The 57,671-nt window shown below is 40.4% G+C and carries 52 protein-coding genes and 1 rRNA gene (1 of these 53 running past the window's edge); 30 read left to right on the top strand and 23 right to left on the bottom strand.

Annotation, left to right across the window (positions count from 1 at the left end; genetic code table 11):
* The 4 genes from BLR53_RS20330 to BLR53_RS20070 form a co-directional block, all read right to left on the bottom strand.
* Nucleotides 1–41, bottom strand: the start of a protein-coding gene (locus tag BLR53_RS20330; protein WP_218122988.1) for a DUF4411 family protein. It extends 157 nt beyond the left edge of the window; only the first 41 of its 198 coding nucleotides appear in the window; the start codon lies at nt 39–41; its stop codon lies off the left edge, out of view.
* Nucleotides 34–285, bottom strand: a complete 252-nt coding sequence (locus BLR53_RS20240; RefSeq protein ID WP_218122987.1) for a DUF4411 family protein — start codon at nt 283–285, stop codon at nt 34–36. The genes BLR53_RS20330 and BLR53_RS20240 overlap by 8 nt, the downstream gene beginning before the upstream one ends.
* Nucleotides 286–337: 52 nt before the next feature.
* Nucleotides 338–916, bottom strand: coding sequence for an ImmA/IrrE family metallo-endopeptidase (locus BLR53_RS20075; RefSeq protein WP_280513389.1), 579 nt, complete (start codon nt 914–916; stop codon nt 338–340).
* A gap of 108 nt (nt 917–1,024) precedes the next feature.
* The gene (locus BLR53_RS20070) at nt 1,025–1,471 is read right to left on the bottom strand and encodes a hypothetical protein (protein WP_218122985.1); all 447 of its coding nucleotides are present in this window, start codon (nt 1,469–1,471) and stop codon (nt 1,025–1,027) included.
* A 196-nt stretch (nt 1,472–1,667) separates the two neighbouring features.
* Here BLR53_RS20070 and BLR53_RS13190 point away from each other — a divergent pair, with 196 nt between their 5' ends.
* Nucleotides 1,668–2,234, top strand: a complete 567-nt coding sequence (locus BLR53_RS13190) for a Crp/Fnr family transcriptional regulator (RefSeq protein WP_037442761.1) — start codon at nt 1,668–1,670, stop codon at nt 2,232–2,234.
* 73 nt (nt 2,235–2,307) lie between these two features.
* Nucleotides 2,308–3,045, top strand: coding sequence for an SDR family oxidoreductase (locus BLR53_RS13185; protein WP_074590277.1), 738 nt, complete (start codon nt 2,308–2,310; stop codon nt 3,043–3,045).
* A gap of 28 nt (nt 3,046–3,073) precedes the next feature.
* On the opposite strand, the gene BLR53_RS13180 is transcribed toward BLR53_RS13185, so the two are convergent.
* On the bottom strand, nt 3,074–3,754 hold the full coding sequence (locus BLR53_RS13180) for a hypothetical protein (RefSeq protein ID WP_037442765.1): 681 nt from the start codon (nt 3,752–3,754) through the stop codon (nt 3,074–3,076).
* 211 nt (nt 3,755–3,965) lie between these two features.
* Here BLR53_RS13180 and lat point away from each other — a divergent pair, with 211 nt between their 5' ends.
* The 4 genes from lat (at nt 3,966) to BLR53_RS13160 (ending at nt 6,955) form a co-directional block, all read left to right on the top strand.
* The gene (gene lat / locus BLR53_RS13175; RefSeq protein ID WP_074590275.1) at nt 3,966–5,297 is read left to right on the top strand and encodes an L-lysine 6-transaminase; all 1,332 of its coding nucleotides are present in this window, start codon (nt 3,966–3,968) and stop codon (nt 5,295–5,297) included.
* A 3-nt stretch (nt 5,298–5,300) separates the two neighbouring features.
* Entirely contained in the window at nt 5,301–5,714 is a 414-nt protein-coding gene (locus BLR53_RS13170) for a hypothetical protein (protein ID WP_037442767.1), read from the top strand.
* A 173-nt stretch (nt 5,715–5,887) separates the two neighbouring features.
* Complete coding sequence (locus tag BLR53_RS13165; protein WP_074590272.1) at nt 5,888–6,184, top strand: hypothetical protein; 297 nt, start codon at nt 5,888–5,890, stop codon at nt 6,182–6,184.
* Between the two features lie 384 nt (nt 6,185–6,568).
* Nucleotides 6,569–6,955 carry a hypothetical protein gene (locus tag BLR53_RS13160; protein WP_037442769.1) on the top strand — a complete coding sequence of 129 codons (387 nt, stop codon included), beginning with the start codon at nt 6,569–6,571 and terminating at the stop codon, nt 6,953–6,955.
* A gap of 156 nt (nt 6,956–7,111) precedes the next feature.
* On the opposite strand, the gene BLR53_RS13155 is transcribed toward BLR53_RS13160, so the two are convergent.
* Complete coding sequence (locus BLR53_RS13155; RefSeq protein ID WP_074590270.1) at nt 7,112–7,561, bottom strand: ankyrin repeat domain-containing protein; 450 nt, start codon at nt 7,559–7,561, stop codon at nt 7,112–7,114.
* Between the two features lie 519 nt (nt 7,562–8,080).
* On the opposite strand from BLR53_RS13155, the gene parS reads away from it, so the two are divergent.
* Together parS and BLR53_RS13145 are read left to right on the top strand one after the other, a co-directional pair.
* Nucleotides 8,081–8,539, top strand: coding sequence for a type II RES/Xre toxin-antitoxin system antitoxin (gene parS / locus BLR53_RS13150; protein WP_074590268.1), 459 nt, complete (start codon nt 8,081–8,083; stop codon nt 8,537–8,539).
* Entirely contained in the window at nt 8,540–8,998 is a 459-nt protein-coding gene (locus BLR53_RS13145; protein WP_074590265.1) for an RES family NAD+ phosphorylase, read from the top strand.
* A 156-nt stretch (nt 8,999–9,154) separates the two neighbouring features.
* Here BLR53_RS13145 and BLR53_RS13140 read toward each other — a convergent pair whose 3' ends face one another.
* The 5 genes from BLR53_RS13140 to BLR53_RS13120 all read right to left on the bottom strand — a co-directional run bounded on the left by BLR53_RS13140 (nt 9,155) and on the right by BLR53_RS13120 (nt 13,724).
* Nucleotides 9,155–10,288 carry a TlpA disulfide reductase family protein gene (locus tag BLR53_RS13140; protein ID WP_037442796.1) on the bottom strand — a complete coding sequence of 378 codons (1,134 nt, stop codon included), beginning with the start codon at nt 10,286–10,288 and terminating at the stop codon, nt 9,155–9,157.
* A gap of 138 nt (nt 10,289–10,426) precedes the next feature.
* Nucleotides 10,427–11,788 (bottom strand): acyl-CoA dehydrogenase family protein, encoded by a 1,362-nt coding sequence (locus tag BLR53_RS13135; protein ID WP_037442772.1) that lies wholly within the window; start codon nt 11,786–11,788, stop codon nt 10,427–10,429.
* A 47-nt stretch (nt 11,789–11,835) separates the two neighbouring features.
* Nucleotides 11,836–12,555, bottom strand: coding sequence for a bacillithiol biosynthesis deacetylase BshB1 (gene bshB1 / locus BLR53_RS13130; protein ID WP_074590262.1), 720 nt, complete (start codon nt 12,553–12,555; stop codon nt 11,836–11,838).
* Between the two features lie 41 nt (nt 12,556–12,596).
* A complete protein-coding gene (locus tag BLR53_RS13125; RefSeq protein ID WP_037442774.1) occupies nt 12,597–13,094 on the bottom strand; it encodes a glutathione peroxidase in 498 nt (165 codons plus the stop codon).
* 3 nt (nt 13,095–13,097) lie between these two features.
* Entirely contained in the window at nt 13,098–13,724 is a 627-nt protein-coding gene (locus BLR53_RS13120) for a DUF4294 domain-containing protein (protein ID WP_074590260.1), read from the bottom strand.
* Nucleotides 13,725–13,834: 110 nt separating this feature from the next.
* Between BLR53_RS13120 and BLR53_RS13115 the strand changes: the two genes are divergently transcribed.
* The 4 genes from BLR53_RS13115 (at nt 13,835) to BLR53_RS13100 (ending at nt 19,256) form a co-directional block, all read left to right on the top strand.
* Complete coding sequence (locus tag BLR53_RS13115; protein WP_037442777.1) at nt 13,835–16,042, top strand: RelA/SpoT family protein; 2,208 nt, start codon at nt 13,835–13,837, stop codon at nt 16,040–16,042.
* A gap of 63 nt (nt 16,043–16,105) precedes the next feature.
* A complete protein-coding gene (locus BLR53_RS13110) occupies nt 16,106–16,597 on the top strand; it encodes a Fur family transcriptional regulator (RefSeq protein ID WP_037442778.1) in 492 nt (163 codons plus the stop codon).
* A gap of 39 nt (nt 16,598–16,636) precedes the next feature.
* Nucleotides 16,637–17,914, top strand: a complete 1,278-nt coding sequence (locus tag BLR53_RS13105; RefSeq protein WP_074590258.1) for an adenylosuccinate synthase — start codon at nt 16,637–16,639, stop codon at nt 17,912–17,914.
* A 70-nt stretch (nt 17,915–17,984) separates the two neighbouring features.
* On the top strand, nt 17,985–19,256 hold the full coding sequence (locus BLR53_RS13100) for an anthranilate synthase component I family protein (RefSeq protein WP_037442501.1): 1,272 nt from the start codon (nt 17,985–17,987) through the stop codon (nt 19,254–19,256).
* 37 nt (nt 19,257–19,293) lie between these two features.
* On the opposite strand, the gene BLR53_RS13095 is transcribed toward BLR53_RS13100, so the two are convergent.
* The 4 genes from BLR53_RS13095 to BLR53_RS13080 are packed head-to-tail and all read right to left on the bottom strand — an operon-like array spanning nt 19,294 to nt 22,108.
* Nucleotides 19,294–20,121, bottom strand: coding sequence for a M48 family metallopeptidase (locus BLR53_RS13095; protein ID WP_037442503.1), 828 nt, complete (start codon nt 20,119–20,121; stop codon nt 19,294–19,296).
* A 43-nt stretch (nt 20,122–20,164) separates the two neighbouring features.
* Nucleotides 20,165–20,818 carry a glycerol-3-phosphate 1-O-acyltransferase PlsY gene (gene plsY / locus BLR53_RS13090; RefSeq protein WP_037442505.1) on the bottom strand — a complete coding sequence of 218 codons (654 nt, stop codon included), beginning with the start codon at nt 20,816–20,818 and terminating at the stop codon, nt 20,165–20,167.
* A 3-nt stretch (nt 20,819–20,821) separates the two neighbouring features.
* Nucleotides 20,822–21,664: a carboxylating nicotinate-nucleotide diphosphorylase gene (gene nadC / locus BLR53_RS13085; protein WP_074590256.1), complete on the bottom strand. Its 843-nt coding sequence runs from the start codon at nt 21,662–21,664 to the stop codon at nt 20,822–20,824.
* Nucleotides 21,665–21,712: 48 nt separating this feature from the next.
* On the bottom strand, nt 21,713–22,108 hold the full coding sequence (locus BLR53_RS13080) for a DUF4783 domain-containing protein (protein ID WP_037442509.1): 396 nt from the start codon (nt 22,106–22,108) through the stop codon (nt 21,713–21,715).
* Between the two features lie 136 nt (nt 22,109–22,244).
* Here BLR53_RS13080 and gpmI point away from each other — a divergent pair, with 136 nt between their 5' ends.
* On the top strand, nt 22,245–23,765 hold the full coding sequence (gene gpmI / locus BLR53_RS13075) for a 2,3-bisphosphoglycerate-independent phosphoglycerate mutase (protein WP_037442511.1): 1,521 nt from the start codon (nt 22,245–22,247) through the stop codon (nt 23,763–23,765).
* Nucleotides 23,765–24,304 (top strand): hypothetical protein, encoded by a 540-nt coding sequence (locus BLR53_RS13070; RefSeq protein ID WP_074590253.1) that lies wholly within the window; start codon nt 23,765–23,767, stop codon nt 24,302–24,304. The genes gpmI and BLR53_RS13070 overlap by 1 nt, the downstream gene beginning before the upstream one ends.
* A 91-nt stretch (nt 24,305–24,395) precedes the next feature.
* Here the strand turns inward: BLR53_RS13070 and BLR53_RS13065 are convergent, their stop codons facing one another.
* Nucleotides 24,396–25,022 carry a tetratricopeptide repeat protein gene (locus BLR53_RS13065; protein ID WP_037441431.1) on the bottom strand — a complete coding sequence of 209 codons (627 nt, stop codon included), beginning with the start codon at nt 25,020–25,022 and terminating at the stop codon, nt 24,396–24,398.
* A gap of 274 nt (nt 25,023–25,296) precedes the next feature.
* Between BLR53_RS13065 and lon the strand changes: the two genes are divergently transcribed.
* Together lon and BLR53_RS13055 are read left to right on the top strand one after the other, a co-directional pair.
* Complete coding sequence (gene lon, locus BLR53_RS13060; RefSeq protein WP_074590250.1) at nt 25,297–27,768, top strand: endopeptidase La; 2,472 nt, start codon at nt 25,297–25,299, stop codon at nt 27,766–27,768.
* A gap of 55 nt (nt 27,769–27,823) precedes the next feature.
* Nucleotides 27,824–28,777 carry a lipid A deacylase LpxR family protein gene (locus tag BLR53_RS13055; RefSeq protein ID WP_074590248.1) on the top strand — a complete coding sequence of 318 codons (954 nt, stop codon included), beginning with the start codon at nt 27,824–27,826 and terminating at the stop codon, nt 28,775–28,777.
* Nucleotides 28,778–28,779: 2 nt separating this feature from the next.
* On the opposite strand, the gene BLR53_RS13050 is transcribed toward BLR53_RS13055, so the two are convergent.
* Nucleotides 28,780–29,193, bottom strand: a complete 414-nt coding sequence (locus tag BLR53_RS13050) for a peptide chain release factor-like protein (RefSeq protein ID WP_037441435.1) — start codon at nt 29,191–29,193, stop codon at nt 28,780–28,782.
* Nucleotides 29,194–29,220: 27 nt separating this feature from the next.
* Between BLR53_RS13050 and cmk the strand changes: the two genes are divergently transcribed.
* Nucleotides 29,221–29,919, top strand: coding sequence for a (d)CMP kinase (cmk, locus tag BLR53_RS13045; protein WP_074590246.1), 699 nt, complete (start codon nt 29,221–29,223; stop codon nt 29,917–29,919).
* A 54-nt stretch (nt 29,920–29,973) separates the two neighbouring features.
* On the opposite strand, the gene BLR53_RS13040 is transcribed toward cmk, so the two are convergent.
* Together BLR53_RS13040 and BLR53_RS13035 are read right to left on the bottom strand one after the other, a co-directional pair.
* Nucleotides 29,974–31,479, bottom strand: a complete 1,506-nt coding sequence (locus BLR53_RS13040) for a SusD/RagB family nutrient-binding outer membrane lipoprotein (protein ID WP_074590244.1) — start codon at nt 31,477–31,479, stop codon at nt 29,974–29,976.
* Between the two features lie 4 nt (nt 31,480–31,483).
* Nucleotides 31,484–34,534: a SusC/RagA family TonB-linked outer membrane protein gene (locus BLR53_RS13035; protein ID WP_074590242.1), complete on the bottom strand. Its 3,051-nt coding sequence runs from the start codon at nt 34,532–34,534 to the stop codon at nt 31,484–31,486.
* 62 nt (nt 34,535–34,596) lie between these two features.
* On the opposite strand from BLR53_RS13035, the gene BLR53_RS13030 reads away from it, so the two are divergent.
* Together BLR53_RS13030 and rpsA are read left to right on the top strand one after the other, a co-directional pair.
* Nucleotides 34,597–35,487 (top strand): helix-turn-helix transcriptional regulator, encoded by an 891-nt coding sequence (locus tag BLR53_RS13030; protein ID WP_074590240.1) that lies wholly within the window; start codon nt 34,597–34,599, stop codon nt 35,485–35,487.
* Nucleotides 35,488–35,617: 130 nt separating this feature from the next.
* The gene (rpsA, locus tag BLR53_RS13025; RefSeq protein WP_074590238.1) at nt 35,618–37,552 is read left to right on the top strand and encodes a 30S ribosomal protein S1; all 1,935 of its coding nucleotides are present in this window, start codon (nt 35,618–35,620) and stop codon (nt 37,550–37,552) included.
* Nucleotides 37,553–37,669: 117 nt separating this feature from the next.
* Here rpsA and BLR53_RS13020 read toward each other — a convergent pair whose 3' ends face one another.
* Nucleotides 37,670–38,065 carry a thiol-disulfide oxidoreductase DCC family protein gene (locus BLR53_RS13020; protein ID WP_037441440.1) on the bottom strand — a complete coding sequence of 132 codons (396 nt, stop codon included), beginning with the start codon at nt 38,063–38,065 and terminating at the stop codon, nt 37,670–37,672.
* Between the two features lie 120 nt (nt 38,066–38,185).
* Between BLR53_RS13020 and pyrR the strand changes: the two genes are divergently transcribed.
* From pyrR to BLR53_RS12965, 11 genes are all read left to right on the top strand, one after another.
* Complete coding sequence (gene pyrR / locus BLR53_RS13015) at nt 38,186–38,734, top strand: bifunctional pyr operon transcriptional regulator/uracil phosphoribosyltransferase PyrR (RefSeq protein ID WP_037441442.1); 549 nt, start codon at nt 38,186–38,188, stop codon at nt 38,732–38,734.
* Nucleotides 38,735–38,737: 3 nt separating this feature from the next.
* On the top strand, nt 38,738–39,670 hold the full coding sequence (locus BLR53_RS13010; RefSeq protein WP_074590236.1) for an aspartate carbamoyltransferase catalytic subunit: 933 nt from the start codon (nt 38,738–38,740) through the stop codon (nt 39,668–39,670).
* 303 nt (nt 39,671–39,973) lie between these two features.
* Complete coding sequence (locus BLR53_RS13005; protein WP_037441461.1) at nt 39,974–42,991, top strand: tetratricopeptide repeat protein; 3,018 nt, start codon at nt 39,974–39,976, stop codon at nt 42,989–42,991.
* Nucleotides 42,992–43,002: 11 nt separating this feature from the next.
* Entirely contained in the window at nt 43,003–44,718 is a 1,716-nt protein-coding gene (locus tag BLR53_RS13000) for a TonB-dependent receptor (protein ID WP_074590234.1), read from the top strand.
* Between the two features lie 53 nt (nt 44,719–44,771).
* Nucleotides 44,772–46,205, top strand: a complete 1,434-nt coding sequence (locus tag BLR53_RS12995; protein ID WP_143007873.1) for an SPOR domain-containing protein — start codon at nt 44,772–44,774, stop codon at nt 46,203–46,205.
* A gap of 2 nt (nt 46,206–46,207) precedes the next feature.
* The gene (locus BLR53_RS12990; protein WP_088775984.1) at nt 46,208–46,918 is read left to right on the top strand and encodes a MotA/TolQ/ExbB proton channel family protein; all 711 of its coding nucleotides are present in this window, start codon (nt 46,208–46,210) and stop codon (nt 46,916–46,918) included.
* Nucleotides 46,918–47,319: an ExbD/TolR family protein gene (locus BLR53_RS12985; protein ID WP_037441450.1), complete on the top strand. Its 402-nt coding sequence runs from the start codon at nt 46,918–46,920 to the stop codon at nt 47,317–47,319. The genes BLR53_RS12990 and BLR53_RS12985 overlap by 1 nt, the downstream gene beginning before the upstream one ends.
* Nucleotides 47,319–48,137 carry an energy transducer TonB gene (locus BLR53_RS12980; RefSeq protein WP_074590229.1) on the top strand — a complete coding sequence of 273 codons (819 nt, stop codon included), beginning with the start codon at nt 47,319–47,321 and terminating at the stop codon, nt 48,135–48,137. Before BLR53_RS12985 ends, BLR53_RS12980 begins: the two co-directional genes overlap by 1 nt.
* 39 nt (nt 48,138–48,176) lie before the next feature.
* Nucleotides 48,177–49,463 carry a bifunctional folylpolyglutamate synthase/dihydrofolate synthase gene (locus tag BLR53_RS12975; protein WP_074590227.1) on the top strand — a complete coding sequence of 429 codons (1,287 nt, stop codon included), beginning with the start codon at nt 48,177–48,179 and terminating at the stop codon, nt 49,461–49,463.
* Nucleotides 49,464–49,531: 68 nt separating this feature from the next.
* Nucleotides 49,532–51,196: an alkaline phosphatase PafA gene (pafA, locus tag BLR53_RS12970; RefSeq protein ID WP_074590225.1), complete on the top strand. Its 1,665-nt coding sequence runs from the start codon at nt 49,532–49,534 to the stop codon at nt 51,194–51,196.
* A 223-nt stretch (nt 51,197–51,419) separates the two neighbouring features.
* Nucleotides 51,420–54,818, top strand: a complete 3,399-nt coding sequence (locus tag BLR53_RS12965; RefSeq protein WP_074590223.1) for a methylmalonyl-CoA mutase family protein — start codon at nt 51,420–51,422, stop codon at nt 54,816–54,818.
* A 74-nt stretch (nt 54,819–54,892) separates the two neighbouring features.
* On the opposite strand, the gene BLR53_RS12960 is transcribed toward BLR53_RS12965, so the two are convergent.
* The 3 genes from BLR53_RS12960 to rrf all read right to left on the bottom strand — a co-directional run bounded on the left by BLR53_RS12960 (nt 54,893) and on the right by rrf (nt 57,537).
* Nucleotides 54,893–55,873: an acyl-ACP desaturase gene (locus BLR53_RS12960; RefSeq protein ID WP_037441456.1), complete on the bottom strand. Its 981-nt coding sequence runs from the start codon at nt 55,871–55,873 to the stop codon at nt 54,893–54,895.
* A gap of 44 nt (nt 55,874–55,917) precedes the next feature.
* Complete coding sequence (locus tag BLR53_RS12955) at nt 55,918–57,231, bottom strand: amidohydrolase family protein (RefSeq protein WP_037441457.1); 1,314 nt, start codon at nt 57,229–57,231, stop codon at nt 55,918–55,920.
* A 194-nt stretch (nt 57,232–57,425) separates the two neighbouring features.
* Nucleotides 57,426–57,537, bottom strand: a 5S ribosomal RNA gene (rrf, locus tag BLR53_RS12950).
* Nucleotides 57,538–57,671 lie beyond the last annotated feature (134 nt).

The following is a 57,671-nucleotide window of genomic DNA, read 5'->3' as shown; positions in this document are numbered from 1 at the left end:
AGCCACGCATCGGACTCATTCGCATCTAGAAATTCAGCCAAAGCCCTGAGTATAATGCGATACTTTGGATGCAGCCCATTGCGTTAGATTCGCATACTCCCCTATAACAGACTTCGTATCGTGAAAGAACTCGGACGAAAGGTTACCTCCACACCAACTATATAAGTCATCTCTGCCCATCGCCAGCTCAGAATAAACTTTATCAATTGAAACTACAAGACCGTTGTTAGATAAATCAACCACCCGCCCCCAGAAACTTGGGACAACATCTATTGGATAGTGCATTCTGTGCGCCTGAATAAAAAAATTACTATCGAGTAAAAATGGCGCTGGCATTTCAGTAGAGATGTTGAGTTACAAAATTATTGTACGTGTCACCTTTTAAACCCGTAATCTTATATGCATCACGATAAAGAATTTTATCTTGTTTAACAGCCTTATTAACATAGGATGCAAAGCTAACGCTAATCCGTTTTCTTGCAGTAGCGTAAAAGTTCCCTCCAGCTCCTTGCTCTTCTTTTTTAATCCGACTACGCTCCATGAACTCGTTATAGAATTTAAAGAACTCAGATTTACTAAATACACCAAGATCAAGTGCTCGCCTCGCAATAACTAGTTGGCTAACTTTAAAATACCTGGACAAGGCAATGATATCATTTTGTTTGTCCCATAAAGCAATGAAAGACTTTGCTGGAACCAAGAATTCAGCAGCAATCAAATCGCATAATTTTTCAACAGGATCGTTGGCAGGTAATAATTGCTCATTATTAAAGCCTGCGCTTTCCCCTAACCAAACATGAGCGAGCTCGTGCACAATAGTAAATAATTGTGCAGCCTTTGCATCAGCAGCGTTCACGAACATAAATGGTACGACAGGATTGACCAAAACAAAACCCCGGCAATCTTCAACAGGTATTGGACGATGAGTGTTGTTTTCTACAACTCCATTAAAATTGACAATGATACCTGCCTCCTCTATTTTTTCAGTGATATGATTGAGTGTGTCTTCCAGTGTCCTGAAATTTTAAGCCCATTCCGCATCCAGTTTAAGAACATCACGTATGTCCTCTACAATTGTCAGGTAACCAGCCTCGGGTTTATATTTACCAACATATGCTAATGGGTCTTGTCCCTCATCTAAAAGATAATCTACAAGCCAATCTTGTCTTCGTTGCAAAATGAGAATAGTATCGTATACATTTAGACCTACCTGATTATCGGGAACAGATTTTCCTGTTCGGAAAAAAGGAAATGGAACTAATTCCCTAAGCGGTTCATTTAAAAATAAATATCCAAAGGGAATGTGTACAGATTTTGCAAAGTCCTCCAGTTGTTTCACTGTAGGTTTTTTCATTTTCTCAAGCCATTTTAACACTGTTGGATGGCTATTCAAGAAATCTTGTAATTGGAATCCTGCCCGGGTAATTGCCCAGGAGATCATATCAGGATTTACATCAATTTCAGTTTTCATTGCTAACAAAGTTAAAGATATAAATCTGTTTTGTGTTACACTCAATTGAGCTAATCGTTGCTAACCCCTAGACATAGAAATGGCTCTAACTAAGTTCCCCAGATTGGCCAAAGTGTTTAACTTATCTCGTCCACAAGACCAATTCTTTTTACCAAATGATAAATTCATCCACATTTTGTTTCCTTAACTTGCAGCTATGCAGGAGTTGACAGATTATATTTTACAGATCGGTAATATTAACAAACAACAAATCGAACTTGTTGAATCGAAAACTGCTATTTTAGACCTAAAAAAGGACGCCTATTTTTCCGAAGCAGGATTAATTCCAAAACGGGTTGGCTTTGTTTTAGAGGGAGTAATGCGGGGTTGCTATTACAACAACAAAGGCGAAGAAATTACCCGTTGTTTTATTGGCAAAGGCAACCTTGTGGTTGATTATCCGAACTTTGAAGCAAATACAGCTTCATCAGAGTATCTGCAAGCCTGTACTGACTGCAAAATAATAGTTTTCTCAAAAACAGATTGGGAAGAGCTCTCTAATACAATTGTTGGCTGGGACGTAATTAAAAATAAGATGGTTCAGCAGTGTTTGTATCAAAAGTCCAGAAAGAGCCCCGTGATTTCACAAGATGCGACAACACGTTACCTGGCATTTCTGAAAAACTATCCGTCATTCGCGAATCGTATCCCTTTGGCTTATATAGCCTCATTTTTGGGTGTCACGCAACAATCATTAAGCAGAATAAGAAAAAACATTCGCTAGACCAGTTTTTACCATATGGTAAATGATGTCTCTTCCATAAACATCAGTTTTGTGTTATACAAAAAACGAAAAGATGAAGTCGGTATTAATTACAGGAGCCAATAAAGGAATTGGTTTAGAAACAGCAAAGCAACTCTCCAAAGAAGGACTGTTCATTTATCTGGGAAGCAGGGATCTTGAAAAAGGAAATGGCATTGTGGAAGAATTGAGTAAAAATGGCTACGAAAATATCAAAGCGATCGAAATTGATGTTACCCGACCAAACACCATTTTATCTGCAAAAAATATTATCGAAGAAGAACAGGGACATCTGGACATTCTAATAAACAATGCAGGTATCAGCGGAATCGTCACACAAAGCGCACTCGAAACTTCGGCGGAGAATTATAGCGAAGTATTTGACGTCAATGTATATGGTGTGGTGCGCGTCACCCAATCTTTCATTGAATTATTGAAAAAATCGACTGAACCCAGAATAATAAATGTAAGTACCAGTGTAGGGTCTCTGACACTGCAAAGCGATCCGCATTGGCCTGCGTATGATTACGGAAAATATGTTATTTATGCATCCTCGAAAGCAGCAATGAATATGTACACTGTTCACCTGGCTTATGAGTTACGTGCCACAGCTTTTAAAATAAACGCAGTGTGTCCTGGTTATACAAAAACCGACTTCACTAATTACAACGGAGGCGAAGTTGAAGACGCGGCCAAACGTATCATTAAATATGCGCTGCTGGATCATAATGGTCCAACCGGAAGATTTTTCAGTGAGGAAAGTAACCCGGAAACTGGAGAAATAGCCTGGTAACACGACAAAAAAGACTTAACAGCAAACATTAAAGTTTATCCACGTAGTACTTATTTACGTAGTCGGTATAAAACTTTAATGTTTCCTTTTTAAAGTATTTCTCTAAGAGCGCCTGTTTTTCTTCATTCCCGGCCTGCTTATATGACAAGATAAATTGATGTAGAGCGTCACCTGCCCTTTCCCACTCCTTCACTAACGAAATCACGTTTTCCTTGTAAGACTGAGATGCATTCAAGTTAGCTCCCATTTCCAAAGCGAGATCGTTGACAGAAGATGCTAAAATTGATGAAGAATTCTGGTCGTCATCCGGATAAGTTTTAGCATACCAGCCAAATACAGGAATTTTACCCTCCCAGGAACAACTAGTTTGGGTTAAAAATGCAAAAATAAAGGGCTTAATCTCCACTACTCTATCCAGAATTATAGCGGTATCCTTGACACGTCCGATAAGATTGAAATAAGCAGGATAGTCTATAGAATAATCATTTATTAGCGTGAAGTCTATTATCCAGCTTTTCTCAAACAATTCGTTTCTATAATACATTTCGCTAATGAGCATTTCGCATTGAAACCTCAGGTTTTCATACAGTGGAGTTCCTTTGCTCTTGCTGTATAAAGTGTATACTTCGTCTAAATATACCAATGCATAACCAGACAAGATTATTTTATATCCTAAGGCTTCAAATTCATTGTGAATTTCGTTTTCCATTGTTATTCCTAATATAATCAATAATTACATGTAACAATCGGTTAGCCACACAATAATCACCTGGTTGCATATCAGACCAAATCTGTTTCCATTTCAAAATCACACTTTAAACAGTTTAAACTACGATTATCTGATTTTTTCGTCAAAAACCCACTAGATTTGATAAATAAGGGCATTTTAGTACATTTGAGATAAACCAAAACCATTGATTATGTACCAACTTACAGTAGCTCCGGATCAGGTAAATGAAACCCTAGGCCAGCATATTTTAGCAGATGGATATGAATTAACCTATGATATGGTTCAAAGCCAGGGCGCTTATATCTACGACTCCAGAAAGAACAGGAAATTACTGGATTTCTTTACTTGTTTCGCATCCGTTCCATTAGGATATAATCACCCGAAAATGATCAATGATGAAGCTTTCAAAGATAACCTGCTTCAGGCTGCTTTGGCAAATCCATCAAATTCCGATGTTTATACACAGCAGTACGCACAATTTGTAAAAACATTCGGTGAGATTGGCATCCCTGACTATTTGCCGCATGCTTTTTTCATTGCAGGTGGTGGTCTTGCTATCGAAAACGCACTTAAAGTGGCAATGGACTGGAAAGTACAGAAGAACTTCGCCAAAGGATATAAAGAAGAGAAAGGTTTTAAAGTTCAGCACTTTGAACATGCTTTTCATGGACGTACCGGTTATACTTTAAGCCTCACTAATACTTCTCCGGATAAGACCAAATGGTTTGCCAAATTTGACTGGCCGAGAGTGAGTACCCCTGTGGTTAAGTTTCCGCTGGAGAAGGAGAATTTGGATACGGCAATACAGACCGAAGAAACTTCCATTCAGCAGGTTAAAGATGCTTTTGCAAAATATAAAGATGAAATTTGTGCGATTATTATCGAACCCGTTCAATCCGAAGGCGGAGACAATCATTTACGTGAAGAGTTTTTGATTCAGTTACGTGAATTAGCCGATGAGAATGAAGCCTTTTTAATCTATGATGAAGTACAGACGGGCGTCGGACTGACGGGTAAATTCTGGTGTCACCAGCATTTCAGCGAAAAAGCGAGACCCGACATCCTGGCATTTGGAAAGAAAATGCAGGTCTGCGGGATTCTGGTTGGTAATAAAGTCGATGAAGTAGAACGCAATGTGTTTCGGGTATCCTCAAGAATCAATTCCACCTGGGGTGGTAATCTTGTCGATATGGTCCGGGCCACACAGATCCTGCAAATTGTAAAAGAAGACGACCTGTGTGCGAAAGCGGCAGAAAGCGGACGTTATTTACAAGACCGTTTACACCATTTATCTGCCAAATTCGGCCAGATGACTAATATCCGTGGAAAAGGCTTGTTAACAGCCTTCGATTTTCCGGATACAGAAATGCGTAATACTTTCATTAAAAAAGGAATGGATAATAATGTGATGTTTTTAGGTTGCGGCTCCCATACCATTCGCTTCCGTCCGGCGTTGATTATTGAAAATTCCCATATTGACGAAGGAGTTGAGGTGATGACAAAAATTTTAAACACATTCTGATAAATGAAAACCAGCAAAACGAATATTTTCCTGATCCTGCTTTCCGTGGTCCTTTTTGGCTGGTTGCTAAAAGGCACTTTTTTTCAACCTGGTGCAGATGACCTGAAGGCGGGATTTACAGAAAAAGCAAAATACAGAAATGAAAATAATACCGGCCCTATACAATACGTATTTTCTGTAACAGTGAAGGATTCCATCTGGAAGGATATGGAGATATTCGGTAACTTTAAACCTCACCATAAAGGGGGTGTAACTAAAGTTTATTTTTTTATGGAAGGCAGTAAATTTCCTACCGACCTAAGCCCGGGTAATGTAAATTTTGACCCTGCATATAATGCCTCCTGTGTCGCTGTCTACGAGAAGAGCCCAATCGGCAATGTAAGCCTGATTAAATATCCATTCAGGAACCAAAGTTAGTTTTCTGGAGATACAGCTTGATGAAAGCCCCTATTTTTCGTTTGTTACGGAAGGTAGGGGTTTTCCGGTTTCAGCTTGTTTTGCTTATCCATTCCTGAAATGAGTTTACATAAGAAAGTTTTTCATCGCAGAAAAATGAGTAAAGAAAACGAACGTCCAATTAAAGGAAGAGTATGGTACAGATCTTAAAAAAAAGCTGCTATCAAGTGATCCTGAAACTTAAGGGTACGCGCAAATATTATAGTATTGATAACCTTTGCGCGTCATTTGGTTATACCAGACAGGCTTGGTATAGTCATTTAAGTAGTGTTCGACTATACTTTATAGAGGAGCAGATTGTGCTGGAGAGAATCATAGATATTAGAAAAGAACTTTCTAAAACTGGCTGCATTAAGCTTTACAAAGAGCTGAATAATGGTTTCCTGCAAGGACATGGGATATCGATGGGCATCCAGCATAGGACACTTTGATGTTAAAAGCGTATTGAGAGGGTATTGATACGGTATTGAGTCGGTGTTGATATACCCGCTAACCGACTCAACACCGTATCAACACCCGCTCAACACCGTATCAACGAAAACGATCATAAGACCTAGTGTATAACTTTTTCAGTCAGGAAAAACTTGATGATAAATTGCATGATTTTTCAAACGCATTTTGCCACCTTATAGATTTTAATTCTTACAAAACGACCGTTATTTAATAATTACACATCAAGTTTCCAAAATCTCATTGTTATACTCAATCAGGGCACTGGAACGTTCTCGTCAAATACTACTATATTGAAAATTAATCTCATAGTTTCCTGTGACAAGGAGATATTGAAGATCAAAAAATTAGTAAAGTATATCGTCATGAATTCATCAATTATAAATAAATTAATTAAAGGTCAAGTGTCTGGTGTAGATGTCCAGAAAAATATTGAGATGGAAGTTGATGACTATTTGCGGTTGATGAAAAAGGTCGGAGCAACTGTAAACTTGCATTTTCATGAGGATGAAAGAATATTGCTCGACAGCAATGCCGCCATTAAATTGTTAAGTGAAGTCTTGATCGGAAATATTTCTTCACCCGCCTTAGCTTATATTTGTGATTGCTTTACCTTAAGTGAAAGGATCGAGTTTCAAAATGAGTTAATAAAAGACATTGTTTTTGAAATCGCGGATCCAGAGATCAATGGAGGGTATAAGTCTAAAGCGGAAATTGAGGATTTTCTGCATAACTTAATTCCTAATATTTAATTGCAAATATTTAGCGTTGATTAAAATTCCACCGTATAATGATACTTCTGCTTTTGAGAAAAACCATAGTAATAATATTCTTTATTAGCCCTAAATATAATCTTAAGATGCAAAATATGTCGGAATCAAACACAAGCTAAGGCTATCTAAAAACAGTTAATCAATTTTGCTTACAACTTGATCTGTGTTTCGGTTAGATGACGCCCCTAACTTTTTGATTAAATTTGCAACTTTAGTATTATGATTTGTTAATGCGAAATCTAGAGGCGTCCAACCGTAAATATCAACTGGGTTAACATTACATTCTTTTTCCGCGAGAAAGGATACAACTTCATATCTGAGAAATGTTACCGCGTGGAAGAAAGCCGTTCGGTTTCTTAAATCTCTAATTTCCTTATTAGCTCCGGCGTCAATTAGTGCTTTCACTACTTGAAGATGCCCTTTACGGCAGGCCCAAATTAGTGGCGTGAATTGATACTGATCCTTCCCGTTAACCAATGTACTATCTTGTATTAGTATTATAACTCTGTCGATATCACCTTTACTCGATGCCCGAATTAATCTAATAATAGATTTATCAATATCATGTGTTTCAGGCTGCAGCATATGTTTATCGCTTAGAGAGGAATAGTGTAGCTTTTATCAAAAATAACTCAAATTAGCCATCATTACAACAAAAGTAATATTAGTAAAATTGGGTTTTTTGTGTATTGCCTAGTTTTCGATCACTATTCCCTCCTTTTTTGATAATTTATCTCTACCATAAACTGATGCCTTTAAAAAAATCAAACCTATCCTCATTAACCCTGAAATATCTTTTCTCTTTTTGCCGATTATCATAAACCTATTCCATTAACCGAAATGTTTTTTATATTTTGATTAATGAGTTTTTGATGATAAAAATTATATGAAAATAGGCTACGCAAGGGTAAGTACTGCAGATCAAAATTTAGATCTTCAATTTCAGGGATAGCCAAAATATTATATCTACCAATTGCTACATGTTACCGTTACATAAAGATTGCAAATAAAGTGCTGAAATAAATCGGTCCATTCAATATAAAAAGCTATTTAACAATTGGATATAGCGACAATAATAATTACTTTTGATAAAAATGTCGCAACATGGATTTAGCTCACAAAAAAAAAATACGCACTCCCGGAATTAGCGACCTACTTGGTGGGGCATTATCGTTGGGTATTTCGATAAAGAACTATTACGACCTCATATTACTCTCAAGAACTGGCATAAGTAAGGCTTCAGCGGAGTCGGTAATCAGTTTTACGGGGATGTCCAAAAAACGCTTCGTAGAGGATATTTTGAACTTATCAATAAAAACGCTTGAAAGGAAACAAGCCGACGATAAACTCGATAAAAGGACATCATCTTTGGTAATCGAGGTTGCAAGGGTTCTGGAGCATACCTATCAAGTATTTGATGATAAGGAAAAAGTCCAAAGATGGCTTTCTAAACCTAACAATGCGCTTCATGGCGAAACCCCCTTATCTCTTTTTTCTACTCCGACAGGAATAGGTATGGTCGAAGATGTCTTGACACGGATAGAGGAAGGGGTCTACTCCTAGGTGCATGTTTATAGAATAGTAAAGTCCGAAAAAAGGATTAAAGACTTATCCGGCATGGGAGCCTTCCGAGCGGGTGGACGATGGAACGATAAGGGGACTTATGTACTTTACACCTCCGAAAACTCGTCCTTGGCATTTTTGGAAAATCTTGTACACTTTGATCTGGAAGAAACTCCAGAGGATCTATATATTATAGAAATTAGTGTTAAAAAAGACAATTTGATATATCAAATTCCCGAGTCTGACTATCCAAAAGATTGGCTCGATAAAGATAACTTAGCATGTAAAATTATAGGAGACCAACTATTTTCCGATCATAAATTATTCGGAATTAAGGTTAAGTCGGCGGTCAATCAATCAGAGTATAACATATTATTGGATCCTCTATTCCCCGGATATCACGATCTGATTGAGGTAATTAACGTGATTAAGATACCCGTTGATAGACGTCTAATTTAAAATCTGTTTTATATCAGTGTTTTTTTTTAAGCATTAACAATAAAAAGTAGATCTATACTCTATCAATTAATGAGGGAATAGTTAGAGATGTACCGGCAAAAAAAAGGGCTGATCTATGAAATACAGATCAGCCCTTCAGCAAAAATATTATTATGATTATTTAATCAGTTCAGCAAGCTTGGCATGCAATTCTTCACCCCTCAGGTTCGCTGCAACGATCTTACCTGCAGGATCGATCAGGAAGTTTTGAGGAATCGCTTTAACGCCGTAGAGCTGCGCTGCTTCGTTATCCCAGTATTTCAAATCGGATACCTGTGTCCAGGTTAATCCATCTTTCTGAATAGCGCCCAACCAGGCTTCTTTGCTACCCGGACGATCCAGGGAGACACCTAAAACGGTGAAGCCCTTATCTTTGAATTTATTATACGCCGCAACTACATTCGGGTTTTCATGGCGGCATGGAGCACACCAGGAAGCCCAAAAATCGAGCAGTACATATTTTCCACGGAAGCTGGATAAGCTAACCGGTTTATCATTCACATCATTCTGTGTAAAATCAGGTGCAGTTACGCCTACCGAAGTAGATCTGGCTGCATCAATTTGTTTGGCGAAATCAAGACCAGCCTGAGAGTTTCTTACATCTTCGGACAAACCTTTAAATACCGGTTCAACTTCTGCCACATTGATTGGCTGTCCGGTTACTTCACGCAACGCAAGTAAACTAAAAAAGGAATTCGGATTAGCTTTGATGTAAGCTCTCTGAACCACTTTCATATCTTCTTCTGCTTTCTCGAAACGTGCGCCCATTGCATTCCGGTAAGCCTCATCTTTTTGCTTCTCTTCCGGAGATGAGGTGAACTCAGCGTCAACAGCTTTCATCACGCTTAAAGGAGCTTCAATAGCTTTCAAATAAACCTTATTCTCGTCATTCAGCTTCGAACCTGTTACAGTTACATTTTTTACTGAATCTTTCGAAGCAATGCTGATATTGGCTGCCTCCAGATATACGATAGCATTATCTGCAGAGCGGTCCAGCTGTTGTAGGCCAACTCCTTTATGGTCAATAATAATCCGGGCCATCGTCGGTCCGTTTACCTTGCCGCTGAACGCAAAAGATCCTTTGGAGATAATTGCAGAATCTATAACAGGAGCTCCCTCATTGATATAAGTCAGGTATGCTTTGGCAGGTGCGTTTAAAGTACCTAGTTTGCCATTCAGTTTGAATTCGCCCTGCTGCGCAAATGCAAAAGCCGGAGCGGTCAGTAATAGCGATAAAAAAAGTTTATTCATCAGGTTTGTAAAATTATTCCGGAGGATTAAAAACATATTCCGGATTATATATATAAATAACGATAATGCAAGGTATAAATTACTGACGGCAAAATTGTCTTTGCTGCTTGATAAGCCTGTTATATAATATATACGTTACTATACAAACGCAGAAAACCCGGTAATTGCCCTGCCCACAATTAATGAATTAATCTCTTTGGTTCCTTCATAGGAATAGATGGCTTCGGCATCAGCAACAAACCTCGCCACATCATATTCCAGCAATATTCCGTTTCCACCCATTACTTCTCTGGCTCTGCTTACCACATCGCGTGTTCGTAATGAGCAAAAGACTTTGGCGAGCGAAGCATGTTCGTCGGTTAATAAACCCTGATCCTGTAACTGGGAAAGACGGAAACACAACGTTTGCATAGCCGTGAGGTTGGAAAGCATTTCGACCAGATGATTCTGGATAAGCTGAAAAGAGGCAATCGGTTTACCAAACTGCTTTCTGGTACGGGTATAAGCCAATGCACTTTCGTATGCTCCTCTCGCACAACCTACGGCCTGCCATGCCACCCCAGCCCTGGTCATTCGCAGCACCTTGGCTGTATCCTTAAAGGAATTCGCACCCTGCAGCCTGTCTGCTTCTTCGACAACGCAGTTTTCTAGTGTAATGAGCCCATTTTGCACAATCCTCAAGGCCATTTTATCTTCCATTTTTTTAACAGTGAAGCCCGGGTTTCCTTTTCTGACCAAAAATCCTTTCACCTGATTATCATCAAGATCTTTCGCCCAAATGATCAGTACGTCTGCAAAGGTTGCATTTCCAATCCATTTCTTCTGACCGTTTAATACCCAACTATCTCCCTGGCGTTTTGCAGTGGTCGTTAATCCTCCGGCAGTAGCAGAGCCGACTTCAGGTTCAGTCAGACCGAATGACCCTATTTTCTTGAACTGCTGCAGGTCTGGCAACCATTCCTGCTTTTGCGCTTCGGAACCCAGCAGGTAGATTGATCCCATTACCAGGCCACTCTGCACACCAAAAAACGTGGACATAGAGGTATCTACCCGGGCCATTTCCATAGCGAGCATTCCTTCCAGTAAATTAGATTTACCGGGGCAGCCATATCCCTGGTAGGTTAGGCCGCAAATATTAAGTTCTGCAATTTTAGGAACCAGCTCATGCGGGAATTCCGCACGAAGCCAGTAGGCATTGACAACAGGTTTAACCTCTTTTTCCAGAAAGGCCCTTACTTTTAGCTGAACCTCCCGGTCACTTTCATCCAGTGCAGCAGCACCCAAATGATAAAAATCACCATTGATCGGGGGAAGTTCTTTTTTATGATTGCCTGAACTGACCATTTTCATCAGGCCTGCAAGCTTTGTTTCATCCAGACCAGCAACGGCCTTGACGAGTTTACTGAGATCGGTTTTTTGAGAAAGCGCCTGAAGCTGGTCGAAGTCTACACTCTGAAAAAGCGTATAAGCATTTCTAATTTTGGAGAATATTCCTGACATAATCTGCTGTTTATAAAGAATAAACAGCAGATTGGCTTTTTTGTTCCCTACCGGAGCTGGAAGAGGTTATCTGTACCCAATAATTTACGGGATGTAAATCCTTCTCCATAGGTTGTACCAATGGCTTTTCCAAACTCTCTCGCCCTTCCTATAACAGACTCGAAAAATTCAGGAGATGAAATATAGGTAGCCGGCCCGCCCGCCACCTCGGCATTGAAAAACTGGGTCTTAAAGGCCTGTATGGATTTAATTTTAGCTTCCATATATGGGGTGATATCGACAATGATATCTGGTTTAATATACCTGTCCTGAATATACTGAAAAACCAGTCTCGGTCTCCAGGCTTCCTGAACAATGCCATCTAAACTGGTCTCTACTTTGGGCAATCCGGAAAGGAAACAACTCGTTTCAGAAAGGTCTCCGGCCCGGCCATGATCGGGGTGGCGGTCATGCAGTGCATTGCTCAATATAATTTCTGGCTGGTACTTGCGAATCATTTTAACGACTTCGAGCTGATGGGCTTCGTCATTCTGAAAGAAACCGTCACGAAAACGGAGATTTTCCCTCGCATGCAGTCCTAATATTTTTGCTGAATCTGCAGCTTCCTGATCTCTTGTCTCTGCAGTTCCACGGGTACCCAGCTCACCTCGCGTGAAATCTACAATGCCAACTTTCTTTCCCTCGGCAATATGTCTCATTATCGTTCCTGAACAGCCTAATTCCGCATCATCGGGATGGACTGCCAAGACTAGTATATCTAATTTCATGTGTGTATATATTTATCTGGTTGATTTGGTATGAAGCAAATTCAGAGCAGACGTTGTATTTTTTTTCTGACTTTGGACGACATGGGTTTGGTAAAGGGGTAGAAATAATCTACAACCTCTCCGTCCTTGTTGACCAGATATTTATGAAAGTTCCAGCGGGGCGTGGATTTGATTTTGCCGTTAAGGTCTTTATCACTTAAAAATTTATAGAGGGGATGTGCATGTTCTCCACGGATCCGCATTTTATTAAAAACAGGAAATTTAACGCCGTAATTAACTTCACAGAATTCGTTTATAGCCTCCCCTTCCAATGGCTCCTGTCCGCCAAAATCGTTGGAAGGAAAACCCAATACCTCGAACTCCTCACCGTTTAGACTTTCTTTTAACTCCTGAAGTTCTTTAAGTTGTGGTGCAAACCCGCATCCGGAAGCGATATTTACAATCAATAAAACTTTACCCTGGTAGTCGGCCAGTTGTTGATCCTGTCCGTTAATTAATTTGGCGTTAAACTGATGTATACTCTGAAGATTATCTGTCATGCTTTACTGATACTGATGGTAGTAACCCGAAGAGTGAATGATGGATTCGATATCCCGTTCTTCTTCTGGATTATAAGTGCTTTTTAAATTATGTCCAACCACCCTTGCCACCGACTGGTATATAAAGGCTTTTACACCTCCCTGTGTTTCTTTTACGATCTCGAATGTTGTCCTGCCGACCTCACGGTCAATTAATTTGGTTAAAATCTGGCCCTGCGTAATAGTCAGTTCTTTAATTTCTGTTTTGAACATCTTTTTAATCTCCGCATCGCATTCTTTAACCAGTTTCTTCTGTTCTTTACGATCTGTAGTAACAGCCAGGTCTCTTTCGAGCTTTTCATATCTGCGTTTGGCAAAAAGTGCATAAGGCATTACCTTGAGTACATTGTACCGCAAGCGATTATAAGCTGCGCGGTCTTGTGGTGTCTTAAACACCCGTACTCCATAGATAACGATCTCATGTAATGGTATCCAAGGTATCATTTCACCCTGATCATTGGTGGAAGCTACTCTGATAGTATCATTTCTGCCCAATAAAGGGAACTTCGCAGGAGCGGAATTTTCCTGTGCCCTAGCGCCCTGAACGGCAATAATGACAAATAACAGAATAAAAGACCTGTAAAATTTCATAAATTTATACTCCCGCAAATCTAAAGCAAATTTAATACATTAGGTTTACCATTAAACCTAATATAGCCTTAAACGTCTAACAAGCTATAATTATTACGAAAATAATACAAATGAAGAACACCTTAGTAATTGATTTAGAAGCAGAAAAGCAAGAAATCCTGAAGCGATACCGTGCCCTCTTGCGTGCCTGTAAGCCAACCATGCAAAAAGGTGATAAGAAGGAGATCCGCAAAGCTTTCGACATGGCGCTTGAAAGCCATAAAGACATGCGCCGTAAATCTGGCGAACCTTATATCTATCATCCAATTGCAGTTGCACAAATCGCTGCTGAGGAAATCGGACTGGGTACTACATCTATCGTTTGTGCCCTGTTGCACGATGTTGTAGAGGATACTGATATTACACTAGAAGATATAGAAAGAGAGTTTGGTAAAAAAACGGCCAGGATTATTGACGGTTTAACCAAAATAGCGGGCGTTTTTGACTACAATAGTTCTCTTCAGGCTGAAAATTTCAGAAAAATGCTGCTCACGCTGGCAGATGACGTCCGCGTTATTCTGATTAAACTGGCAGACCGGCTGCATAATATGCGGACAATGGATTTCATGCCAAGGCATAAGCAGTTAAAAATCGCTTCCGAAACCATTTATCTGTACGCACCACTGGCTCACCGCCTGGGGCTGTATGCGATTAAATCGGAGCTTGAAGATTTGTCCATGAAGTACCTGGAACCGGATACTTATAAATTTATTGCCACAAAACTTAACGAGAAAAAAGCAGAACGCACACTTTTCGTAAAGAGGTTCGTTGAGCCAATCAATGAAATACTTGCGGAGCAGGGCCTGCTGGCTGATATCTATGGCAGGCCAAAGTCTATACATTCCATCTGGAATAAGATGAAAAAGAAAAATATACCTTTTGAAGAGGTTTATGATCTTTTTGCCGTCAGAATTATTCTGGACAGTTCACCTGAAAATGAAAAAGCAGACTGCTGGAAGGCATATTCTATTGTGACAGACCTTTACCGCCCCAATCCGGACCGCTTGAGAGACTGGGTTTCCTCTCCTAAGGGAAATGGGTACGAATCATTGCACACGACTGTTATGGGGCCTAAGGGGCAATGGGTAGAAGTCCAGATCCGTACACAGCGGATGAATGAGATTGCAGAGAAAGGATTCGCCGCACATTGGAAATATAAAGAGTCTACCAATGACAATGGTCTGGATCAGTGGATCATGAAAGTAAGGGAAATGCTGAGTAATCCAGAGGCCAATGCACTGGATTTTCTGGATGATTTTAAAATGAACCTGTTCTCTGATGAGATCTTCATCTTTACGCCTAAAGGTGCTTTAATTCAGCTTCCGCTCGGCGCAACCGCACTGGATTTTGCATTTGAAATTCACACAGATGTCGGCGCAAAATGTATAGGTGCTAAAGTAAACCACAAGCTGGTGCCGCTTTCTTATAAATTGCAGAACGGAGATCAGGTAGAGATTATCACTTCCGGCAAGCAAACTCCAAAGGAAGACTGGTTGAATATTGTGGTTACGGCGAAAGCCAAATCCAAGATCAAATCCTCGCTGAAAGAAGAAAAGAGAAAAATTGCAGAGGAAGGTAAAGAAACACTGGAACGCAAGCTTAAATCGCTGAAAATCACTTATAATACAGACAACCTGAACAAAATAAGTTATTTCTTTAAACTGGCTTCAACCCAGGAGCTGTTTATTGCGGTGGCGCAGGGTAAGATCGAACTGAAGGACCTGAAAGAATATGTAGCCAGCGAGAAAGAGATTGAAAACAGAGGTGCAGAAAGAACCGACGGGCAACAAATCGAAGCTTTACTAAACAAGGTTAAAGGGCCTGAATCGGACATTTTACTGATCGGCGAAGATCTGCAGAAAATTGATTACGCCCTTGCCGCCTGCTGTAACCCAATTCCGGGTGACGACGTATTTGGTTTTGTCACCGTAAGCGAAGGAATTAAGATTCACAGGACCAATTGCCCGAATGCTGCACAGCTGATGGCCAACTATGGATATAGGATTGTAAAAGCGAAATGGAACAAACAGCAGGAACTGACATTCCTGACCGGTCTGCATATTATTGGGATCGATGATGTCGGTCTTATAAATAATATTACAAAAGTTATATCGAATGATTTTAAAGTAAATATGCGTTCAATCACTGTGGACACCGATAATGGTATTTTTGACGGGTCGATCAAGATCTTTGTAAACGACAAAGAACACCTGGATAACCTGATAAAAAACCTGTTAGAAGTAAAAGGTGTGACTGGCGTGACCCGATTCGACGCTTAAAGTTTCGAATTTATCATTCGGTTATGTTTAAAAATTGATACCTTTGATTGGAGTTTAAAAACTATGTCTACAAACCATAACAGCGAGTTGGTCAGAAAAATATTTGAAGCCTATCTCGAAAATAAAAGTCTGAGGAAAACGCCTGAGCGTTTTGCTATTCTCGAAGAGATTTATTCCCGTGATGATCATTTTGACGTAGAAACCCTCTACATCCATATGAAAAATCAGAAGTACAGGGTTAGCCGTGCTACCGTGTACAATACCTTGGAATTACTGGTTTCCTGTGACCTGGTTACTAAACATCAGTTTGGTAAAAACATGGCTCAATTCGAGAAATCCTATGGTTATCATCAGCATGACCATGTGATTTGTATTGATTGCGGCAAGGTGGTTGAATTTTGCGACCCCCGCATTCATCAGATTCAATCTATGATTGGTGACCTGTTGAAATTTGACATCAAGCATCATTCCCTGAATATGTATGGAAGCTGTTTCGATTGTTCCGCTAAAGCGACAAAGAAACAACAGGAGGATAAGCAAACCCAACTAACGTAAAGAACAAACACAATTATAATCTTTTCTTAAATTAAAATAATGACGCAAGTAGACGTGCTTCTTGGCCTGCAATGGGGCGATGAAGGCAAAGGAAAAATTGTTGACGTATTAGGTCCGCAATATGATTTGATAGCTCGTTTCCAAGGCGGACCGAATGCCGGGCACACCTTAGAGTTTGATGGCAAAAAGTTTGTTTTAAATACCATTCCTTCTGGTATTTTCAACGAGAAAACCATGAATTTAATCGGTAATGGTGTTGTAATTGATCCGATCATTTTAAAAAGAGAATTAGATAACCTGAAAACTTCTGGTCATGATCCTGTGGCTAACGGCAGACTGGTTATTGCGCGTAAAGCACATTTGATTTTACCTACCCACCAGTTACTGGATGCTGCTAACGAGCAGAAAATGGGAAAGGATAAAATTGGTTCTACTTTAAAAGGTATTGGCCCTACTTATATGGACAAAACAGGTCGTAACGGCCTGCGTGTAGGCGATACTACACTTCCTGACTTTAAAGAACGTTATACTAAACTGGCGAATAAGCATAAAGAACTGCTTTCACATTATAACTTCGAATATGATCTGACGGAAAAAGAAGCAGCTTTCTTTGAAGCGATCGAATTCCTGAAAACTATTCCACATGTAGACAGCGAGCATTTCGTAAATGGCTATCTGAAAGAAGGTAAAAAAGTATTAGCTGAAGGTGCACAAGGTACGTTACTGGATATTGATTTCGGTTCTTATCCGTTTGTAACTTCTTCAAATACAACTACTGCAGGTGCCTGCACAGGTTTAGGTATTGCTCCTAACAAAATTGGCAGCGTTGTAGGGATCTTCAAAGCTTATTGTACTCGTGTCGGCAGCGGGCCATTCCCTACCGAACTGGATAATGAGACAGGTGAAACCCTGCGTCAGGTTGGCCATGAATTTGGCGCAACTACAGGACGTTCAAGACGTTGTGGGTGGATTGACCTTCCAGCTTTAAAATATGCAATCATGCTGAATGGTGTTACTGAAATGGTAATGACCAAAGCAGATGTAATGAATGAGTTTGACACAATTTATGTTTGTACACATTACGAGCACAATGGTGAGAAAATTGATTACATGCCATATGATATCATCTCTATTAAACCAACTCCTGTTCTGAAAGCAATTGAAGGCTGGAAAACTGATATCACAAAAATCACTGAGATTAGTGAGATTCCTGAAAAATTAATGGATTACATTACTTACCTGGAAAAAGAATTAGAAGTTCCGGTAAAATATCTGTCTGTTGGTCCTGACAGGGTTCAGACTATCATCTTACACTAGTATTCAATAAAAGCATAAAAGGCGGCCTGGTGCCGCCTTTTTTATTCCTGTATAATTCCGGATCATCTCCATGGAAATAACAAATCTGATAGACTTTAAAGCAAAAGCGTTGCAATGGGCAGCTGCGTTTGAAGTCTGTTGCTGTTTTGACTCTAATACCTATCCTGACCAGTATTCCCGCTATGACTTCCTGCTTGCGGCCGGCAAACGACGTGAACTGGCTATAAATGCCGGAACTGCATTCGACGCCCTGAAAAGTTTCCGCAAAGAAAGAAATAGCTGGCTGTTTGGATTGCTTGGTTATGACTTGAAAAATGAAACGGAACAACTTAATTCTGCCCACACTGACCATCTCGGGTTCCCCGATCTCTATTTTTTTGAACCTGAATACCTCATCGCCATCAAAAACGGACAGGTAGAGATCCTGGAAGGTCCCGAAAGCCTTGTTATGCTTATTGAGGCTACTCTTTTGCCAGTAACTCCCGCTCTCAGACCTGCTATGGAAATTAAAAGCAGAATGGACAGAAATACTTACCTCGGTAAAGTAGAAGAACTGCGTGACCATATTTTAAGGGGCGATATCTATGAAGTAAATTTCTGTCAGGAATTTTATGCGGAAGCGGCACTGCTGGATCCATTAGCTTTATATTACCGGCTCAACAGCTTGTCCCCTACTCCTTTTTCTGCTTATTTTAAAAGTGGAGCAAAATATATCTTATCGGCCAGCCCGGAACGATACCTCTGTAAACGGGGCTCAAAAGTATTCTCGCAACCAATTAAAGGGACAGCAAAAAGAAGCGGCGACCATAAAAGCGATGAGGCTTTAAAAACAGCACTGCGCAATGATCTGAAGGAACAGGCAGAAAATGTAATGATCGTTGATCTGGTTAGAAATGATCTGACACGTTGTGCTGTACCAGGCTCTGTGCAAGTGGAAGAATTATTTGGTATTTATTCTTTCCCGCAGGTTCACCAGATGATCTCTACGGTAAGCTGTCAGCTGGATCCGTCTGCTGACCCGGTTGACGCCATCCGTCATACTTTCCCTATGGGGTCAATGACAGGTGCTCCCAAGATCAGGGCAATGCAGTTGATTGAAGAAATTGAACTCAGTAAAAGGGGCGCATATTCCGGCGCTATCGGATACCTTGACCCTAATGATGATTTTGACTTTAATGTACTGATCAGGAGTATATTTTATGCTGCTGACGAGCAATATCTATCTTTCCAGGTGGGCGGCGCAATTACCTATGCATCTTCGGCAGCAGCTGAATATGAAGAATGTATTTTGAAAGCTTCAGCGATCGTAGATACCCTTCAGCCTGAGCAGTTGAAAGATTAATAAACAAAAAGAGCTGCCATGGGCAGCTCTTTTTGTTTTATTTTACGGGTTTTCCGGATGTGGACTTGAAATATTTCATTGCTTCCGGCAGATCTTTCTGAATCTGTGCGATCCTTGTTGCATCTGCAGGGTGAGTACTTAAGAATTCAGGTGGTTTCTGTGATCCGCTGCTGACAGCAGCCATCCTTTGCCAGAAACTTACCGCATTACTCGGATTATAACCTGCCATAGACATAAAGATTAAACCCAGATGATCTGCTTCCAGCTCTTGTGTCCTGGAGTTCGGTAACAGGTAGAATCCTTGTGCACCGATACCGTATACCTGGCTGATCACATTTTGTGTAATAGCAGATTTATTTCCTGTAGCAGCTCCTAATAAGCCACCAACACCTTCAGCTACTGCAGCTTTAGACGCTCTTTCTGAAGAGTGCTGTGCTATAGCATGTGCGATCTCATGTCCCATTACTGTTGCCAGTCCAGCATCATCTTTAGTTACTGGAAGAATTCCTGAATAGACGGCAACTTTTCCTCCCGGCATACACCAGGCATTCACTTCTTTACTGTCAATAAGATTAAATTCCCATTTGAAACCCTGAATCTGTGAAGCATAACCATTAGCATTCATATACTGCGTTACTGCAGTAGCAATCTTCTGCCCGATGATCTTGACACGCTGCGCATCTGCATTATTTAATATTTTGGTTTCAGGGCTTTTCAGCAGCGTACTGTAACTCTGTGCGGCAGCAGTCTGCATTTCGCTCTCGTTTACAAAGCTAATTCTGGATCTGCCCGAAAGCGGAACCGTGGAACAGGAAGAAGTTAGCATGAGAACGGCTGCTGCTCCTGTAAGTATGGTATGTTTCATTGGTTTATGATTAATTGGAGTCTGGTTTAAAGCAAGAACAATTTTACGTTGCGGATGTTTTCTTTTTGAAAAGATACACCTTTGATTCCTTGCCTTTCAAAAGGCGTTCCAAATTCTTCTGATGGGTAACCAGAACCAGAATACAAACGACCATACTGTAAAGCACCTCTGATTTTATGGTTGAATGTAAGACGAATATGATTCCGAGGGGAAATGTAAAGCCTGCACAAATAGAGCTCAGTGACACATATTTGGTAAGTAGTAAAGTGACTACAAAAACCAACACACACAGCATTGCTGCAGGAAAATTGACTGCCAGAATCATCCCCAATAGCGTCGCTACACCTTTACCTCCGCGAAAACCGGCAAAAACAGGAAATAGATGTCCCATAACCGCAGTAACCCCCAGTGCCAGTTCATAATTTACAAATTGTGAAGAGTTATGGGGCCCGGTAACAGACATTCCAATAAAGTAAGCCAGTTTGGTAGCTGTAAAGCCTTTAGCGATATCAATGATCATAACAGCCAGGCCTGCTTTTGTACCTAATACACGAAATGTATTGGTCGCACCCGCATTTCCACTGCCATATTCCCGCACGTCTATTCCATAAAAAGCCTGACCGAGCCATACCGCTGTAGGTATAGAGCCACACAAATAGGCAAGAATGACTGCTGATATTGAATAAATGGATATCATACCTTAAAAGGCTTTTAAACTCATGTCCAGACTTTTCACGGAATGGGTTAAAGCTCCCATAGAGATATAATCTACACCGCATGCCGCATAATCAGCTATGGTCTCCGGTGTAATTCCACCGGATGCCTCTGTAATATACCTGCCATTTATCGTGTTAACTGCCTGACGTAAATCTGCAAAGCTGAAGTTATCCAGCATAATCCTGTTAACCATTCCCTGGTCCAGAACCTGCTGTAATTCATCCAGATTTCTGACTTCTATTTCTATTTCCAGCTCTTTACCAGTCTGCGTCAGATAGTTATTAGCTGCCACAATTGCTTTCGATATTCCGCCTGCATAATCGACATGATTGTCTTTAATAAGTATCATATCATATAGACCGGTTCTGTGATTAACTCCTCCGCCAATACGGACAGCCCACTTTTCAAGATAGCGTAGCCCTGGTGTAGTTTTACGGGTATCAAGGAGCTGAGTAGAAGTTCCTTTCAGTAATTCAACTGTGTCTCTGGTCTTAGTGGCTATACCACTCATACGCTGCATACAGTTAAGTACAAGTCTTTCTGCAAGTAGTATGGAACGGCTGCTACCGGATACGGTAAATGCAATATCCCCGTATTTTACTTCATCACCATCTTTCATCAGGATTTCAACCTGAAGGTTTTTATCTACTTCGGCAAAAATCTCCAACGCAAGTGTAACTCCTGCAAGGACACCTGGTTCTTTAATCAATAGTTTAGCTTTTCCGGTTGCCCCTTCTGGAATAGTAGAGCGTGAAGTATGGTCGCCATCACCAAGGTCCTCAGCGATAGCATTTTTAATAAATTGGTGTATTAATTCCGTATCCAAATCAAGTATTTTAGATCAAAAATAGCATTTTTACGTAAATTAGTGACACTATTTATCGGGTTCGATTCTTAATTCAGTGATAAAAAAAGTGTTACCTGTCTTTTTGAGCGTCACTGCCACCCGGTACTTGCCCCCTCTGGTGGCCAGCGACAACACACCAAAACGGTAATTTGGGTTCGTATTAATCAAGTGTACAACAGTCGAGCTGACGGGCGGACTCTTGACAAAAAAATCACGGAGGATCTGCTCCGCCTGAGCTTTGGAATAAGAGTCTTCATTATCATTTACAGACAGTTCCACAGCAGGCGCGAAGTTTTTACTGATTTCTTTGGCATTTGCTGATTTGAAAAGCTGCGCAATATTATCGACAATATCCCCCTGAAATAACTCAGGATCGAAGAAATGTGTCAATAAAATCAATACCGGAAAAAAGGATCTAATCATAGATTAAAGATAACAATTTATCGGAACACAAATTATGCCATTTGCATCACATAAATAAGAAATAGATTATCGACCAAACCGCATTAAGGTTATATTTGTTAGGTTAACAATTCGCCGGAACTCAATTCTATATAAAATGAACAATAAAAAAGTAATGCTCCTGATCCTGGACGGCTGGGGTTATGGAAAACAAGATAATTCAGACGCAGCATACGCTGCAAACACCCCATTTTTCGATTCTTTGCTCAAACAATATCCGAACTCTAAACTGGAGGCTTCCGGTGAAGCTGTTGGCCTTCCGGCAGGACAAATGGGAAATTCAGAAGTCGGGCATATGAACCTCGGCGCCGGACGTGTAGTATATCAGGAACTCGGACGGATCAACAAAGCAATTAGCGATGGCTCAATTAAGACCAACCCAACGCTGACAGCAGCTTTCGCCTATGCTAAAAACAACAATAAACCAGTTCATTTTATCGGACTTTTGTCTGATGGTGGAGTGCATGCCCATATTAATCATCTTAAAGGCTTATGTGATGCTGCAGGTGAAGCTGGCTTAAGTAATGTATTTGTACATGCGTTTCTGGACGGCCGTGATACAGACCCTAATTCAGGTCTGGGTTTCGTCAAAGATCTTCAAAGTCATCTCGCCGGATCAACCGGTAAACTGGCAAGTTTAATTGGAAGATACTATGCAATGGACAGAGATTCACGCTGGGAAAGGGTAAGTCAGGCTTATAATCTGCTTACACATGCGACCGGCGAACAGACCAGCGACCCTATTGCTGCTATAGAAAAATCTTATGCTGACGGTATCACAGATGAATTTATTAATCCAATCGCTGTTACGGGTGCTGACAATAAACCGGTAGCTGTAATCCAGCCGGATGATGTGGTAATCTGTTTCAATTATAGAACTGACCGTGGCCGTGAAATTACCGCAGCTTTAACCCAGAATGATTATCCTGAGTTTAACATGCATAAACTTCCATTATACTATGTGACGATGACCACATATGATGAGAACTTTAAAGATGTTAAAGTAATTTTCACCAAAGATGATTTAACCAATACTCTCGGAGAGGTTCTTGAGCGTAATCATAAAAACCAGATCCGTATTGCGGAGACCGAAAAATATCCACATGTTACCTTCTTCTTTTCAGGTGGCAGAGAGCTGAAATTTGAGAATGAGAAAAGAATTATGATTCCTTCGCCAAAGGTAGCAACGTATGACCTTCAGCCCGAAATGAGTGCTGCAGGAATTACTGAGGCTATCGTAAAGGAAATGGAAAGTGGCTGGGCAGATTTTATATGTCTGAACTTTGCTAATCCGGACATGGTTGGTCATACGGGTGTTTTCGATGCGGTAGTCAAAGCGGTGGAAACTGCAGATCATTGTGCAGAGACCGTAGTTAAAAAAGGCCTGGAAAACGGATATGCTTTTATCATCCTGGCTGACCATGGTAATTCGGAGTTCATGGTTAACAAAGACGGTTCTGTCAACACTGCTCATACTACTAACCTTGTGCCTTGTATTCTTGTCGGAACGGAATACCAAACTATTGCCGATGGTAAACTCGGTGACATAGCCCCTACTATCCTCAAAATAATGGGTCTTGAAAAACCGGAAATAATGACTGGAAATTCACTGATTTAATGAAATTTATTTTAAAAATTCCGTTAGGCTTACTGATGATGGCTTCGGCCTGCAATAACCGGGAGCCCGGAAAAACTAATACAGATAAATCTTATTTTGATCTGAAAGGTTATTTTACTGCTGAAGCGTCAAAACTTCAGCAGCAAAATCCGCTGATCAGCAAAACCGTCGTACTGAATGGCAGTCAGGAAGAAAAAAAACTGCAGATTGCAGACTGGTCAAAAGAGCTGAGTATATTTATTGATGCAGATATTAACAAACCAGCCTGGAAGGGTGAATTTATACATACTGTGACCGACAGCCTGGAGTCATACACGACAAAAAGTGAAAAAATCCCTGTCAGAAAAGTAGATCTTCACAAATCGGGTAATACCATCGATGAAATCAATATTATTCTCCACACCAATAATTCTTTATATGACTCTGCCGACACTTTGGTCTACAAGCCAGGTGAGTTATACCAGATTAGTAAATCTCAGAAAATACGGCTTATGGATCAGAAGAACTACCTGATGCGCGGTCTTTTCCCGCAGAAATAAAAAATAATATGATGTTTGATAAACAAAAAAGAGCCATTTCCGATCGGAAATGGCTCTTTTTTGTTAGCTGTATTCGTTAAATAAGCTACGCTTATTTAAGGCTTGAAATCTGAGCTTTTACATAATCAATCAATGAGATAATGTCTTTACGTAAAGGCTGCACAGTTAATACTTTCTGAAAATCTGCAATAGAGTTGTTAAACAGGGCTACGCAAGCTTCCTTCTCTACTTTCTTTTTAATCTTATAAGATTTATAGATCGCATAATCTTTATAAGCTAAGCCTCTGTTCTGCAGCAACTGTGTATCTTCTTCGCCGTTAATCTCAATTGCTTTCGTGAAATCTTTAATTGCAGACTGATAGAAGTTCTCCCGCATCTGATTGAGCGATTCTTTCGGATCATTAGCTACATTTTGTCTGGCTTTACCACGATAGTAATAAGCAGAGTAATCTGCCGGCTTAATAGTAATTAGCCTGCTGTAAGTCTCTATTGAATTTTCAAAATCACCGCACTGAAAGTACGAATAGCCCAACATCTTTAACACGCTTGGACTACTTGGTGTTTTGGCATCAGCTTTTTCTAATTGTGCAACTGCTCCTTTGTAATCACCTTTCATCATAGCCTGCATACCTAATTTATCATATCCACCGCTCTGGGCGTATCCTGAATAGGCTGATAATACGAACAATATGACAAGTGCTTTTTTAATGTTATTCATCAATGGTTAATTATAAAAAAATAAAGATATAAAATCGTTGTAATTTGATACTAAAATCCGGGTGTTTTATTTACATCACTCTGTTTAACGTCAAAAACAAGATATTATGATAACCAAAGCAATTTAAATTAAACAAGCTGACTTTTTAACAGGCAATTGAATTAATTCAGGCTTTGGCACAACAGTTGAAATTATAAGCTATCATATAGAATTACAATTTTCATAAACGGCATACTGTCAGAATGTCGTTTTTTTACTTTAGAAAGGCCTATTAATGAGTATAAAAGATCAATTTGATTTTGGCAATGCACTACCTATCATAAATGAAGACACTGAATTTTTCCCGCTAATGTCCCAACAGGATGAAGATGAGATGAATAACGAAGATACGCCCGATATTTTAGCTATACTTCCACTGCGGAATACAGTTTTATTTCCAGGTGTTGTCATTCCAATCACCGTCGGAAGGGATAAGTCTATCAAGCTTATTAAAGAAGCTTATAAAGGGGATAAGATCATTGGTGTTGTCTCCCAGACAGATGTGTCTATTGAGGATCCTACATTTGATCAGTTAAATAAGGTTGGTACGGTTGCCCATATTATAAAAATGCTGCAGATGCCCGATGGTAACACAACTGTCATTATCCAGGGAAAACAGCGCTTCCGTCTGATTGAAGAAATTCAGTCTGACCCATATATTAAAGTAACCATCAGTAAATTTGATGAGGTTAAATTCAAGAAAGACAAAGAGTTTAAAGCTCTTGTTGCGTCTATCCGTGAAATGTCCTCGCAGATAATCCAGCTCTCGCCTAATATTCCTAGCGAAGCAGCAATGGCACTTAAAAACATCGAAAGCACTTCTTTTCTAATCAATTTCATCTCTTCTAATATGAATGCAGATGTTAAAGACAAACAGAAAATGCTCCAGATGGATAATCTGAGAGAGCGTGCGCTGATGGTCATGGAATTACTCACTCTGGAACTGCAGATGCTGGAACTAAAAAACCAGATTCAGCATAAGGTCCGGACAGATCTGGATAAACAACAACGTGATTATTTCTTAAATCAGCAACTAAAAACTATCCAGGAAGAACTGGGTGGAAATTCTTCTGACCTGGAATATGAAGCGCTGGAAACCAGAGCTAAAAAGAAAAAATGGTCGGTAGAGGTTAAGGGTCACTTCAACAAAGAGCTGGAGAAACTGGGCCGTATGAATCCTGCTGCACCGGATTATTCTATTCAGATGAATTACCTGGAATTACTGCTGGATCTGCCATGGGGTGATTTCACTAAAGATAATTTTGATCTTAAGCGTGCACAGCGTGTGCTGGATAAGGATCATTTCGGACTGGAGAAAGTTAAACAGCGTATTATTGAATACCTGGCTGTTCTTAAACTGAAAAAAGATATGAAAGCGCCTATACTTTGTCTGGTAGGCCCTCCGGGAGTTGGTAAAACATCTCTGGGTAAGTCTATTGCCAAAGCTTTGAACCGTAAATATGTTCGTATGGCGCTTGGCGGTATCAGGGATGAAGCCGAAATACGAGGACACCGGAAGACATATATTGGTGCAATGCCCGGCAGAATTATTCAGTCTATTAAAAAAGCTGGTGCTGCTAATCCGGTTTTTGTATTGGACGAGATTGATAAAGTTGGGTCTGATTTCAGGGGTGACCCTTCTTCTGCCCTGCTGGAAGTACTGGATCCGGAACAAAACAGCGCCTTCAACGACCATTATGTGGAAGCTGATTACGATCTGTCGAATGTTTTATTTATTGCAACAGCCAACTCACTAAGTACTATTCAGCCAGCTTTACTGGACAGGATGGAGATTATTGAAGTGAATGGTTATACGATAGAAGAAAAAATCGAAATCGCAAAAAAATACCTGCTCCCTAAACAAAAGGAACAGCACGGTATCAAAACGAAAGATATCACCTTACGTTCTGCACTGATTGAAAAGGTTATCGAGGATTATACACGTGAATCTGGTGTACGTGGCCTGGAGAAAAAAATAGGCTCACTGGTTCGTGGAATCGCGACCAAAATCGCTATGGAAGAACCTTACGAACCGGCATTAACAAACGCCGATGTGGAGCGTATTCTTGGTGCCCCGATCTACGATAAGGACCTTTACGAAGGAAATGAAGTTGCCGGTGTCGTAACAGGTTTAGCCTGGACACAGGTTGGTGGAGATATTCTTTTTATCGAAGCTAGTCTGAGCCCGGGAAAAGGAAAACTGACACTGACAGGTAATCTTGGTGATGTCATGAAAGAATCTGCAGTAATTGCCCTTGCCTATCTTCGTGCCCATGCGGATCAATTCGGAATTGCTTTCGAATTATTTGATAAGTGGGATGTCCATGTTCACGTTCCTGCCGGTGCTACACCGAAAGATGGTCCGTCTGCCGGGATTACGATGTTAACTGCACTAACGTCTGCATTTACACAACGTAAAGTTAAATCTAACCTGGCAATGACTGGTGAGATTACCCTTCGCGGGAAAGTATTGCCAGTTGGCGGTATCAAGGAAAAAATCCTTGCGGCGAAGCGTGCAAATATCAAAGAAATTATTCTTTGCAAATCGAATCGTAAGGATATTCTGGAAATTAAAGAAAGTTATATCAAAGACCTGAATTTCCACTACGTTACGGAAATGAGAGAAGTAGTTGAACTGGCTTTAATGAAAGATCAGGTTAAAAATCCTCAGAATCTGACAATAAATACTAAATCGGACACAATCTGATTTTAAAGATATAAATTAGAGCCCCGGTAAACCGGGGCTTTTTTTTTGAATTCACATGAAATATTACAGATACTTATCGTTCTTCTTTCTGATCCTTTTGGGCTGCTCTGCTCAAGCACAAAATTTTAAGAATGAACTGGGCTTTAACAGTGATAATGATTCTTACCTCGGACAGGGATCTGACCGTTATTATACGAATGGCCTTTTTCTGAATTTCAGACACGCTCCTGATCAGCAGCAGCTGAAAGAAGGTTTGGAGAAAAAGATTTATTCTTTCACACTCGGACAACAGATGTTTAACCCTTATTCGGGTTACGCCCCTGATCCGGCAAAGCAGGATCGTCCATTTGCAGGATATCTTTTTGCAGAAGCCGGTTTACAACTTTTATACAGCAATGAAAGTATACTGAAAACGAAAGTACAGGTAGGAACAACGGGAAAAAACTCTTTAGCAGAAGCTGGTCAGAAATTGCTCCATAAAACTTTTGGGTTCTATGAAACCGGTGGCTGGGACCAGCAAATCAGAAATGAACTGGCCATAAATTTATCTGCGCAATACACACGCCTCTTAACCAGGTTCGCGGAAGACGCAGTGGATTTGTCACTGGACAGCTACGCCAATCTGGGGACAACTTTCAGTGGTGCAGGAGCAGGACTTCTTATCCGGACAGGAAAAATTAACCAGCTTTTTAACGCTGCATACAGCAATGCAGTGATTGGTAACCAGCCTAAAACTAAGGCTTTGGTTAAACATGAAATCTTCTTCTATGCCAGGCCGCAACTTAATGTCGTAGCTTATGATGCCACCATACAGGGAAGTATGTTCAATAATAGCAGTCCGGTTACTTTTGGTGCAAAACCGATTGTATTCAGTCAATTATTGGGCATTAACTATAGCTCTCAGCGCTTTAGTGCAGATTACAGTATGACATTTAAAACTAAAGAGGTTAAAAGTAGTGCTGCTGCCCACCAGTTTGGCACAATCAGCCTTGCCTACAGGTTTAACTAATACTAATCATGCACCGGTGGCCTTTTACGGGTTTCTTTCCTGGCAGATAGATTTTTCTTATCACTCCGGCGCTTAAGTACTACACCACGCGGTATTTTTGTAGGCTTACGTATTTTACTGACATGTAAGCCAGAAATAATTAAGGAAATTAGCTTTTCTGCCGCCCGCTCTTTATTCTGCAGCTGACTGCGGTCTTCCTGACAGATAACATGTAACTGATCTTCCTGGTCTATTCTGAAAGCCAGTCTTTCACGCAGTAAGGATTTCTCTTCTGTGGTTAGGAAATCTGCACTTTCGAGATGGAGAATAAGCTCCACCTTACTAGACACCTTATTTACATGCTGCCCCCCTTTCCCACCGCTTCGGGAAGTTTTTACTTTAACCGCATTGAATATGCTTTCTTTATCAGGTATCATTTGTCAAAAATACTAACTTTGAACCATATGAGAAAAAATCTTGTGGTAGCCATAGATGGCTATTCTTCATGCGGCAAGAGCACTTTAGCAAAAGCACTCGCCAAAAAGCTTGGTTTTATATATATTGACAGCGGTGCTATGTATCGTGCTGTTACGCTCTATTTTATTAGAAACCAGATCAGTTGTTCGGATGAGCTTGCCGTCGCGGATGCACTGCAGCATATCGAACTGAATTTTCATGCGCGCGATTATGAATCTCATATCACACTGAACGGTGAAGAGGTATCGGAGGAAATCAGACAAATGCCTGTTTCGGAAAATGTCAGTGAAGTTTCTGCCCAAAAACTGGTTCGCCGGGAAATGGTCAGACAGCAGCAGCGTATGGGCAAGTCTAAAAACATTGTTATGGACGGAAGAGATATCGGTACCACCGTATTTCCTGACGCACAAATCAAGTTTTTCATGACCGCCGACCCAAAGGTACGTGCTGAACGCAGGTTTAGAGAATTACAATCTAAAGGAGATACAACGACTTCCCTGGAAAATGTATTTGAAAATATTGCGCACCGCGATTATGCTGACACCACAAGAACGGAAAGTCCCCTGGTACGCGCAGATGATGCTATTATACTCGACAACACAAAAATTACGCCGCAAGAGCAGCTCAACTTTGCACTCGATAAAGTAAAAGCGGCCATACCACCGGTAAATCCGGATAAGAATTAATGTTTAAAAGAAAAGGGCCAGTGAATTTGGCCCTTTTCTTTTAATATCTGCTATTTATGGGTTCCACCATACTTTGGCAGTAATAATATCGTCATTACCTTGTTTATCGGCCTGCGCTCCATTGGTTTGCCTTTCTGACTCCGGATACATCAGGCGTAATGGTCTTGCATCTGATGATGGTGCCTGAAGACTGTTCGGAATATCGGGAAATCCTGTCCTGCGGAAATCACTCCATGCCTCCATACTGCTAATACTATTCAAAGCCAGCCATTTTTGTTCGATAATCCGTTGGACCGGATTTGCTGCTGAGGTTAAAGTTACACTGGTTTGCTGCAGATAAGTGTTGATCTCGGGCTGCGTAACCGTCAGATACTTCATCGATTCCTGTATAGCAGCCTGGTAATAAGTCTGGCTGCTTCCCCCGATCCAACCGCGCTGTGCAGCTTCTGCCTGAAGGAAAAGACTTTCAAAAGAGCTGAGCAACACCGAGGGCTGATCGAAGCTTTTAAATAATCCTGCCGGCTTATTATCATTTTCTACCGGGCCACGAAATGCAGAGGTATTTGACGCATTATATTGATCTTCTACTTGCGGATTTCCAAATAAAACACCTTTGTAAGCGCCTTTCACAGGCACATAAATTTTATCCAGTCTCGGATCATTTAACGATTCATATTTATTAATCACATAAACTGTAGGACGGATACTTAAATGGTTAGTGGTCTGCCCGCCTGCATTCCGATAATTACTTTCCCAGAATGGATTCATCTTTCCATTGGTATTCAGATAACCAGGTCTGGCCAGTGCGCTCTCTCCTGCATTTAGAAATCCACTTCCTTCTTGCACGATTCGCTCAATCTCAGTTTTAATGTAAGCTTCGTTTTTGGCTTCTGACTGACGCAATAATCCTCTTAATTTAATGGTATTGGCAAATTTTGTCCAAAGTGTTTTGTTACCGGCAAATATAACATCTGCCTGTGCCGGAGTACCAGCTGGTGAAGCAGCTTTGATATCTTGAATACCATCGGTAATTAACTGTATAGATTTCTCATAAACTGATTTACCGGACTCGTAAGTTGGTGTGATAAACTGCGTGCCTTGTAATGCTTCCTCAAAAGGTACATTATTATAAAGGTCTACCAAGCGCATAAAATGCCAGCCCTGCATGATTTTAGCTATACCGCTATAATAAAGTGCATTTTCCTGAATAGCTTGTTTTTTAATGAGTTCGTAATATAATAAGGTATTATAACTGCCTTCCCAAATCTGAATGCCGTCACGTGTTCCGCGAATAGCAACTCCATTATAGGTTTTCTCCTTAAAAAACAGATTGGTTCCTTCACTTGTAGTACCCCAATAACCGCCCCAAAGAGCAGTAAGCTGGTTTATTTGTCCTGTTTCCTGATTAACGGTGCTGATTAATGCCGCCGGCAATTTAGCACTCAGTGTTAAATTTTCAGAAACGGGTGAATTAGGGTTATCATTAACATCCAGAAATTTCTTGCAGGAACCCAGACTGAGCAGTCCTGCGGTTAGTATAGTATATTGTAAGATCTTCATATTTTTATAGTGTTACGTTCAACTGGAATCCAAATGTGCGTACTGGCGGTATCTGACGGAAACTCAGGTAACCGTCTGTCTGGTTGTAAAGAGATTCCGGATCTCCGAACTTATTATCTTTATGTCTGATAATAAACAGGTTTGTACCCACAACACCTATGCTTGCCTGCTTAATTACCTTCTGTCCTTTCAACAGACTTGCCGGTAAAGTGTAATTGATATTTAATTCACGTAATTTCAGGAAGTCAGATTTAGCAGCTGTATTCCGCTGAACTTTCCCCTGTGCATCCCAGAAAGCTTTGTCACCCTTGGAATACACGGATGTATTTTCCACATAAATGGGATCTTTTGCCGTCCCGGTATTAATTACCGAATTCGGAAAAATAAATGGCTGTCTGTCATAAGCGATCGTCGCTGGATGTGTTCCTGCTGTATACATACGGGGTACAACCTCAGAATATAACCAGCCGCCTAAACGGGAGTCAAATTGAGCAGAAACGCTAAATCCTTTATAATCAAGTCTTGTACTCAAGCCCATCTGATAAGGTGGAACCATAGTGCCAAGATCTGTATTGTCGGCTACTGTAGTTGTATTTCCATCTTTATTGACGATCACTTGACCGTCGTATTTAGCATAATCACTTACTCTCAGCAATGGGTAAGATTGCCCGATAACAGCATAGGATTGCCTAAACATTCTAAACTCATCTAATCCAGCAAAAAGAGTTTTGACTTTATTATTGATATAAGTAAAGTTAAAGCCCATATTCCATCTGAAATCTTTATTACGAACAATGTCACCATTCAGACTTAATTCAATAATAGAGTTGGTTAATCTGCCTGAATTGACGATAGTATTATTATATCCGGTCGCACTCGATGTTAACGCTTCGAATATCTGTCCATCAGAATCTGAATAGACATATGCCGCCTCTACGTTTAAGCGATTATCAAAGAATCCTAACTGAAGGCCGGCTTCAAATGATTTAACAAATTCGGGTTTGATATTCGGATTTGGGTTAATCAAGCCCGGGGTATAACCGACCAGCGACCCGAAAGGGAAACCGTTAGTCTGGCTATAGGCATTGTTTAAGGTATAAGGATCCAATGTTACGTTTCCAGTCTTGTTAAAGGATGCGAACACCTTACCAAAAGAAAGGAATGACTTACCTTTTAACGCTGGAATTGCATCTGTGAAAACGAAGGAAGAGCTTACTCCTGGATAAAAATAGGATTGATTTTCTTTACTCAGCACAGAAACCATATCATTTCTACCGGTTACCGTCAGGAAAAGATAGTTGTTATAACCTGCTGTGAATTCTCCATAGCTCCCCAAGGAACGGTATTTCACTATTCTTGCTAATCCGCCCAACTCACCGGTACGGCTCCCGGGATTAAACAGATCGGGCAACAATAAGTTAGTACTACCAATTTCTGTGACTTTGGTATTATCCATTCTTACATTCTGTCCGAGCAACAGGCGTGTACTGAATTTACCGAACTGTTTTTTAAAGTTTAGCATGAGGTCGTTATTGAATCTGCGGAAGTTATTGCTCCCATCATATACAGACCCGTTTACATTTCTGTTCCCGGATGAAGATGCTAGTTTATTCGTGGTCGTTCTGGTTTCATCTGCAGTACTGTAAAGGCCGGCTCTATATACGGCGCTAAACCAAGGAGTGAATTCATAGTCCAGCTCGATCTTTCCATTGATGGTTTGCAGGTCGGACATATTCCGGTTATTATCCATTAGAAAGAAAGGGTTCTTTGCCCCTGTTGCATCGGTATAATAATTTAAAGGGTGCGCTGCGCTGTTCTCGTCTTTCCAGTTTCTCAAACCAGCAACGTCCAGATTGGCAGGTTGTATATATAGGTTATACCATGGTCCATCGGGTGTTGTATTTCTTTTACTGAAAATATAATTAAAATTATATGAGGTATTCAGTTTCCCAAATTTTCGGGTTCCATTAAATCTTGCGCCTGTTCTTGAGCTCTTATCTCCTGGAATAACTCCGTTGATATCTACCCGCTGCATAGATAAGAAATAGGTAGACTTATCGTCTCCTCCTGAAAATGATAAATCATTCTGAATAGTGCTTCCTGTATTAAACATATCCATCCGGTTATCTTTTGAGGGAGCCCCATAAAATGCCTGCGGCTGACTTCCGTCTGGTAAAGGCAAGCCCAAATCTTTCATAGTTCCGTCAAATGCCGGGCCCCATGATTCATATTGAGTCGGGGAATATACTCCATTCTGGCCCTGGCCGAATTTATTCTGGGCAGGCGGAAGCAGAAAGGCCTTGGAAAATAGCGTACTGTTTGAAAAGTTTATTGATCCCGGGCCGGCTGCGCCTTTCTTTGTCGTAATCATCAGTGCACCATTGACACCTTCTGATCCGTATAAAGCAGCTGCATTAGCCCCTTTTAACACGGTAATGCTTTCAATATCATTTGGATTTAATCTGCCTATGTCTGGTACAGGAACTCCATCTACTACATAAATTGGATTGTTTTTAGCGTCATTAAATGATCTTGACCCGCGTAAACGTATTTGAATAAGGGGTTCTGTTTTACCACTCGTAGCATCATTCATGTTAATTCTCAAGCCGGCAACTTTACTGGCAAGCCCGGCAAGCGGGTTTACTGTCTTACCTTGATTCAGTTCGGAGGAACTCACCAATTGGGCCGAGCTTCCCATTTCCCGCGCTTGTCTCTTAATCCCCAATGCGGAAGTAATTACTACTTCCGAAAGTTCACTTACATCTGAGTCGAGATTAATGTGCAGGTCCTGCTGGTTTGCCGAAAGTGTAATAATAGCAGTCCGGTAACCGGTATAACTGATCTGCAGTTTATCTCCACTGTTAGCACTAAGCGTATAACCGCCTGTCGAACTGGCTATCCCTGTTTCTTTAGTGCTTAAATTAAGTATAGTAGCACCGGGAAGCGGCATGCCATCACTTCTGTCTTTAATTGTTCCCGTAAGTTTTCTTTGCTGTGCGAGCGTCTGAAAACCTAGGCAAATACAAATAATAAATAGTGTAAAAGTTTTATTCATAAGGTATTTATTTGGAAATAGTCTTAATAGTTATAAATTCGCTGCAAATATATCAGTAGCCAATGACGGAAGAAGGAGAACAACTGACGGTAAAAGGAGAATTTGAGTACGCAGTTTATGAACTTGACAGTATGCCGGTTACCCTGGACGCGGGCCTTAAAATGCTGTTTGTAACACAGGGCTGCCTTTGCTTAGAACCTGTACTGGGATTTGATCTTCAGGTAAGTCTAAAATCCAGACAGCACAATCTTTTCCATCTCAACTCGGATTATATCCTTTCTAATCCTAACCCGGAAGAGACCGCAATGCTTATCTGCATTAGCCTGAATATGGATTTTATTACCAGGTACCTGCCGGAAGACCTGGATGCTTTTCAACAGTTTTTCATAAAGTCGGGATTTCCAAGACGTTTTTCAGCAATCAATCTCCACCTCAACCCGGAAATAAATGCGGTACTGCACGCAATTGAAAATTCTGATCATAAGGGTTTTGGAGGAGATCTGTATATAGAATCAAAAGTGGTCGAATTGCTGGCTTTACAATGGTCCCTGGCCGATAGTTACCTGAAAAAAGGGATCAATGCAGTGCTGCATTCTGCCGAAAGGGCCAAAATGGAGAACGCAAGGGAGATTTTACTCAGCCAAGGGGAAAGTCAGTATTCTCTGCGCACACTCGCACATATGGTCGGCACGAATGAATATAATCTCAAAAAGAACTTCAAACTGGTATTCGGAACCACAGTATATGGCTACCTGAACCAGCACAAAATGGAAGAGGCCAGATCTATCTTACTAAAAGGTGGTACAAACGTGGCTGAAGTTGCCCAGAAAATGGGCTATAAACATGCTACACATTTCAGCAGTGCATTTAAGAAGTACTTTGGTTATTTACCAGCCAGACTTAAATTCCTCTGGATATTTTTTGATCCCGAATTTCTGCTAATTCTTTTATAAGCTGAACAATACGGTCCTGAATACTCACAAAATGTTCTAAATCAACAACATTTATTAAATTATTCTTTTATTAAAAATATTAATTTCTATCTTTGCTGTCCCTAATAGGGAAAAGGAGATTAAATGATTAATGGCAAAAAAACAAGTAGCAGAAAAAGAATTATTGGCTAAAAAAGCCGAATTACAAGGTGCAGACGCTCGTCTGACTGAAAGAGAAACTGTAGAATCTGAAGCAGATTCTATGTCGATCGAAGAGATCAAATCATCACTGGCAACTCCAGATCAAGACTTTGACTGGGATGCTGACGACAAAGCTTTCGGAAATTACTCTGACGAAGACCGTAAAAAGTTTGAAGAGATGTATACCGATACTTTCAATCAAATCAACCAAGGTGAAATCATTAGCGGTATTGTTGTTTCAATCAACAATAAAGACGTAGTATTAAACGTAGGATTTAAATCTGACGGTTTAGTATCTACTTCTGAGTTCCGTGATACTCCTGATTTGAAAATCGGCGACACAGTTGATGTATTTGTTGAAGCTCCGGAAGACGCAAATGGTCAATTGATTTTATCTCGTAAAAGAGCTAAAACTCAGAGATCTTGGGAATCTATCAACGAAGCCCTTGACAATGACAGAATCATCAACGGATTTGTTAAAAGCCGTACTAAAGGTGGTCTTATCGTTGACATCATGGGTGTTGAAGCTTTCTTACCTGGTTCTCAGATCGACATCAAGCCGATCCGCGATTACGATGTTTACGTAGGTAAAACTATGGAATTCAAAGTTGTTAAAATTAACCATGAATTCAAAAACGTTGTAGTATCACACAAAATCTTAATTGAAGACGATTTAGAAAGTCAAAAAGTTGAGATCGTATCTAAACTTGAAAAAGGACAGGTACTTGAAGGAACTGTTAAAAACATTACAGACTTCGGTGTATTCATCGATTTAGGTGGCGTTGACGGTTTACTACACATCACTGATATTTCTTGGGGCCGCATAGAGCATCCAAAAGAAGTATTAAGCTTAGACGAAAAAATCAATGTAGTTGTTCTTGACTTTGATGACGAGAAAAAACGTATTGCTTTAGGCTTGAAACAATTGACTCCACATCCTTGGGAAAGTTTAGATACTAACCTTGTTGTTGGATCTAAAGTTAAAGGTAAAATCGTTACTGTAGCTGATTATGGTGCATTCCTTGAAATCATTCCTGGCGTTGAAGGTTTAATTCACGTTTCAGAAATGTCTTGGTCTCAAAACTTACGCAGTCCACAAGAATTCCTTAAAGTTAGCGATGAAATCGAAGCTGAAGTATTAACTTTAGACCGCGATGAACGCAAAATGAGCTTAGGTATTAAGCAATTAACTCAGGATCCTTGGCAAAATGTTGCTGAAAGATATCCTATCGGAAGCAAACATACTGCTGTAGTTAAAAACATGACTAACTTCGGTGTATTCGTGGAAATTGAAGAAGGTATTGATGGTTTAATCCATATCTCTGATCTTTCATGGTCTAAAAAAGTTAACCACCCTAACGAATTCACTAAAGTTGGTGATACATTAGACGTAGTTGTTCTTGAATTAGATGTTGATAGCCGCAAACTGAGCTTAGGACACAAACAATTAGAAGAAAACCCTTGGGATACTTTTGAAACTATCTTCACGTTAGATTCAATCCACCAGGGAACTGTTGTTAAAGTAACTGATAAAGGTGCTGTTATTGCTTTACCTTATGGTGTTGAAGGTTTCGTACCAACAAAACATATGGCCAAAGAAGATGGTACTACTATCAAAGCTGAAGAAACTAATGATTTCAAAATCATCGAGTTTAACAAAGATGCTAAACGTATCGTTGTTTCTCATGCCCGTATCTGGGAAGAGGCTAAAGCTGAAGTTGCCGCTGAAGAAAGAGCATCTAAGAAAAAAGAAGCTAAAGCATCCAGCAATGCAGTTAAAAAAGTTAAAGATTCAGTTGAGAAATCAACCCTTGGTGATCTTGGCGTATTAGCTCAATTAAAAGAGCAAATGGAAGGCGAAGAAAGCAAAAACAAAGGAAAATAATCTTTTAAAAGCTTTATATATAAAAAGCATCCCGCAGGGGATGCTTTTTTTTTGCTTCTGATTTTATATCGAATTATGCCGGATGTCTTGAATATCGCTTGGAGAAGAACGACCCCTTTATAGAAACTTCGCTTTCAACTCTGGCGAAGGTACCATGCAGCTCTCCTCCCTACCCCAAATGCGGTAACGGTTCGCTGCAATCTTCTCATAAACGAAATCCCGGATGAATATTGGTACGAGCTTTAATATTTTAAGTGTCGCCCATCCTCCACCCAAACCGGCTGCAATTTCTAATGCCGCAGCCGACTTCTGATAAACTTTTCCTTCTTTCAGCAATAATATAGTACCCGAATTTTCTGGATTAATATTAAAGTCTTTCAATGTCTTTTTTGCTACCTCACTCTGAAGTGCAGCAAACCGGAACTTGTCCTGCTTGTCTCTATTGATAATAAACTTCACCGTACCAGTACACAGATTACATACGCCATCGAAAAAAACGATCTGAGCTTCCATGCTCAAATCTAAGCATTTAGCTTTTAATTGCATTTGAAGTTGGAGAGCTCCCCGAAATTAATTAACATTGCGGCCACAGAATTCAATCTGATTATTTATATTTGCTTAATCAATTTGTCAATGCAAAAGAGAACCCTGCTAGACGGTAAAAAATTCCAAATCACAATTAAGAGACTTTGTCATCAATTAATTGAGAATCACAACGATTTTTCAAATACTGTTCTTATTGGAATTCAGCCACGTGGCAGTTATTTCGCCGACAGGGTTAAACAAGAGCTTTCTGCAATCCTTCCTGATAAAAACATTAGAAAGGGTAATCTGGACATCACATTCTTCCGCGATGACTTCAGAAGAAAGGATGGCATAGTCTCCGCCAGCAGCAATACCATAGATTTCTTAATTGAAGGTTGCAACGTAATCCTGCTGGACGACGTACTCTGGACAGGACGCACCATCAGATCTGCGCTGGATGCTCTGCTTGCTTACGGCAGACCGGCGAAAGTAGAGCTCCTTGTTTTAATTGACAGAAGATTTTCAAGACAAATTCCCGTTGAACCGGATTATATAGGCCTGCAAGTTGACAGCATAGATTCTCAGTTAGTGAGAGTGAGCTGGAAAGAAACGGAAGGCGAAGACAAAGTAATTTTATTATCAGAACGAAATCAATAAGCAATGGCAGCAGATAAACTATCAACCAGACATCTTTTAGGTATTAAGGACATTAACCTGAATGATATTGAATTGATTTTCGAAACTGCAGATAATTTCAAGGACGTGATTAACCGTCCGATCAAAAGGGTTCCTTCCCTGCGTGATATTACTATTGCAAATATTTTCTTCGAAAATTCTACGCGTACAAAACTTTCATTTGAACTTGCCGAAAAAAGGCTGTCTGCTGATGTAATCAATTTCGCAGCTTCGTCTTCTTCTGTCAGCAAAGGCGAGACTCTGATTGACACTGTCAATAATATCCTTTCCATGAAGGTGGATATGGTTGTAATGAGACATCCTTATGCAGGTGCAGGGGTATTCCTAAGCAAACATATCAACGCACAGATTGTAAATGCCGGCGATGGCGCACATGAACACCCAACTCAGGCATTGCTTGATGCGTATTCGATTCGCCAGAAGTTAGGCGAAGTACGGTGCAAAAAGGTAGTGATTGTAGGAGATATCCTGCACTCCCGTGTGGCTATCTCTAATATTCTGTGTCTGCAGAAACTGGGAGCAGAAGTAATGGTCTGCGGTCCTGCAACCCTGATACCCAAACATATTGCCAGCCTTGGTGTGAAAGTTGAACATGACCTGATTACTGCATTAAACTGGTGTGACGTGGCTAATATGCTGCGCATTCAGCTGGAACGTCAGGATATCAAATATTTCCCCTCCCTAAGGGAATATGCTATGATGTACGGTCTGAACAAGAAAATTCTTGACAACTTGAATAAAGAAATCATTGTCATGCACCCGGGCCCGATAAACCGGGGTGTGGAGATTACAAGTGATGTCGCCGACAGCAAACAGTCCATCATCCTGGAACAGGTCGAAAACGGAGTTGCAATACGAATGGCGGTATTATATCTGCTCGCTTCTCAAAGGGATTAAGTACAAGTTCTTTATCGGTATACCATTTTTTTCATCTTTACGTTAAACAGTGTTATTAACACTTGTTAACTTCTTATGTTAACAAGCTGCATTACAATATTTATATTAGCACCAAACGTATTAGATCCAGATTAAAACGAGGTACTGTCAGACATGAACGGATTCGTCCGGCACGAACTGATAAGGAGACAGAAATTTAAATTAAATACAGGCTTTAATTCAATTTATAAACGAGAATACACAAATAGCTAATGAAGAATGGACACTCATCATAGCTTCATAACCTATAAGAAACTATATCCAATGAAAAAAAAATACCTTTATATTCCTCTCGTACTAGCAGGGAACCTTAGCGTAGGCTATGCACAGGTAAACTCGCTGGTTAATCTGAACAAGAACTACCAAACTGGCCTCGAACTGCTGGATAATGAAAAATATGTTGCTGCCGCCCAACAATTCAGGTTGGTAGAACAAGTGAGAATTAAGCCGGGAACACAACAGGAAAGCAACGCTGAACTTTCCATGCTTAAGGAAAACGCCAAGTTCTACGCGGCTGTATGTGCTCTTGAGCTCGGTAATGGAGATGCAGAGGGACTTTTTCAGAAATTTATAAGGGAATATCCATTAAATCCAAATACCAAACTGGCTTATTTCCATGTAGGTAAAGCATATTTTGCTCAAAAAAATTACGCAAAAGCTCTGGAATGGTTCGAAAAAACAGATCCTTCAACACTTTCTCAAAAGCAAAGAACTGAATATCAGTTTAAACAAGGGTATGCTTATTTTGAAGAAAAGAACATGGAGAAAGCTGAACCATTGTTCGAGGAGGTTAAAAAGGTCGACGGTCCTTTTCAAGAAAGCGCAACTTATTATTTTGCCTATATCAATTACCTGAATAAGGAATATAAAACGGCACTTACAAACTTTGAAAAGTTAAAGGGTTCCACCACTTATGAAGCAAGCTACCCATACTATATTACTTCAATGTATTACCTGGACGAGCGTTATGATGATGTAATCAGCTACGCAGTCCCAATTTTAAGTAGCTCAAAGCAACAGTTCGAAGCAGAAATGCTGAGCTTAATTGCAGCGTCTTATTTCGCAAAATCTGACTTTAAGAAATCGGAACAGTATTTCCGTGAATTCTACGCTAAAAGTACGAGCACTACGAAAAATAATCTTTTCATCTATCAATACGGTTACTCACTTTTCCAACTTGGTCAATACAAGGAGTCTGTCCCTGTACTCGAACAGCTGAACACCGATGATGTTTACCTGCAGAGTGGTATGCACACACTGGGTCGTTCATTTTTAAAGTTGAATAACAAGGAGAAAGCGAGAAGTGCTTTCTTCAGGGCTTCAAGATTGGAATTTGACCGGGTTACTCAGGAAGATGCCTGGATTAACTATGCCCGGTTGAGTTATGAACTTGATTTCAACCAGCAGGCCCTGGAATCTACCCAAAGTTTCCTGAAACAGTTTCCTACGTCAAGAAAACTGAACGATGCTAAAACTTTATTGGGCGAGATTCTTTTAACCAGCAAAAATTATCAGGCTGCAATTGATATCCTGGAACCAATAACCAATAAGTCTCCAGAGGCCGAAGAAGCTTATCAGAAAGTTACTTACTTCAGAGGGCTGGAATTTTATAATGAACGGGCATTCCCGAACGCGCTTTCGATGTTCCTGCGTTCCAATAAATTCCCGAACGATCAGGAAATCCATGCACTGAGCACCTATTGGATGGCTGAATCAATGTATGAATTGCGCAAATTCGGTGAATCGGTAAAAACGTTCGAAAAGTTTCTGACTATGCCGGGTGCGAGCAAAACCAAAGTATACAACTTCGCAAATTACGCCTTGGCATATGCTGCTTTCGAAGATGAAAAATATTCAAAAGCTGCTAATTATTTCGAACGCTTCCTTAGTGGTAACGATAAAGATAAAAATACAGTGGTTGATGCAACTGTCCGTTTAGCAGATGCGTATTTCGTCAATAAAAGCTACGGTAATGCTTTAAGTTATTATGATCGTATCATCAGCGACCGCTCGACCGGTGAGGATTACGCGCTATTCCAACGTGGAATGATTCAGGGTCTTCAGGGACAGGATGATGCAAAGATAGCCACAATGCAAAATTTACTGGCCCAGTTCCCATCTTCTAATTATGCAGATGACGCCGGCTTTGAAACTGCTTATACTTATTTTAATAAGGGTGATCTGGACAAATCAAAAAATGACCTGACGTCTTTACTCAGCAAATATCCTAACAGTAGTTACGTGCCACGTGCACTGGTAACTATCGGACTTGTACAGTATAATCAAGATCAGGATGATGCTGCATTAGGAACTTTCAAAAAGGTTATAACTGACTATCCAAGTTCTGCTGAAGCGAAACAGGCTCTGGAGTCCATTAAAAATATCTATGTTGACCGTAGTGACGCAAATGGGTTTATCGATTATGCGAATACTACGCCGATTGGTAACTATACTGTCGCGGAGCAAGATAATATCGTCTTCCAGGCAGCTAATAATCACTACCTGAAAGGTGATGCACAGTCTACGGTAGAAAGTGTGAATGCTTACTTCGATAAATTCCCGAAATCTATTCATGCGAAGGAAGCGAGATTTATACGTGCTGAGTCGCTAGTAAAATTAGGTAAACCTGATCTGGCAGTTCCGGATTATGAATTTATCCTGAATGACTGGACAAGCGAATATACAGAGCGCTCACTGATCAGTATTTCAAAACTATATCTGGCCCAGAATAAATATAATGAGGCTATTGTCTATCTGAAAAGACTGGAAACTACGGCTGATTTTAAGGTTCATTACGCCTTTGCAATTAACAACCTGCTGAAGTCTTACAGTGCCTTGAATATGCCTGATGACGTTTTAAAATATGTTCAGCTGACTAAAGAATCAGATAAGGCTTCTGAAGAGGATATTAACAGTGTTGATCTCTATGCAGGAAAAGCTTACCTGTTAAAGGCAGATACAGCTGCTGCACAGAAGGCATTTACAAATGTTGTTAGCAAGACGAAGACGTTAGCTGCTGCTGAGGCGAAGTATAATGTTGCCGCGATCCAATATGCTAAACATGATTATAAAGGCTCGCAGAAAACTTGTTTTGATTTGATTAACAATATGGCCTCGTATGAGTACTGGGTAGGAAAATCTTTCATCTTGCTCGCTGACAATTACCTGGCGCTGAAAGATAAATTACAAGCTAAAAGCACTTTGCTAAGTATCATTGATAATTATGAGGGTAAAGATGAAATTGTGGCTACTGCCAAAGAAAAATTAGAGAAAATTAAATAAGAACGAGCATCATGAGATTGAGCACACTCCTATATACAACTATTTTCTGCTTCACGGCAGGTACCTTGTCCTTAAAAGCACAGGACAAAAAAACTACTGAAAAAACTACTGAAAAGAAAACGGACGATAAGGCTGTAACTGAAGAAATTGAAGTGGTAAGACCTTACAAACCGATTCTTGCCGAAGCTGTAAAGCTGAGAAGAAGTCCGGATCTGAATGATGTAAAAACTTATAAAGCAAGGTTTAACTATAGCCTGACCGACCGTAAGCTGGAACTGAATTCTGATATCGATAAATTATATGCACAGGAAGTTGCTGCCGAAAAGGAGTACGACCTCATCAATAACTATGTTAAGCTTGGCGGTGGTTCTGCAGGTACAATTCTTGGAGAGGCGTATATAAACAATGGCCGCGATGAAGCTTTACAGGTTGGTGGTTTTTTTAGACACTTTAGCCAGGAAGGCAAATTGAAAAATCAAAAATTCAACCAACAGCAGCTAAGTATATTTGGCCGTAACATTCAGGATAATTTCGTTCTGAGCGGACGCCTGAATTATGAAAGAAAAGGTCTCTATTTCTATGGTTTTGATGAGACAAACCCTGAGCGTAATTTAAATCCTGGTAAACAAGCTTTTAATTTCATCGAAGCGGAAGGTGAAATTGTAAATAAATACACGGAAGATGAAGATGCTTTCAGTTATGCTGCGAAAGTAAACGGGTATATATGGTCTGACCAATATGCTGCGAAAGAAAATTCAATCGTGATCAACGGTTATCTGAATAAGCGTATCAGTAGCTTTAATCTTGGCTTAGCTGCTTCAGCTGACTTCGGTAAAACCAAAGATATCAACACAAGTTTTTCGAATAACCTATTACGTTTAAATCCTTATATCAGGTTAGAGACGAACGGTGTGAAAATTAATGCGGGTATTAATTTTGTCCAGGAATTCGGAATGAAATCCGAAAGCAGGATCTTCCCTGCTGTAACGGCTGATTTCACGCTTATCCCAGAATACCTGCAAATCTTTGCTGAGGTAAAAGGCGATGTCAATAAAACGACCATGAAGGAATTAACGGATGAAAATCCATTCCTGAACAGCAACATCAACATTCAGAACTCAGTTGAAAAATTGAGTTTCAGCGCCGGTATTAAAGGTACAGGTGGTCCTGGATTTGGCTACAAAGCAAAAGTATACCGCAAGGAAATTACTGATATGCCCCTATTCGTAAACAACTTTAATGACTTCAACAAGTTTGATGTTATTTATGATTTTGGTAACATGAAATTATTAGGTCTGGAAGGTGAAATCTCCGTGCAAATCAGCGATCAGTTAAAATGGACGGGAAAACTGAACCTGGAGGACTACAAACCCGCTTCCGAATCTTACAGCTGGTTTAAACCGCAGTTAAGGATCAGCTCCAACCTGATGTATAAAATTACCAACAAGATTGATTTTAATGCATCTGTTGCAATTCAGGATGCAAGTGACGCAAAGATCTATACTTCTCAGCCTGCAAGCCCTTATATTATCCCTGACAAAAATATTGAGATGTTAGGCAATGTTAAAGGTTTCGTTGATCTTGGAATTGGTGCTGGTTACAAAATCAATAATCAATTCTCGGTTTTTGCAAAAGCAAACAATATTTTGAATAACAAATACAGTAAATATCTATACTACCAAGCAATTGGTGTAAACGTATTCGGCGGGCTTAGTTATTCTTTTTAGGCAATTCAAACTATTAATTGGTTGATACAGAATTAAAATTTATTTTTACCAGAATGGATATCTTGTCTTACCTTTCCGAACTTCTTCAAACCCGTAAATCTGTAGGCATTTCCGGGTTGGGAACAGTTTATAAGAAAAAAGTACCAGGAAGGTATGATGCTGACACTCATTCGTTTCTTCCCCCTGGTTTTGTTCTGGATTTTACTACTGATATTCAGGAAGAGTCTGCTCTTCCTGAATATATATGCCAGGAGAAGCATGTTACTGCTGATACTGCGGCCTACGTTATCGAAGAGTTCAGCAAGGAAATAAACCAACAGCTTGAAGCAGGCAAAGAAGTCGACTTTGGCAGTCTTGGTAAATTATTGATCACAGATCAAAAAATACGTCTTGTACCGGCTGACTCAGCTATTGAAGGCAGCGAATATTACGGTCTTCCGCCTGTGGAGGAATCACCTGAAGTCAATATACCAGTAACAGATCAATCTGAAGAAATTGAAAATGACGGGCAGGATAATCCGGCAACGGAGATCTTCCCTGAAACTCCTGCTGCAGATGACGCTATCGGAACCCCAGTTAACGATGAGGTGGACGATACCGAAATACAGCAAGATGAAGTTGACCCGGCATCGTTGATTTCCACACCGGTGCCACCTATGGAGAATCCGGTTGTGTTAGAGACGACTAGCACTGCAGGTACTGCTATTCCCTTGGACTCAGCTTCAGCTAAAACGGAAAACGATCAGCAAATATTCAAGAAGTCTATCAATGATCAGTTTAAAACTGAAGAACAGCTTAGATCGGAAATTGAAGCGCTCAATTATTACCGCTCTAAATCTCCTGTTTCTAAACCTATTATTAAAGAGGATGACGAGCTGTTATGGAAATTAAAAAAGAAAGAGGAAATCACTCCAGATCCGGTCATCGAGCAAGAACCGGTTGTTCCCTTCTATCAGTCAGAAGATGAAGAAGTCAGGGGGACACCTGCTTACCTTAAAATTATATATGCACTTTTAATTCTGGGCATTATTGCAGGAGCGGCCTATGTTATTCAGCCATCCTTATTTAATGTAATCACGGGAAATAAACCCGGTATGCCACACCCTTCCCAACAGACCGGCCCGGTTTCGTCTCCAGCAGCTCCACTTACTGATTCTTCAGTGAAGGACAGTATAAATAAAGACAAACCAGCTATTATAGTTGATTCTGTTTCCAAAATATCCAAACCGGTCGCAACACTGGACACAGCTACGCTCTATGAAATTATAGGCGCTTCTATGCATGACAAGAAGGAAGCTGATGCTTTTATAGCGTTAATGAAAAAAAGCGGAATTGAGGCTAAGGTAGTTACGAACATGGCTGGAAGAAGACTAAAAATGAGTATTGGAACGTTTAAGGATGAAGAGACCGCAAAGCAGGAGCTTGAGAAGTTATCTCATAGATTAAAAATACCGGGTATTTACATTTATAAAAACAAACAAAAATAAATATGATCACATTGTTACAGGTTACTACAGATACAGGAAACCAATTAGCTGATACCGCGCACGTAGTTAACCAAGTTGTCACTGGAGCAGCGCAGGAGTTACACTTTTTCGATCTTTTAATCAAAGGTGGATGGGTAATGATTCCCCTTGCAATACTTGCATTTACAGGTCTGGTTATTTTTGTTGAACGTTATTTGACTATAAGAAAAGCTTCTAAACAGGAGACAAACCTTATGCTCCAAATCAAACAATACATCCATGAAGGAAGACTGGAAAATGCAATTGCACTTTGCAGAAATACAAACTCTCCGCTTGGTCGTATGTTGGAGAAGGGATTAAAACGTATCGGACGTCCAATTAAAGATATTGAAGCTGCAATTGAAAATGTTGGGAAGCTGGAGGTATCAAAATTGGAGAAAAACATCAGTATCCTCGGTATTGTTGCCGGTATAGCACCGATGTTAGGTTTCGTAGGTACAATTATTGGTGTAATCACGATTTTCCATGACGTTTCCATTAAAGGGGCTATTGAGATCGGCACTATTTCAGGCGGTCTGTATACGAAAATGATTACTTCAGCAACAGGGCTGGTAGTTGGTATCATCGCATATGTTCTATATCATATTCTGAATGCAATGGTGGAGCGGATCATTCTGAGAATGGAAACTGACGCATTGGAATTTATTGATTTATTAGAAGAGCCAGGAAAATAATGAATCTACGTAAAAGAAATAAAGGACACGTTGAAGTCCATACTTCAGCATTGAATGATATCATGTTTTTTCTGATGTTGTTCTTCCTCCTGGCATCCGCTGTGGTGAATCCACAGGTTGTTAAATTATTACTGCCGAGATCGGAATCCGGACAACAGTCATCAGCTCAAAAAACTGTAACTGTTTCGATTGATGAAAATCTCAAATATTATGTGGAGAAACAAGCGGTAACTTTGGAAAGCATGAAAAGTGCAATCGAAGCTTATCAGCAGGCATCTCCTGATCTGACTATTGTATTATATGTGGCCAGAGGGGTTTCAATTGAAAATACAATGGCTGTTTTCGACGTAGCAAATCAATTAAAACTGAAAGTTGTATTAGCAGTAGAACCTAAAAAATAATGACTCACTATAACGAGGAAAATAACTACCCTAAAGCCATTGCCATTTCTACCGGTATCATGGCTGTATTGCTGATACTAAGTCTTTTTATTGCTATAGGCACATTCAAGCCTGCAGAAGAAGCAGGTATGGGCGGAATGGTAGTTAATTATGGAACTTCAGTTGAGGGAATGGGTACGGACTATACAAGTATAGAAGAACCCTCCGCAGATCCTAATGCCAATAACGAGCTTCCGGACAAAGTAGTTCCTGATCAGGAAGTTACTCCTGTCAAATCATCGCAAAGCAGTGATAAGGAAGTTGTAACGCAAAATACTGAAGAGGCCGTAAGTATTCAGACTAAGAAAACGGCTAAACCTTCTGCACCTGCAGCGACCACAGTAACAGCGAAATCAGCTCCCCCTGCTATAAACCAAAATGCACTATATAAAGGTAAAGCTAATAAGGGAACAGGACAGGGCGATGGAACTGGCTCCACTCCTGGAAATCAAGGATCTGTAAATGGAGACCCGCTGGCAAATAATTATGGCGAAGGTGGTTCTGGATTTGGAAACACGCCAATTGCACTGCGCCGTTTTACAAACCTGGTGACTCCACAGGATGACGGTCAAAAAACAGGGAAAATTGCTGTTAGAATTACCATCAATAAGCAAGGTATAGTTGTAGATGCTGTCCCTGGTGTAAAAGGCACTACGTTACAAGACATTGATCTGTGGAATAAATGTAAGACTGCAGTTATGGGTGCCCGCCTAAATCAATCGGATTCAGCACCTGACCTTCAGGTAGGTGTAGTTGTTTTCAACTTTAAAGTGAAATAATCATAATTCCTGATACTTTTGCAGTATTAGTTTGAACTCATGACATATTCACAAACCCTGGATTACCTGTATAACAGACTTCCAATGTTTACCCGCATCGGTGCTGCGGCCATGAAAAAAGATTTACACAATACCCTGGTTCTTTGTCAGGCACTGGATGAGCCGCAGAACAAGTTTAAGAGCATCCATATAGGTGGTACAAATGGAAAAGGGTCCAGTTCTCATATGCTGGCCGCGATTTTACAAAAGGCCGGGTATAAAACCGGCCTTTATACTTCCCCGCATCTAAAAGATTTCAGGGAAAGAATCCGTATCAACGGAACAATGATCCCGACGTCTTATGTCGTTGATTTTACAGCTGAACAGCAAAGTTTAATCGAATCAATACAACCCTCCTTTTTTGAAGTCACAGTCGCAATGGCATTTTCCTGGTTTGCACAGGAGAAAGTCGATATAGCAGTAATTGAAGTTGGTTTGGGAGGACGTCTGGATTCGACGAATATCATTCAGCCGGAACTTTCTTTGATCACCAATATCAGTCTTGACCACACCAATCTTCTTGGGCACACCGTGCAGGAAATAGCCTTAGAAAAGGCTGGAATTATAAAAAAAGACACACCTGTTGTTATCGGCGAATCGCAATTAGAAACTGATGATATCTTCACTGCAAAGGCTGTTTCACTATCGAGCGAGATCGTATTTGCAGACAAGGTATTATCTGTGACCGACAGTTACAAAGACGGCCCGTTATTGGTTACTTCTGTTTTCCTGGGACCTGACTGTTTATTCAAAGATTTAAGGCTACAGCTCACAGGTACTTATCAGCTAAAAAACATCCTTGGCGTAATTCAGTCCGTACTTACATTGAGAGATAATGGTTATGATATCCCTGATACTGCAGTCAGAGAAGGACTTGCAGCCACAACAGATCTAACCGGTTTGCAGGGAAGATGGCAGACATTACAAGAAAATCCGCTCATAATCTGTGACACAGGGCATAACCTGGCCGGCATTAAAGAAGTGCTGGAAAACATCAGTCACACACCCTACAAAAAACTACATTTTGTTATCGGAATGCTGAGTGACAAAGATGTTACCAGTGTTTTGCGGCTTTTACCGACAGATGCTCTATATTATTTTTGTCAACCGGATCTAGAACGTGCTTTACCAGCAGCTGAGCTCAAAAAGTCAGCTAATGAACTTGGTTTATATGGGGAAATGTATCAGACCGTGGAACTTGCAATTATTGGCGCGAAAGCAAATGCAGATACCGACGACTTGATTTTCATTGGTGGAAGCACATTTGTCGTCGCGGAAGCACTTTAATTTTAGCCGGTAAGGAAAGTCTAATTAACGCTGTCTACACAAACAGCAAAATCAATATAAAAATTAAAATGAAGAAAAATTACGTACTATTTGCAGCTTTATGTTGCCTTTACAGTGTGGGATTTGCACAAAAAAAACAACCAAACTCAGGTCAGACCGTCTATCCGGCAACGATAGACCGGCCAAAACTGGTTGTAGGACTGGTAGTAGACCAAATGAGATGGGATTATCTATACCGCTATTATGATCGTTATACAAACGGAGGTTTTAAACGTCTAATCAATGAAGGATTTTCAGCTGAGAACACCTATATACCTTACACTCCAACTTACACCGCCTGTGGTCACACAAGTATTTATACAGGGTCTGTGCCCGCAATCAACGGGATTATCGGTAATAACTGGTACGATCCTACTCTGAGAAGAAATGTGTATTGTACAGAAGATTCGACTGTAACCACGGTAGGTTCGACTACAAATGCCGGCGTAATGTCTCCTAAAAATATGCTAAGCAGCACAATTACAGATGAACTTAGAATAGCGACTAATTTTAAAGGGAAAGTAATTGGTTTATCTTTGAAAGACCGTGGTTCTATCCTTCCCGCTGGTCATACGCCAACAGGTGCTTACTGGTATGACGGACAAACGGGCGACTGGATTACCAGTACCTATTACATGAAGGAATTACCATCATGGGTATCCGGTTACAATAAATTAAAAATGACTGATAAGTTCTATCAGCAAAACTGGAATACCATGTATCCGATTGATACGTATACTATGAGTACTGCGGATAATAAATCTTATGAAGGCAAAAACAAAGGTGAATCTGCACCGGTATTTCCTCATCAGCTAAAATTATATGCAGGAAATAACTACGATATGATCCGAAGCACCCCGCATGGAAATACAATGACTTTGGACCTTGCCAAGATTGCAATTAAAGCAGAAGAATTAGGTAAAGACAATATCACAGATTTCCTTGCAGTAAGCTGCTCATCAACTGATTATGTAGGTCACCAATACGGACCGAATTCTATTGAAGCAGAAGATACTTATTTAAGACTTGACAAAGATTTGGAAGAGTTCTTCAACTACCTGGATCAGACTGTAGGTGAAGGAAATTATCTTTTCTTTATATCCGCAGATCATGGTGCTGCACATGCACCTGGTTTTATGGCAGAAAATAAACTACCAGCAGGAACGACCAGCAATAAAGACATAGTAGCCGGACTGAATACATATTTAGAGTCAGAATTCAAGATGAAAAAAATAGCGTTAACCGCTATGAATAACCAGATCATCTACGACCACAAGAACCCGGAATTAAAAAAGCTGGATTTTACTGCTGTTAAAGCTGCAACCATTACTTATCTGAAAACATTAAATGGGTTCGCTGATGCCGTGGATTTAGCACGCGTATCTGAAAGTACTCTTCCCGCAATTCAAAAGGAAATGATCATAAATGGTTACAATGCACAACGCAGTGGTGATGTCTATTTCATCCTGAAGCCCCATTGGTTTGATGGTAGTGCAACCGGCACAACGCACGGTTCATGGAGCCCTTATGATTCCCATATCCCGCTGGTATTTATGGGCTGGAATGTTAAAGCAGGCAAAACTAATCAGACTTATCATATGACAGACATCGCAGCCACACTTGCTGCAATGCTTCACATTCAGATGCCGAGCGGATCAGTTGGCCGGCCAATTACCGAACTCACTCATCAGTAAATATCAAAGCCGCATAACCTGCGGCTTTTTTTATACGCCTATTTCGGCTACCTCTCCTGTTCCCCATACCCGAATCCAGGTATATACGTTTAAACAATAGGAAACTCACTGCCAATATCTGAAGATCTGACTACATCTCATTAGTTACAAATATCGCATAACATATATTTACCGGTATTAAATAGAAATAGCTAACTTTATGAGCCAAATATAATTTCTATTAATGGAGAAAATTCAAAGCTATCAACCCAAAAATAAAATACGTTTCGTAACTGCGGCCGCACTGTTTGACGGACATGATGCTACAATTAATATTATGCGCAGGATCTTGCAATCTTCAGGCGCCGAAGTAATTCATTTAGGGCATAACCGATCTGTGGACGAGGTTGTGAACTGTGCTATACAAGAGGATGTACAGGGCATTGCCATGACTTCTTATCAGGGTGGACATCTTGAATACTTTAAATATATGTATGACCTGCTACAGGAAAGAGGTGCCACACATATCAAAATATTCGCCGGGGGCGGTGGAGTCATTCTACCGGCAGAAATAAAAGAGCTGGAGGATTACGGAATTAGTAAGATCTATTCTCCGGATGATGGAAGAAAAATGGGATTACAAGGGATGATTAATCACATGCTTGAAAACACAGATTTCATTACCACAGCGCGCATCACAACCGAACTAAAGGATATTCCATTAAAAGTGGTAAAAAGCATTGCCTCTGCAATAACAGTGGCGGAGAACGACCCTAAAGGAGCTCAGTCATTTGTTAACGAATTGAAAGAGCTTTCCAAAGATAAAAACACGCCCGTTTTGGGTATTACCGGCACCGGAGGATCAGGAAAATCATCACTAGTAGATGAACTGGTCAGGAGATTTCTGATAGAAGTTCCCGGTAAAACAATGGCAATAATTTCTGTAGATCCATCCAAAAGAAAAACTGGCGGAGCATTATTAGGCGACAGGATCAGGATGAATGCCATAAATGATCCCAGGATCTATATGCGGTCGCTCGCTACAAGACAAGCCAACCTTGCTCTTTCAGTTAATGTACAGGAAAGTATTGATATCTGTAAAGCCGCTGGTTATGATCTGATCATTGTAGAAACATCCGGTATTGGCCAGTCCGATACCGAAATCACAGAACACTGCGACGTATCCCTTTACGTTATGACGCCAGAATTTGGAGCAGCAACACAGCTCGAAAAAATAGACATGCTCGATTTTGCAGATCTGGTCGCCATCAACAAGTTTGATAAACGGGGTGCACTGGATGCATTAAGAGACGTAAGAAAACAATATAAAAGAAATCATAATCTATTTGATGCGGGCGACGACGAAATACCCGTCTATGGAACGATGGCTTCCCAATTCAATGATCCTGGTATGAACAACCTGTTTACCGCGCTGATCAATACTATCAAAACAAAAACAAAGGTTGAATTCAGTACCACTCAGAAATTTATTTCGCAAACTTCGGAAAAAACTTATATCATCCCACCCGACCGCATAAGGTATCTTGCCGAAATAGCAGAATCCAGTACGGCATATAATGAGTGGGTCACACAACAATGCCAGTTGGCTACTAAACTCTATCAGCTTCAGGGCACCCTGGCACTTTTAAAAAATGGCGTAAGCTTACCAGAATCCGGCACTTCAGCCAGGCATGATCTGGAAATTGCTTTGGAACATATGCGCTCACACCTTGAAGAACAACTAGATGGTCAGTGCAGAAGGCTGATAAGGGAGTGGCCGGAAACCCTGCAGAAGTATAAAGCGGAATACTTTATCTATCACGTCAGGGATAAAGAGATTAAACAGCCCTTATATTACCAGTCACTTTCACAATTGCAGATTCCAAAAATTTCCCTTCCAAGGTATAAAGATTGGGGTGATATTCTCCGCTGGCTGCTTACAGAAAATGTGCCTGGAGAATTCCCTTATGCAGCAGGTGTCTTCCCGTTAAAAAGAGAAGGAGAAGATCCCACGAGGATGTTTGCAGGTGAGGGAGGCCCGGAAAGAACAAATAAACGTTTCCATTATGTATCATTAGGTCAACCGGCGCACCGCCTCTCTACCGCATTTGATTCGGTAACTCTATACGGAGAAGATCCGCATATTCGACCTGACATTTATGGTAAAATAGGGAATTCAGGGGTGAGTATTGCAACCTTAGATGATGCAAAAAAACTCTACTCAGGTTTCAATCTATGCGCCTCATCTACGTCAGTTTCTATGACAATCAACGGTCCGGCACCCATGCTTTTAGGCTTTTTTATGAACGTCGCCATTGATCAACAATGCGAATTATATATAAAATCCGAAGGACTGGAAGCAGAGACTGAAGAAAAGATTAAAGCTATATATACTGCCAAAAATATAGAAAGACCCGTATACAACGGCGAGTTGCCAGTTGGAAATGACGGGCTGGGTTTAATGCTATTAGGTGTTACCGGTGACCAAATTTTACCTGCGTCAATATATAACAAGATAAAAGCTCATGCGATCAGTACTGTGCGGGGTACAGTACAGGCAGATATTCTAAAAGAAGATCAGGCGCAGAATACCTGCATATTTTCGACAGAATTTGCACTGAGGATGATGGGAGATATACAAAAGTATTTCATTGATCAAAAAGTAAGAAATTTCTATTCTGTTTCCATCTCAGGCTATCACATTGCTGAGGCTGGTGCCAATCCGATAAGTCAGCTAGCATTCACGCTTAGTAATGGCTTTACTTTCGTAGAATACTACCTTAGTAGAGGTATGCATATTGACGATTTTGCGCCAAACCTGTCTTTCTTCTTTTCTAATGGTATAGATCCTGAATATGCTGTAATCGGCAGGGTCGCCAGACGTATCTGGGCAAAAGCTATAAAAAACAAATATAAAGGAAATGAGCGTTCGCAAAAGCTCAAATACCATATCCAGACTTCAGGGCGGTCTTTACATGCCCAAGAAATAGACTTTAATGATATCAGGACAACACTTCAGGCTTTATATGCAATTTATGATAACTGCAATTCACTTCATACCAATGCATATGATGAAGCCATCACCACCCCTACTGAAGAATCAGTACGCAGGGCTATGGCGATACAACTGATCATTAACCGGGAGTTGGGCCTGGCAAAGAATGAAAACCCTATACAAGGTGCATTTATCATCGAAGAACTTACAGATTTAGTAGAAGACGCCGTACTCACTGAATTTAAACGGATAAATGAGCGTGGAGGCGTTCTGGGTGCGATGGAAACGATGTATCAACGTGGAAAAATACAGGAAGAAAGTTTGTATTATGAAACACTCAAACATAATGGAGAATACCCGATAGTTGGAGTAAATACTTTCTTGAATAAAAAAGGATCTCCAACAGTCACGCCTGGAGAAGTGATACGTGCAACCGAAGAGGAGAAACAATACCAGATCAATGCTTTAGCTAACTTTCAAAAAAGAAATGAGGCGTCTCAAGGGTCGATATTGGAAGAATTGCAGCGGAAAGCTGTGCTTGGAGATAATATTTTCGAAGCATTGATGGATGCCTGCAAGATCTGCTCGCTCGGACAAATCTCTAAAGCATTATATGCTGTAGGAGGGCAATACAGACGTAATATGTAACCTACACTCTTAATATAAAAAAAGGCGGATCAAAATAATGATCCGCCTTTTTTTATAAATAATATACGCTAAACCTATGCGTGAATCCAGCTGAATTTATATTCCATAGTAGGATTTTTCATTCTTTCCGCAACACGAAGTAACCTATTGGGAAGTGCCATGATATAATCACGGGCTTTTTCACCAGCATCGTCCAAATCGCGCATACCGTCAATTTTCCACTCTTCAATAAGCTGCTGCATAATTTCAACGTAATCTACAGCTGTATAAACACCTAAACGCTGTGCTGCGTCGGTAAAGTGTCCAAAAGTTTGTCCCATTTTCATGCCCATTTCCCTTAGGAAGTGAGCTGGCATAACAATCTTTTTACGCATCATATCTTCAAATGCGATCATCGCTTCATTAGGATCAACTTCAAATATCTTTGACATGAAGTCCTTATAAGCTTTAGCATGTCTTGCTTCATCAGAAGCAATCACACCGCACATTTTTGATAACAAAGCATCACCATCTTTCTTAGCTAAAGAGGCTACCCTTCTGTGAGATATATTTGTAGCAAGTTCCTGGAAACTTGTATAGATAAAATTCCTGTAAGGATCATGGCCTGTACCAATATCAAATCCATCAGCAATCAGATACTGAGTTGAAATTTCCATCTGACGCATATCAACACGTCCCGAAAGATATAAATATTTATTTAACAGGTCACCGTGTCTATTCTCTTCAGCAGTCCAGTGTCTTACCCACTTCATCCATCCACCTTGTTCATTTCTTGAAATCCCGTCAACCATGGCTAACCATGACTCGTAAGTTGGTAAAGCTTCCTCTGTGATCGTATCACCGATCAGAACTGCTACAAGATCATAAGAAAGATCATTAGCATTTTCACGCAAAGATTTTATATCCTGGATAAAGGTTTCACTGGTCGAAACAGGCAAGAAATCAGTCGGCTGCCAATTGGTATCAATCGGTTTGAGGTAAGTATCCATCATATCAAGCATATACTGCTCAATGTGAAGCATCACTTCCCTTCTTTTTTCAGCAAAAAAACTCATTTTGTGTGTGTTTTAGTTTATATTCAAAGATAACCAAAATTTTATCAAATTGGCTTTCCACCTTTATAAATCACGCCATCTTTCATCACAAAATGCACCTGCAGGATAGAATTAATGTCATTTTCAAGATTAATATCGACAGCAATTATGTCTGCTAAATACCCTTTTCTGATAATGCCAATTCTTTTTTCCCAATTTAACTGTTTAGCCGCATTTACAGTAGCAAACTTAAGCACATCAGGTATAGAAACTCCCGCTTCATGATAGCCGATTAAAGTATGTTTAGAAGGGAGACCATAAGGCAGATTTACATCTATATAATCGTCAGAACCTGCGGCAATTGTTACGCCCATTTTGATGGCGCGGTTTAAACGCTTAGCCAGCCTTTTCAAATAAGATGCCATATCGGCGGAACTATCTTCACCCGGATAGGCAATCCTGGCATAATTAGCCATAACGGTGCTGTCTCCATCTGTAGGGACAAGAATTACGCCCCTTTTAGCCATCAGTTGCAATGTTGAATCCTGAACATTATAACCATGTTCTATTCCGTCAACACCTGCCAGCACTGCATTATGTATTGATTCAGCGTCAGTTGCATGCGCAGTAACTCGCAGACCATAGCGGTGTGCCTCTTTCACCGCCGACTCCATCTCCTGAACGGATAATGAAGTACGGTTCGGTACGTTATCCGCGAAAATTTTGATAACGGTGGCACCTTGGTTCACATTTTCCCTGACCGCCTTAATGATCTCATCCCGTCCATTCACGATGCGGTATTCGTCATCGGCAAGATGCCGGTGCTTATAGATTACACCTGGCAGCTGCCCGCCCTCGCTTGCCAACCCTGGTCCGGAACTACGCATTCTTGGCCCTGGCACTAATCCGTTATCAATTGCATTCATCAAAGCGATATCAGCGAACTGACCCGAATTACCTAGATCCTGAACAGCAGTTATGCCTTCCTGCAAATAGGCATTCGCGCGCACTGTCCCATATATCGCACGGTAGGCATCACCTTCCATGGTTAGCGTCTTCAGTAGAGATTGTGCCGAGTAATCCATATGAGGTTTTAATTCCTCACGAAACAATAGATGTGTATGCGCGTCAATTAAACCAGGTAAAACAGTATAACCGCTTAAATCTAATAGGGTATAATCAGCTCTCTCTTTATCAGTAAGTTCCTGTTCTTTCTTGACTTCAATAATTTTATTGCCACTAACAAGAATAAAACATCCTTTTACAAAAGTGCCGTTCCCCGAATCAAACATTTGACCTGCTTTGATCAGATATTTATTGCTTTGAGCCGATAATAAAATAGGGATACAGCATAAAACTGTGAAGAGCAATTTTTTCATATCCACAAATAACAAAAAATATCCGGAGATATAACTACAAAGTAGTCAACAGGCTAATTGGAGGTAAATAATTAGGAAGAATTAAAGAAATGCACCGGATCTGCCTCACCAGAATTATAGCATGAATATGCTTCAGCAGAAAAAACCTGATAAACAAGAAAAGCCTGTAGTTTTCACTACAGGCTTTCTTTAAGATTTGGCACCGACCTACTCTCCCACGTGTTACCGCAGTACCATCGGCTCTGGTGGGCTTAACTTCTCTGTTCGGAATGGGAAGAGGTGGACACCACCGATATAGGCACCTAAATGTTTTTAATGTTAGTACAGCTAACAATCATAGATTAATTCGCTGCATAAACAATGACATATTATTGAAAGAAGTTAGTATGAAGAACAAACAACAGTATTCTGCTTTTGAAAGCTTCGGATGATTAGTATTA

Source organism: Pedobacter antarcticus (assembly GCF_900103515.1).
In the GTDB taxonomy this organism is placed as follows: Bacteria; Bacteroidota; Bacteroidia; order Sphingobacteriales; family Sphingobacteriaceae; genus Pedobacter; species Pedobacter antarcticus.
Note: the sequence above shows the minus strand (reverse complement) of the source record. Positions and strands in the feature narration are given on the sequence as shown.

What these genes read in the sequence shown, in the direction of transcription:
- BLR53_RS20240 (WP_218122987.1), bottom strand. Translation starts at nt 285, where the DNA reads ATGCACTATCCAATAGATGTTGTCCCAAGTTTCTGGGGGCGGGTGGTT.
- BLR53_RS20070 (WP_218122985.1), bottom strand. Translation starts at nt 1,471, where the DNA reads ATGAAAACTGAAATTGATGTAAATCCTGATATGATCTCCTGGGCAATT.
- BLR53_RS13190 (WP_037442761.1), top strand. Translation starts at nt 1,668, where the DNA reads ATGCAGGAGTTGACAGATTATATTTTACAGATCGGTAATATTAACAAA.
- BLR53_RS13185 (WP_074590277.1), top strand. Translation starts at nt 2,308, where the DNA reads ATGAAGTCGGTATTAATTACAGGAGCCAATAAAGGAATTGGTTTAGAA.
- BLR53_RS13180 (WP_037442765.1), bottom strand. Translation starts at nt 3,754, where the DNA reads ATGGAAAACGAAATTCACAATGAATTTGAAGCCTTAGGATATAAAATA.
- lat (WP_074590275.1), top strand. Translation starts at nt 3,966, where the DNA reads ATGTACCAACTTACAGTAGCTCCGGATCAGGTAAATGAAACCCTAGGC.
- BLR53_RS13170 (WP_037442767.1), top strand. Translation starts at nt 5,301, where the DNA reads ATGAAAACCAGCAAAACGAATATTTTCCTGATCCTGCTTTCCGTGGTC.
- BLR53_RS13165 (WP_074590272.1), top strand. Translation starts at nt 5,888, where the DNA reads ATGGTACAGATCTTAAAAAAAAGCTGCTATCAAGTGATCCTGAAACTT.
- BLR53_RS13160 (WP_037442769.1), top strand. Translation starts at nt 6,569, where the DNA reads ATGAATTCATCAATTATAAATAAATTAATTAAAGGTCAAGTGTCTGGT.
- BLR53_RS13155 (WP_074590270.1), bottom strand. Translation starts at nt 7,561, where the DNA reads ATGCTGCAGCCTGAAACACATGATATTGATAAATCTATTATTAGATTA.
- parS (WP_074590268.1), top strand. Translation starts at nt 8,081, where the DNA reads ATGGATTTAGCTCACAAAAAAAAAATACGCACTCCCGGAATTAGCGAC.
- BLR53_RS13140 (WP_037442796.1), bottom strand. Translation starts at nt 10,288, where the DNA reads ATGAATAAACTTTTTTTATCGCTATTACTGACCGCTCCGGCTTTTGCA.
- BLR53_RS13135 (WP_037442772.1), bottom strand. Translation starts at nt 11,788, where the DNA reads ATGTCAGGAATATTCTCCAAAATTAGAAATGCTTATACGCTTTTTCAG.
- bshB1 (WP_074590262.1), bottom strand. Translation starts at nt 12,555, where the DNA reads ATGAAATTAGATATACTAGTCTTGGCAGTCCATCCCGATGATGCGGAA.
- BLR53_RS13125 (WP_037442774.1), bottom strand. Translation starts at nt 13,094, where the DNA reads ATGACAGATAATCTTCAGAGTATACATCAGTTTAACGCCAAATTAATT.
- BLR53_RS13120 (WP_074590260.1), bottom strand. Translation starts at nt 13,724, where the DNA reads ATGAAATTTTACAGGTCTTTTATTCTGTTATTTGTCATTATTGCCGTT.
- BLR53_RS13115 (WP_037442777.1), top strand. Translation starts at nt 13,835, where the DNA reads ATGAAGAACACCTTAGTAATTGATTTAGAAGCAGAAAAGCAAGAAATC.
- BLR53_RS13110 (WP_037442778.1), top strand. Translation starts at nt 16,106, where the DNA reads ATGTCTACAAACCATAACAGCGAGTTGGTCAGAAAAATATTTGAAGCC.
- BLR53_RS13105 (WP_074590258.1), top strand. Translation starts at nt 16,637, where the DNA reads ATGACGCAAGTAGACGTGCTTCTTGGCCTGCAATGGGGCGATGAAGGC.
- BLR53_RS13100 (WP_037442501.1), top strand. Translation starts at nt 17,985, where the DNA reads ATGGAAATAACAAATCTGATAGACTTTAAAGCAAAAGCGTTGCAATGG.
- BLR53_RS13095 (WP_037442503.1), bottom strand. Translation starts at nt 20,121, where the DNA reads ATGAAACATACCATACTTACAGGAGCAGCAGCCGTTCTCATGCTAACT.
- plsY (WP_037442505.1), bottom strand. Translation starts at nt 20,818, where the DNA reads ATGATATCCATTTATTCAATATCAGCAGTCATTCTTGCCTATTTGTGT.
- BLR53_RS13080 (WP_037442509.1), bottom strand. Translation starts at nt 22,108, where the DNA reads ATGATTAGATCCTTTTTTCCGGTATTGATTTTATTGACACATTTCTTC.
- gpmI (WP_037442511.1), top strand. Translation starts at nt 22,245, where the DNA reads ATGAACAATAAAAAAGTAATGCTCCTGATCCTGGACGGCTGGGGTTAT.
- BLR53_RS13070 (WP_074590253.1), top strand. Translation starts at nt 23,765, where the DNA reads ATGAAATTTATTTTAAAAATTCCGTTAGGCTTACTGATGATGGCTTCG.
- BLR53_RS13065 (WP_037441431.1), bottom strand. Translation starts at nt 25,022, where the DNA reads ATGAATAACATTAAAAAAGCACTTGTCATATTGTTCGTATTATCAGCC.
- lon (WP_074590250.1), top strand. Translation starts at nt 25,297, where the DNA reads ATGAGTATAAAAGATCAATTTGATTTTGGCAATGCACTACCTATCATA.
- BLR53_RS13055 (WP_074590248.1), top strand. Translation starts at nt 27,824, where the DNA reads ATGAAATATTACAGATACTTATCGTTCTTCTTTCTGATCCTTTTGGGC.
- BLR53_RS13050 (WP_037441435.1), bottom strand. Translation starts at nt 29,193, where the DNA reads ATGATACCTGATAAAGAAAGCATATTCAATGCGGTTAAAGTAAAAACT.
- cmk (WP_074590246.1), top strand. Translation starts at nt 29,221, where the DNA reads ATGAGAAAAAATCTTGTGGTAGCCATAGATGGCTATTCTTCATGCGGC.
- BLR53_RS13040 (WP_074590244.1), bottom strand. Translation starts at nt 31,479, where the DNA reads ATGAAGATCTTACAATATACTATACTAACCGCAGGACTGCTCAGTCTG.
- BLR53_RS13035 (WP_074590242.1), bottom strand. Translation starts at nt 34,534, where the DNA reads ATGAATAAAACTTTTACACTATTTATTATTTGTATTTGCCTAGGTTTT.
- BLR53_RS13030 (WP_074590240.1), top strand. Translation starts at nt 34,597, where the DNA reads ATGACGGAAGAAGGAGAACAACTGACGGTAAAAGGAGAATTTGAGTAC.
- rpsA (WP_074590238.1), top strand. Translation starts at nt 35,618, where the DNA reads ATGGCAAAAAAACAAGTAGCAGAAAAAGAATTATTGGCTAAAAAAGCC.
- BLR53_RS13020 (WP_037441440.1), bottom strand. Translation starts at nt 38,065, where the DNA reads ATGGAAGCTCAGATCGTTTTTTTCGATGGCGTATGTAATCTGTGTACT.
- pyrR (WP_037441442.1), top strand. Translation starts at nt 38,186, where the DNA reads ATGCAAAAGAGAACCCTGCTAGACGGTAAAAAATTCCAAATCACAATT.
- BLR53_RS13010 (WP_074590236.1), top strand. Translation starts at nt 38,738, where the DNA reads ATGGCAGCAGATAAACTATCAACCAGACATCTTTTAGGTATTAAGGAC.
- BLR53_RS13005 (WP_037441461.1), top strand. Translation starts at nt 39,974, where the DNA reads ATGAAAAAAAAATACCTTTATATTCCTCTCGTACTAGCAGGGAACCTT.
- BLR53_RS13000 (WP_074590234.1), top strand. Translation starts at nt 43,003, where the DNA reads ATGAGATTGAGCACACTCCTATATACAACTATTTTCTGCTTCACGGCA.
- BLR53_RS12995 (WP_143007873.1), top strand. Translation starts at nt 44,772, where the DNA reads ATGGATATCTTGTCTTACCTTTCCGAACTTCTTCAAACCCGTAAATCT.
- BLR53_RS12990 (WP_088775984.1), top strand. Translation starts at nt 46,208, where the DNA reads ATGATCACATTGTTACAGGTTACTACAGATACAGGAAACCAATTAGCT.
- BLR53_RS12985 (WP_037441450.1), top strand. Translation starts at nt 46,918, where the DNA reads ATGAATCTACGTAAAAGAAATAAAGGACACGTTGAAGTCCATACTTCA.
- BLR53_RS12980 (WP_074590229.1), top strand. Translation starts at nt 47,319, where the DNA reads ATGACTCACTATAACGAGGAAAATAACTACCCTAAAGCCATTGCCATT.
- BLR53_RS12975 (WP_074590227.1), top strand. Translation starts at nt 48,177, where the DNA reads ATGACATATTCACAAACCCTGGATTACCTGTATAACAGACTTCCAATG.
- pafA (WP_074590225.1), top strand. Translation starts at nt 49,532, where the DNA reads ATGAAGAAAAATTACGTACTATTTGCAGCTTTATGTTGCCTTTACAGT.
- BLR53_RS12965 (WP_074590223.1), top strand. Translation starts at nt 51,420, where the DNA reads ATGGAGAAAATTCAAAGCTATCAACCCAAAAATAAAATACGTTTCGTA.
- BLR53_RS12960 (WP_037441456.1), bottom strand. Translation starts at nt 55,873, where the DNA reads ATGAGTTTTTTTGCTGAAAAAAGAAGGGAAGTGATGCTTCACATTGAG.
- BLR53_RS12955 (WP_037441457.1), bottom strand. Translation starts at nt 57,231, where the DNA reads ATGAAAAAATTGCTCTTCACAGTTTTATGCTGTATCCCTATTTTATTA.